General features: G+C 46.3%; 57 protein-coding genes (1 of these 57 running past the window's edge). 11 read left to right on the top strand and 46 right to left on the bottom strand.

Going from position 1 to position 52841, the window contains the following annotated elements:
• Positions 1-191, top strand: a 191-nt coding sequence (locus tag HFE01_RS27030) for a hypothetical protein (RefSeq protein ID WP_207714776.1), incomplete at its 5' end; no start/stop codon positions are given.
• A gap of 54 nt (positions 192-245) precedes the next feature.
• Here HFE01_RS27030 and HFE01_RS05040 read toward each other — a convergent pair.
• The 27 genes from HFE01_RS05040 to HFE01_RS04910 form a co-directional block, all read right to left on the bottom strand.
• Positions 246-797 carry a nitroreductase family protein gene (locus HFE01_RS05040; RefSeq protein WP_103042382.1) on the bottom strand — a complete coding sequence of 184 codons (552 nt, stop codon included), beginning with the start codon at positions 795-797 and terminating at the stop codon, positions 246-248.
• Positions 798-952: 155 nt separating this feature from the next.
• Positions 953-1336, bottom strand: coding sequence for a YraN family protein (locus HFE01_RS05035; protein WP_017427917.1), 384 nt, complete (start codon positions 1334-1336; stop codon positions 953-955).
• Complete coding sequence (locus HFE01_RS05030) at positions 1336-1635, bottom strand: EscU/YscU/HrcU family type III secretion system export apparatus switch protein (RefSeq protein ID WP_016819285.1); 300 nt, start codon at positions 1633-1635, stop codon at positions 1336-1338. Before HFE01_RS05030 ends, HFE01_RS05035 begins: the two co-directional genes overlap by 1 nt.
• On the bottom strand, positions 1632-3755 hold the full coding sequence (locus HFE01_RS05025; RefSeq protein WP_164965644.1) for a DNA ligase: 2124 nt from the start codon (positions 3753-3755) through the stop codon (positions 1632-1634). The genes HFE01_RS05030 and HFE01_RS05025 overlap by 4 nt, the downstream gene beginning before the upstream one ends.
• Before the next feature lie 90 nt (positions 3756-3845).
• Entirely contained in the window at positions 3846-4493 is a 648-nt protein-coding gene (locus tag HFE01_RS05020; protein WP_080561206.1) for a ribonuclease HII, read from the bottom strand.
• Between the two features lie 208 nt (positions 4494-4701).
• A complete protein-coding gene (gene ylqF, locus HFE01_RS05015) occupies positions 4702-5562 on the bottom strand; it encodes a ribosome biogenesis GTPase YlqF (RefSeq protein ID WP_044785701.1) in 861 nt (286 codons plus the stop codon).
• A gap of 87 nt (positions 5563-5649) precedes the next feature.
• A complete protein-coding gene (gene lepB, locus HFE01_RS05010; RefSeq protein ID WP_016819281.1) occupies positions 5650-6276 on the bottom strand; it encodes a signal peptidase I in 627 nt (208 codons plus the stop codon).
• A 101-nt stretch (positions 6277-6377) separates the two neighbouring features.
• The gene (gene rplS / locus HFE01_RS05005; protein ID WP_007429998.1) at positions 6378-6722 is read right to left on the bottom strand and encodes a 50S ribosomal protein L19; all 345 of its coding nucleotides are present in this window, start codon (positions 6720-6722) and stop codon (positions 6378-6380) included.
• Positions 6723-6949: 227 nt separating this feature from the next.
• Positions 6950-7765 carry a tRNA (guanosine(37)-N1)-methyltransferase TrmD gene (gene trmD / locus HFE01_RS05000; protein WP_164965643.1) on the bottom strand — a complete coding sequence of 272 codons (816 nt, stop codon included), beginning with the start codon at positions 7763-7765 and terminating at the stop codon, positions 6950-6952.
• On the bottom strand, positions 7765-8280 hold the full coding sequence (rimM, locus tag HFE01_RS04995; RefSeq protein ID WP_016819279.1) for a ribosome maturation factor RimM: 516 nt from the start codon (positions 8278-8280) through the stop codon (positions 7765-7767). The genes trmD and rimM overlap by 1 nt, the downstream gene beginning before the upstream one ends.
• Before the next feature lie 97 nt (positions 8281-8377).
• Positions 8378-8608: a KH domain-containing protein gene (locus tag HFE01_RS04990; protein ID WP_013370648.1), complete on the bottom strand. Its 231-nt coding sequence runs from the start codon at positions 8606-8608 to the stop codon at positions 8378-8380.
• A 23-nt stretch (positions 8609-8631) separates the two neighbouring features.
• On the bottom strand, positions 8632-8904 hold the full coding sequence (gene rpsP / locus HFE01_RS04985) for a 30S ribosomal protein S16 (RefSeq protein ID WP_013370647.1): 273 nt from the start codon (positions 8902-8904) through the stop codon (positions 8632-8634).
• 69 nt (positions 8905-8973) lie between these two features.
• A complete protein-coding gene (gene ffh / locus HFE01_RS04980; RefSeq protein WP_017427912.1) occupies positions 8974-10350 on the bottom strand; it encodes a signal recognition particle protein in 1377 nt (458 codons plus the stop codon).
• A 51-nt stretch (positions 10351-10401) separates the two neighbouring features.
• The gene (ylxM, locus tag HFE01_RS04975; RefSeq protein WP_017427911.1) at positions 10402-10770 is read right to left on the bottom strand and encodes a YlxM family DNA-binding protein; all 369 of its coding nucleotides are present in this window, start codon (positions 10768-10770) and stop codon (positions 10402-10404) included.
• Positions 10771-10936: 166 nt separating this feature from the next.
• Positions 10937-11587 carry a PAQR family membrane homeostasis protein TrhA gene (trhA, locus tag HFE01_RS04970; RefSeq protein WP_017427910.1) on the bottom strand — a complete coding sequence of 217 codons (651 nt, stop codon included), beginning with the start codon at positions 11585-11587 and terminating at the stop codon, positions 10937-10939.
• Between the two features lie 153 nt (positions 11588-11740).
• A complete protein-coding gene (gene ftsY / locus HFE01_RS04965; protein WP_016819275.1) occupies positions 11741-12757 on the bottom strand; it encodes a signal recognition particle-docking protein FtsY in 1017 nt (338 codons plus the stop codon).
• A gap of 38 nt (positions 12758-12795) precedes the next feature.
• Positions 12796-16365, bottom strand: a complete 3570-nt coding sequence (gene smc, locus HFE01_RS04960; protein ID WP_019686978.1) for a chromosome segregation protein SMC — start codon at positions 16363-16365, stop codon at positions 12796-12798.
• A gap of 256 nt (positions 16366-16621) precedes the next feature.
• Entirely contained in the window at positions 16622-17320 is a 699-nt protein-coding gene (rnc, locus tag HFE01_RS04955) for a ribonuclease III (RefSeq protein ID WP_013309856.1), read from the bottom strand.
• Positions 17321-17332: 12 nt separating this feature from the next.
• Entirely contained in the window at positions 17333-18571 is a 1239-nt protein-coding gene (gene fabF / locus HFE01_RS04950) for a beta-ketoacyl-ACP synthase II (protein WP_016819273.1), read from the bottom strand.
• Positions 18572-18798: 227 nt separating this feature from the next.
• Complete coding sequence (locus tag HFE01_RS04945; protein WP_007429985.1) at positions 18799-19032, bottom strand: acyl carrier protein; 234 nt, start codon at positions 19030-19032, stop codon at positions 18799-18801.
• A 109-nt stretch (positions 19033-19141) separates the two neighbouring features.
• Complete coding sequence (gene fabG, locus HFE01_RS04940; protein WP_016819272.1) at positions 19142-19891, bottom strand: 3-oxoacyl-[acyl-carrier-protein] reductase; 750 nt, start codon at positions 19889-19891, stop codon at positions 19142-19144.
• 51 nt (positions 19892-19942) lie between these two features.
• A complete protein-coding gene (gene fabD / locus HFE01_RS04935) occupies positions 19943-20884 on the bottom strand; it encodes an ACP S-malonyltransferase (protein WP_016819271.1) in 942 nt (313 codons plus the stop codon).
• Between the two features lie 81 nt (positions 20885-20965).
• Positions 20966-21955, bottom strand: coding sequence for a beta-ketoacyl-ACP synthase III (locus HFE01_RS04930; protein ID WP_016819270.1), 990 nt, complete (start codon positions 21953-21955; stop codon positions 20966-20968).
• Between the two features lie 8 nt (positions 21956-21963).
• Positions 21964-22956: a phosphate acyltransferase PlsX gene (gene plsX, locus HFE01_RS04925; RefSeq protein ID WP_016819269.1), complete on the bottom strand. Its 993-nt coding sequence runs from the start codon at positions 22954-22956 to the stop codon at positions 21964-21966.
• Complete coding sequence (gene fapR / locus HFE01_RS04920; RefSeq protein WP_019686977.1) at positions 22940-23536, bottom strand: transcription factor FapR; 597 nt, start codon at positions 23534-23536, stop codon at positions 22940-22942. The genes plsX and fapR overlap by 17 nt, the downstream gene beginning before the upstream one ends.
• A 282-nt stretch (positions 23537-23818) precedes the next feature.
• Positions 23819-23992, bottom strand: a complete 174-nt coding sequence (gene rpmF / locus HFE01_RS04915) for a 50S ribosomal protein L32 (RefSeq protein ID WP_013370634.1) — start codon at positions 23990-23992, stop codon at positions 23819-23821.
• A gap of 190 nt (positions 23993-24182) precedes the next feature.
• Positions 24183-24704 carry a YceD family protein gene (locus HFE01_RS04910; RefSeq protein ID WP_019686976.1) on the bottom strand — a complete coding sequence of 174 codons (522 nt, stop codon included), beginning with the start codon at positions 24702-24704 and terminating at the stop codon, positions 24183-24185.
• A gap of 354 nt (positions 24705-25058) precedes the next feature.
• Here HFE01_RS04910 and HFE01_RS04905 point away from each other — a divergent pair, with 354 nt between their 5' ends.
• Positions 25059-26294, top strand: a complete 1236-nt coding sequence (locus HFE01_RS04905; protein WP_167438167.1) for a nucleotidyltransferase — start codon at positions 25059-25061, stop codon at positions 26292-26294.
• On the opposite strand, the gene HFE01_RS04900 is transcribed toward HFE01_RS04905, so the two are convergent.
• The gene (locus HFE01_RS04900; protein ID WP_044785584.1) at positions 26284-27315 is read right to left on the bottom strand and encodes a SepM family pheromone-processing serine protease; all 1032 of its coding nucleotides are present in this window, start codon (positions 27313-27315) and stop codon (positions 26284-26286) included. The genes HFE01_RS04905 and HFE01_RS04900 overlap by 11 nt on opposite strands.
• Positions 27316-27511: 196 nt before the next feature.
• On the opposite strand from HFE01_RS04900, the gene HFE01_RS04895 reads away from it, so the two are divergent.
• A complete protein-coding gene (locus HFE01_RS04895; RefSeq protein ID WP_107734259.1) occupies positions 27512-28795 on the top strand; it encodes a nucleoside recognition protein in 1284 nt (427 codons plus the stop codon).
• Here HFE01_RS04895 and coaD read toward each other — a convergent pair.
• The 8 genes from coaD to HFE01_RS04855 all read right to left on the bottom strand — a co-directional run bounded on the left by coaD (position 28758) and on the right by HFE01_RS04855 (position 35795).
• Positions 28758-29279, bottom strand: a complete 522-nt coding sequence (gene coaD / locus HFE01_RS04890; protein ID WP_016819264.1) for a pantetheine-phosphate adenylyltransferase — start codon at positions 29277-29279, stop codon at positions 28758-28760. The genes HFE01_RS04895 and coaD overlap by 38 nt on opposite strands.
• Positions 29272-29910 carry a 16S rRNA (guanine(966)-N(2))-methyltransferase RsmD gene (gene rsmD / locus HFE01_RS04885; protein ID WP_016819263.1) on the bottom strand — a complete coding sequence of 213 codons (639 nt, stop codon included), beginning with the start codon at positions 29908-29910 and terminating at the stop codon, positions 29272-29274. The genes coaD and rsmD overlap by 8 nt, the downstream gene beginning before the upstream one ends.
• Positions 29911-30226: 316 nt before the next feature.
• Complete coding sequence (locus HFE01_RS04880; protein ID WP_013370626.1) at positions 30227-30349, bottom strand: cyclic lactone autoinducer peptide; 123 nt, start codon at positions 30347-30349, stop codon at positions 30227-30229.
• 5 nt (positions 30350-30354) lie between these two features.
• Positions 30355-30870: an accessory gene regulator ArgB-like protein gene (locus tag HFE01_RS04875; RefSeq protein WP_107734260.1), complete on the bottom strand. Its 516-nt coding sequence runs from the start codon at positions 30868-30870 to the stop codon at positions 30355-30357.
• Entirely contained in the window at positions 30863-31495 is a 633-nt protein-coding gene (locus HFE01_RS04870; protein WP_016819261.1) for a hypothetical protein, read from the bottom strand. The genes HFE01_RS04875 and HFE01_RS04870 overlap by 8 nt, the downstream gene beginning before the upstream one ends.
• Before the next feature lie 170 nt (positions 31496-31665).
• Entirely contained in the window at positions 31666-32784 is a 1119-nt protein-coding gene (locus tag HFE01_RS04865; protein WP_107734261.1) for an acyltransferase family protein, read from the bottom strand.
• 163 nt (positions 32785-32947) lie between these two features.
• A complete protein-coding gene (locus HFE01_RS04860) occupies positions 32948-34765 on the bottom strand; it encodes an APC family permease (protein WP_013370622.1) in 1818 nt (605 codons plus the stop codon).
• 193 nt (positions 34766-34958) lie between these two features.
• On the bottom strand, positions 34959-35795 hold the full coding sequence (locus HFE01_RS04855) for an AraC family transcriptional regulator (protein WP_107734262.1): 837 nt from the start codon (positions 35793-35795) through the stop codon (positions 34959-34961).
• Positions 35796-35932: 137 nt separating this feature from the next.
• Here HFE01_RS04855 and HFE01_RS04850 point away from each other — a divergent pair, with 137 nt between their 5' ends.
• The 3 genes from HFE01_RS04850 (at position 35933) to HFE01_RS04840 (ending at position 40090) form a co-directional block, all read left to right on the top strand.
• On the top strand, positions 35933-37960 hold the full coding sequence (locus HFE01_RS04850) for a beta-galactosidase (protein ID WP_107734263.1): 2028 nt from the start codon (positions 35933-35935) through the stop codon (positions 37958-37960).
• A 67-nt stretch (positions 37961-38027) separates the two neighbouring features.
• A complete protein-coding gene (locus HFE01_RS04845) occupies positions 38028-39254 on the top strand; it encodes an MFS transporter (protein WP_016819257.1) in 1227 nt (408 codons plus the stop codon).
• A gap of 209 nt (positions 39255-39463) precedes the next feature.
• Complete coding sequence (locus HFE01_RS04840) at positions 39464-40090, top strand: BclA C-terminal domain-containing protein (protein ID WP_107734264.1); 627 nt, start codon at positions 39464-39466, stop codon at positions 40088-40090.
• Positions 40091-40164: 74 nt separating this feature from the next.
• On the opposite strand, the gene HFE01_RS04835 is transcribed toward HFE01_RS04840, so the two are convergent.
• Positions 40165-40995 (bottom strand): DegV family protein, encoded by an 831-nt coding sequence (locus HFE01_RS04835; RefSeq protein WP_016819255.1) that lies wholly within the window; start codon positions 40993-40995, stop codon positions 40165-40167.
• 327 nt (positions 40996-41322) lie between these two features.
• Here HFE01_RS04835 and HFE01_RS04830 point away from each other — a divergent pair, with 327 nt between their 5' ends.
• On the top strand, positions 41323-41844 hold the full coding sequence (locus HFE01_RS04830) for a hypothetical protein (RefSeq protein WP_016819254.1): 522 nt from the start codon (positions 41323-41325) through the stop codon (positions 41842-41844).
• A gap of 88 nt (positions 41845-41932) precedes the next feature.
• Here HFE01_RS04830 and HFE01_RS04825 read toward each other — a convergent pair whose 3' ends face one another.
• The 3 genes from HFE01_RS04825 to HFE01_RS04815 all read right to left on the bottom strand — a co-directional run bounded on the left by HFE01_RS04825 (position 41933) and on the right by HFE01_RS04815 (position 44352).
• Positions 41933-42514 (bottom strand): NAD(P)H-dependent oxidoreductase, encoded by a 582-nt coding sequence (locus HFE01_RS04825; RefSeq protein WP_016819253.1) that lies wholly within the window; start codon positions 42512-42514, stop codon positions 41933-41935.
• Positions 42515-42586: 72 nt separating this feature from the next.
• Positions 42587-43009 carry a MarR family winged helix-turn-helix transcriptional regulator gene (locus HFE01_RS04820; protein ID WP_016819252.1) on the bottom strand — a complete coding sequence of 141 codons (423 nt, stop codon included), beginning with the start codon at positions 43007-43009 and terminating at the stop codon, positions 42587-42589.
• A gap of 191 nt (positions 43010-43200) precedes the next feature.
• Complete coding sequence (locus tag HFE01_RS04815) at positions 43201-44352, bottom strand: iron-containing alcohol dehydrogenase (RefSeq protein ID WP_016819251.1); 1152 nt, start codon at positions 44350-44352, stop codon at positions 43201-43203.
• Between the two features lie 246 nt (positions 44353-44598).
• Between HFE01_RS04815 and HFE01_RS04810 the strand changes: the two genes are divergently transcribed.
• From HFE01_RS04810 to HFE01_RS04795, 4 genes are all read left to right on the top strand, one after another.
• Positions 44599-45633, top strand: a complete 1035-nt coding sequence (locus HFE01_RS04810) for a stalk domain-containing protein (protein ID WP_045243871.1) — start codon at positions 44599-44601, stop codon at positions 45631-45633.
• Between the two features lie 265 nt (positions 45634-45898).
• Complete coding sequence (locus HFE01_RS04805) at positions 45899-46423, top strand: GNAT family N-acetyltransferase (protein WP_031463300.1); 525 nt, start codon at positions 45899-45901, stop codon at positions 46421-46423.
• 33 nt (positions 46424-46456) lie between these two features.
• Complete coding sequence (locus HFE01_RS04800; RefSeq protein WP_045243872.1) at positions 46457-46828, top strand: iron chaperone; 372 nt, start codon at positions 46457-46459, stop codon at positions 46826-46828.
• 287 nt (positions 46829-47115) lie between these two features.
• Positions 47116-47793 (top strand): tetratricopeptide repeat protein, encoded by a 678-nt coding sequence (locus HFE01_RS04795; RefSeq protein ID WP_016819245.1) that lies wholly within the window; start codon positions 47116-47118, stop codon positions 47791-47793.
• Positions 47794-47902: 109 nt separating this feature from the next.
• On the opposite strand, the gene HFE01_RS04790 is transcribed toward HFE01_RS04795, so the two are convergent.
• The 6 genes from HFE01_RS04790 to HFE01_RS04765 form a co-directional block, all read right to left on the bottom strand.
• Positions 47903-48541 (bottom strand): GDSL-type esterase/lipase family protein, encoded by a 639-nt coding sequence (locus HFE01_RS04790; protein ID WP_045243873.1) that lies wholly within the window; start codon positions 48539-48541, stop codon positions 47903-47905.
• Between the two features lie 69 nt (positions 48542-48610).
• Positions 48611-49033 (bottom strand): GNAT family N-acetyltransferase, encoded by a 423-nt coding sequence (locus tag HFE01_RS04785; protein ID WP_045243874.1) that lies wholly within the window; start codon positions 49031-49033, stop codon positions 48611-48613.
• Positions 49034-49074: 41 nt separating this feature from the next.
• The gene (locus tag HFE01_RS04780) at positions 49075-49629 is read right to left on the bottom strand and encodes a nucleotidyltransferase family protein (RefSeq protein ID WP_016819242.1); all 555 of its coding nucleotides are present in this window, start codon (positions 49627-49629) and stop codon (positions 49075-49077) included.
• 21 nt (positions 49630-49650) lie between these two features.
• Positions 49651-50904: an MDR family MFS transporter gene (locus tag HFE01_RS04775; protein ID WP_017425771.1), complete on the bottom strand. Its 1254-nt coding sequence runs from the start codon at positions 50902-50904 to the stop codon at positions 49651-49653.
• A 34-nt stretch (positions 50905-50938) separates the two neighbouring features.
• Positions 50939-52672: an ATP-binding protein gene (locus HFE01_RS04770; protein ID WP_045243875.1), complete on the bottom strand. Its 1734-nt coding sequence runs from the start codon at positions 52670-52672 to the stop codon at positions 50939-50941.
• Between the two features lie 49 nt (positions 52673-52721).
• Positions 52722-52841, bottom strand: the final stretch of a protein-coding gene (locus HFE01_RS04765; protein WP_019686963.1) for a cobalamin B12-binding domain-containing protein. 945 nt of this gene lie beyond the right edge of the window; the window shows 120 of its 1065 coding nt (coding positions 946-1065); the start codon falls outside the window, past its right edge; it ends in the stop codon at positions 52722-52724.

The raw sequence follows: 52841 nt of genomic DNA, 5'->3' as shown, positions 1-52841 counted from the left end.
AGCCATTGGACAAATCAGTCTCAACTTCGATCAGAACGCCATCTATCCCATATAGACACGCTCCATGTAATTTTCCAAACATATCAAAAAGCACCTCTCATCATATTGAAATGTTCCTCTGGGGAATCATTGCCTATATGAAAAAAGGTGCTTCCAAATTTTCATTCATTGAAAAAAATATAATGTTCTAAATTTAGCTCTCAACCCTAATTTCAAATCCTCAACTAAGCTTATCTGACGACAGATTATTTGTCAATTAAGGTTAACTTATCAGCTACTGGAGTACGGGATCTTGATTCCGGGATAACATCAGGATAGCCTGCATATATCATTCCAATTACCTTCTCACCTGGTTGAATTCCCAAGCAATCACGGAACTTAGGCGAATACAAAAATGGTTTTGTCACCCAAAACGTTCCGATTCCTTTGCTCCATGCAGCAAGCATAAAGTTCTGTACAAGCGCGCTGACCGCTGCAAAATCTTCATCCCAAACCGCTTGACGCGGGTCTTCTTCCATCACCACTAAAAGCTGTATCGGGTTGTGTAGAATCCCATTTTCAAACTTGTTATCCTTACCGATATCGGCGGCAATTGCCTCTGCAAGCTTTCTCCGTCCCTCACCAGCAAACAACAGAAAGCGCCACGGTTCACGCATTTTATGATTAGGAGCCCATACCGCGACGTCCAGTAGTTCTTTAATCGTATCTACCGGGATAGAGTCAGATTTGAATCGTTTAATCGTCCGGCGTTCCTGAATTACATCTATGACATGTTCACTAAAGGTATGCTTTGTCACGTAAATCCTCCTTCACAGGTACAACGACTAGATATTCATTATAGAATGAAAATGATAACTATTCTCAATAAAATATACCTGCAGCTTTCCTTTCTGTCAACCTGTACATATGAATTCAGTCCTGCGCTCCAACCTTCGTAAAAGTTCTTACTCTTTTAAAATGCATCTATAAAATGGTCCGTAACCACAGCCGTTTCATCAGATAATCGTACAGAAATCATATCAAAACGAATTGGAGCATCTCCAATTCCGTTCATATGCAAGTATACTGCGGCTGTTTGACGAACCTGGGTGATTTTACGCGGAGTAACTGATTCTGCTGGTGTTCCATATTTGGAGCTACTTCGGCTACGTACTTCAATAAACACGAGTATATGCTCCTGCCTGGCAATCAGATCTATTTCCCCGCTGCGGCATCGCCAATTGCGGTCTAGGATACGATAACCCAGGGTTTCTAAAAACAAAGCTGCAGCCTCTTCTCCCATTGCTCCTTTGGCTTTCCGTTGATCCTTACCTCTCGTCTTCATGTCATACCCCATCACCAGTCATCTCTTGGAGCAAGCCGATCCATTTGATAAATATAGGTTAGCACCTCTGCTACCAACTGATAGAGTTCAGCTGGGATTTGCTCGTCCAAATCAAGTTTGGACAGTACTTCAACCAGCGCAGCATCCTCCTGAACAGGAACGCCATGCTCTTTGGCTTTTTCTAAAATACTGTCCGCAATGCGGCCGCTCCCCTTGGCAACGACAATCGGCGCTTCGCTCTCACCGGGCGTATATTTAAGGGCGACCGCCTTCTTCATGGAAGGTGAAGGAGGTTCCAAGGGCTCTTTCATATTTTAAGATCGACTCCTTTGTACGGCTGAGGCACATAGCTTTGTACCTCGGAAGAGGCAGGGCTACTCTGTTCAGTCCTTACGGGCATAGGCTCGGTTCGCAACGTTAGAAGTTGGTAGCCTAGCGACTCCAGCGCGGTGCGAATGGACTCACGTCCACTGGTTAGCAGCGAAGCCGCCCAATCCTGATCATTATGAAGCTTGAGACTTACAATCCGATCTACAACCTGCACATCCACCAGCGTCGGACCAAGCCCTTTCATGTCCAAATCAAACCAAAGTCGACAGTTGGAGGCATCCAGTTCTCCGCGTTTGCCACGGCGGGACTGAATCTGGATTGTAGCTGTTTCACGACCGTCCGGTCCAATAAACGGTATAAACATATGCACTTGTGCAAAAGGCGCCGTTCGGTCTGTATTGAGCAGCAGCTGCTGGCCTGTCAGGTGCTGTACAACCTGCTGTGCCGCCTCTTTTAAAGCAGGCGGCAGGTCGTCACTGCTCATTAGCTGGAGTAGTGCCCCTTTTACGGTGTCTGCGGCCGCTGACACGGAGTCGTCTGCCGTAGCCGCTAATCCCGGCAGCGTCTGCGGCACTCCCTCGGGCGGCTCTGTACGTGCCGCCGTCCCTTGCGCGAGCTGTGCAGTCGAGCGGTGTACCTGCTGCTCGTGCTCAGCACCGAGTAGCTTCAGCACGCGGCCTACCCACGGATCCTCCATAGGGCTGATCTTCGTGCTCGTCGCCGTAGGCTGTGAAGCGGCAGCATCTGCCGTACGCGAAGCGCCAGCCGCTAGCTGCGCTACCTCTCCCTTGGACTGATCTGGCGCAGCCGTGCTCAGTTCGGGTGGCACTGCTGCACGCAGCTCTTGCAGAAGGAGACGCAGCCGCTGGATCGGAGCCTCTAGCGTAGCAGCGTTGCCCTCCGCGGAGGGCGGCGCAGAGCCAGCTGCTGACTGTGCAGAAGGACGGTCTGCCATGACTACGTTTAAGGCAGACTTCGCCCCCGCAGGCTCTGTCGTGGCCGGAGATGGAGCACCATCGGCATCCTTAAACTGCATACCTGCCGCAGTAGCTTGCTGTGGTTGCTCCACTTTAGTACGGGAGCCGTTTAATGCGTCAGCAGCATCCGATTCAGGCGCATTTGCACCAGCGTCCAATACCACTGTCGCTCCTCGTCCGTTAACTGCTTCCGGCTCTTTTGAGGCAGTCCCGTTGGCTGCAAATGCAGTAGATCCCGCCGGAGTATCCGAATCGGTAGCCAAAACACTCGCTTCGCTCACTGTAGCAGCAAGATTGGCTGCCTGAGTCCCTTTTAACAATTCCTTGCCGCCTGTGGCTTGTTGTCCCGTTTCTGCCTGTTTTGCAGCGGCAGTGCCAGAGGGCTCCTTGGACAATGTAAGAGTTTGGCCTTCCTGTCCATCTGCAATCATCACAGAAGAAGTGCCTGTTGGACTAGCTGACGTTCGGTCAGCGCTTTTTATTGTTGCTTCCCCAACTGAACGGTCAGTGGGCGTTCCCTGCCCTTGCTGCTTTAACACCGCTTCAAGTTCTTGCTCCAACGATGACAACAGATCATTTAAAGGAGGCCCAAACATCGTTTGGCGCAATCCATTTATGCTTTCGGCTGTTAATGGGAGTCCCCGCTGAAAGGCAACTGCCGCTGCCTGTACAAATGTGCCCAATTGCACATTACCGCTTTGCTTCGACAAGGCTTCTTGTAAAGAAGCCGCATTTTCAGATGTCAACGGCACACCATTCTTTTGCATTGCCTGTATAAGCTCTCTGTTCTGAGCTGTATCCGGCAGTCCCACCGATTCCAATACATCTGTCAGCGCTACGGTTTGCTGTGGCATATTGGCAGCATCATTCAGAGGCTTAAGCACAGTCATTCCACTGGAAGAAGCCGGCTGTACCTGAAACGTTGCAGTCTGTCCAGGTTGAAGAGGGGTCTCCAGCTTTGCCCTAACCTGAGAACCCTGTATTTGCAACACTGCCTCGTCGCGGTCCTCAGACACCTTTAATACGACTCCTCTTACGACCTGGCCTGGCTGCATATCAAGTTTTTTCGCCTCTCCCGCCTTCACATCTCCAAGTAATCCACGGAATACAGATCCGATGTTCATATCGCCCCTCCCCTCGCTCTTCCCCTATCAAAAGGGCCTGTAATATTAGATATATTTTATATCGGTATTGTCCTGATTCATAATAAGTACCTACAGATCAAACAACGTCGGTTGCTCGGTTAACAAATTGCCCAGAAAGCTGCGTCTATGCATTTCTGTAGGCCCTAGCGCCAAAATTTGTTCTCTATGCAACTTGGTAGCATAACCTTTATGTATACCAATCCCATATTCCGGATATTTCGCATCCCATTCACCTTTGCATAGCCGATCACGGGTCACCTTGGCAATGATAGAAGCTGCTGCAATAGACTGACTGTTCGCATCCCCCTTAATGATGGATAGCTGGGGAATAGGCACATCTACCTTTTCTGCATCCACAAGTAAATAATCGGGAGACACATGCAAAGCCTCAATAGCCTTTTTCATAGCTAAACGAGCCGCTTGTTTAATATTGATATCATCAATCATCCGCGCGTCTACATGACCAATTCCTACAGCGATTGCCTTCTCCATAATCAGTTCGTAGTAGGCTTCTCTTTTCTTGTCCGTCAATTTTTTGGAATCGTCTACACCTTCCAATAACTCACCTACTGGCAGAATGACTGCTGCCGCCACAACATCTCCAAACAGACATCCACGCCCCACCTCGTCAATACCTGCAATCCGCTCACAAGATTGCTCCCAGCATTTTTTTTCATAGTGTAGCATGTCCTTTACTGCATTCTCTTTAGCTTCCATATTCAATACCTGCCCATCTTTACGTAGTTTAAGCTTCACTCATGCCGTAGCTCTAGCGATTGAATTCAGCTTACCACAGACCTCTACCGTTCAAAACCCTTTTCTATCTACCTTTACATACCAAAAAACCTTCCTCCTCTCCGGAGAGATGAGGAAGGTTCTTCCTTGCCACAAAATGCAATCTTCTGTATCGGGTGTACTAGGATTATCAGTATGGTGCTTCTAAACTGAATCGTCCCAGCTTGCCTGCACGCAGCTCACGCAAAATAATTTTTGACGCCTTTTCGAGATCTACACGCCCGCCACTCACAATACAGCCACGTTTACGTCCGATAGCCTCCATAACGCTCACAACATCATCTGGATTTTCTGTATCCTCAGGACGTTCGGTAAGCTCAAAACGCTCTGCCATGGTATCCCAATAATATTGGACAAAATATTTTGTCGCGAAAAAGGCAATGTCCTCTACATTTAGAATTTCTTCCTTGATCGCGCCTGTAACTGCCAGACGATAGCCGACGTTCTGATCCTCAAATTTAGGCCACAAAATACCTGGTGTATCCAACAACTCAATTTCACCGGTCTTGATCCACTGTTGCGCCTTCGTTACTCCTGGACGATCGCCTGTAGCTGCAATATTACGTCCTGCCATTCGGTTGATCAATGTCGATTTGCCGACATTTGGAATTCCGACAATCAAAGCACGTATAGGACGCGGATTCATTCCCTTCGAAATCTGCCGGTCTATTTTTTCCTTAAGTAACAGCTTGGCCTGAACCGGAATTTCTTTAAGCCCCGTCCCTGTCGTGGCGTCCACCGGAAAGGCCACATGCCCCTGCTTCTTAAAGTAGGCAATCCATTGCTGTGATACTACAGGGTCCGCCAAATCTGCCTTGTTCAAAATAATCATTCGCGGCTTGCCTTGCAAAATATCATCAATCATCGGATTTCGGCTGGAAAGCGGCAACCGAGCATCAATCAGCTCAATAACCAAATCAATCAGCTTTAATTTTGCTTCAATTTGGCGGCGCGCTCTGGTCATGTGACCAGGAAACCATTGAATCGTCACCGTCATCACCCCATTGAGCGTAACCCTTACATTTACCCTTAGGCTCCTAGTTAGGGTTACGGCAGCTATGCTGCTTATTAGTTATTTCTAGTGGTTAATCCACTGCATATCTTTCACCGGCCAAAAAATGACATCAGCCCGGCCAACGACTTCCTTCAAATCAATGTATCCAATCATCCGGCTATCTGTACTATTGGAACGGTTATCGCCCATAACAAAAATATGCCCTTCTGGCACTTTTCCATCCTTAAATTTCTCATTTGGAAAATTGGTAAACTTGTTGTAAAGCTCGCCATTTTGATGTGCTTCTTCCAAAGAAGTCTTGAGATAAGGTTCTTGAATCGGCTTACCATTTACTGTAATCGTGTCACCTTCTACTTTGACCGTATCACCCGCAACGGCGATGACGCGCTTGATGAAGTCTCTCTTTTCTTCCGGGACATGGAACACAATTACTTCACCCGGTTTAGGAGCACGAAAATCATACAAAATCTCATTTACAATGACGCGTTCTCCGGTATGAAAGTTAGGCTGCATCGACGGGCCATCCACAATAAAAGGCTTAAAGAGAAGCCAGCGGATTAAAAAGACAAGCACTAACGCAATAATGATGGCCTTGAGCCACTCAAAAATCTCATTTTTTGGTTTACGCTTGGGCGTACCATCCTGATCAGTTGGCTGCTGTACAGCTCCTTGTCCTACTTCTTGTTCCATAGCTCACTGTCCTCTCTTTACGGTCAATAATCCACAGTTCCCTATGTACGTAGAAAAAACGAAAGGAGCTTGTAACCAAGCCCCTTTCGTTATTCGTTGTATTAACGACGAATTTCTTTAATTCTCGCTGCTTTACCGCGCAGTTCACGAAGATAATAAAGCTTCGCACGACGCACTTTACCACGGCGAGCCACTTCGATTTTATCGATTTTTGGGGAATGAAGCGGGAAAGTTCTTTCCACACCTACACCGTAAGAAATTTTACGAACTGTAAAAGTCTCACTGATTCCACCACCACGGCGTTTAATTACTACACCTTCAAACAACTGGATACGCTCACGAGTTCCCTCGATAACTTTCACGTGCACTTTCAAAGTGTCACCAGGACGAAAGTTAGGCAAATCTTTACGCAGTTGTTCTTCAGTAATCGCTTGGACGATATTCATCTATGACTCCCTCCTTCCGTACAGGTGTTCATGTTTCTTCTGGAAACTCTTCCGTTTCCTTCATCATCCACAGAGGACCACCGTATTACACACAACAGATGTATTGTATCATGGAGGTTACCGCATTGCAACAACAAAAAGGGATTTGACCAAACATTATTTAATTGACTTCATTATAAAACAGGTCACCGCCTGCTTTCAAATCCACTCATGTTAATAGTGCTTTATCACTTGTCCCCCGAACGGTCCGATTGGTGCTGCTCCTCAATCCACGCGCGCTCCTTGCTTGTCAGTTCAGCCTGTTCCAGCAAGTCCGGTCGACGTTCCATCGTGCGACGTAACGCCTCTTGTCGTCTCCAAGAGTCAATATTGACATGATGCCCTGATAAGAGTACATCTGGCACTTTCCAGCCCCGAAACTCAGCAGGCCGAGTATAATGGGGGTATTCCAACAGCCCTGTACTAAACGAATCTGTTACCGCACTCGTTTCATTACCTAGCACTCCTGGTAACAATCGTGTCACACTATCGATGACGACCATGGCTGGCAACTCGCCACCAGTCAATACATAATCTCCGATCGAAAGCTCATCCGTCACCAGATGCTCTCGAATACGCTCATCATAACCCTCATAATGTCCACATATAAAAATAAGATGGTCCTCTTTGGCCAGCTCTTCCGCTTTTTTTTGCGTAAAAGTCTCTCCCTGTGGACACATCAAAATAATACGCGGAGTTTTTATGACTGCATTATGTTCGGCATCTTCATGTCGAATACCTTCAACGGCAGTTTCAAATGTGGTTTGCTCTGATTTATCCAACAGCTCTTCCACGGCAGCAAAAATAGGGTCAGGCTTCAAAACCATGCCGCCCCCACCACCATAGGGTGTATCATCCACTTGCCCATGCTTGTTACCGGCATACTGGCGAAAATTAACCGCTTGCAGTGATACAATCCCCTTATCCCTTGCTTTTCCCAGAATGCTTGCATTAAAAACTCCATCAAACATCTCTGGAAACAGGGTCAGTACATCCATCCGCATTACAGCAGACCTTCCATTAACCGTACTGTAACCCGTTTTTCACGCACGTTTACATCCAAAATAACATCCTCTATATACGGCAATAGCAGTTCCTTACCTTTAGGCATTTGGACTACCCATACATCATTGGCTCCCGGTGTCAAAATTTCTTTTACCACACCGAGCTCAGCTCCGTCTTCCGTCACTACTTCCATACCAACTACTTCATGAAAATAGAACTCGTTTTCTTCCAATTCCCCTAGCCGCTCAGCAGAGACCTTTAACAAAGTACCTTTATATTTTTCAACATCATTGATGTTGTGATATTCCTTAAATTTCACGATAACCATATTTTTTTGAAAACGCGCTGTTTCTACAGTTACGGGAATCGGTGCTTTGTCATCTGCTGGAAAGATCATTAGCTCGCTGCCTTTGGCAAAACGATCCTCAAGAAAATCAGTTGTCGTTAATATTTTTAGCTCACCGCGAATTCCATGTGTATTCACAATTTTCCCGACATTAAACATTTGCTGCATCGTGTTCCTCCTGCATGTGATCGGTTCCGCTCCATATCATCTTCATCATGTACGAAAAAGGGTTAGGACATACATCCTAACCCACTTTCGTATATCTTTAAGATATGATGTCTACGGTAACCCGTTTATCCATCTTAACGGCTGCTGATGCAACCACAGTGCGAAGCGCCTTGGCGATACGTCCCTGCTTGCCAATGATCTTGCCCACATCCTCAGGATGTACACTAAGCTCATACACTACAAGTCGATCCTTCTCCAAGGTCTTCACGGTCACATCATCCGGATGATCGACTAAAGCCTTAGCAATGATTATCACTAATTCTTCCATGGTTGACCCTCCGTATCAGCACCTTATTTCTGTGTTTTAAGCTCATGAAACTTTTTCAACACGCCCGCTTTGCTAAGCAAGTTGCGAACAGTGTCGGATGCTTGTGCACCATCTTGCAACCATTTCAGCGCTTTATCTTCATCAATTTTTACAACCGCTGGTACTGTAATAGGGTTGTAGTAACCGATTTCTTCGATAAAACGACCGTCACGCGGGGAACGAGAATCAGATACCACGACGCGATAGAAAGGAGCTTTATGTGCACCCATACGTTTCAGACGAATACGAACTGCCACGAAAATTCACCTCCTTCAAAAAGTAGACTGTATATTGCTATCCCATAACTCCAAAGGCCTATCGACCTTTTAACGGAAAGGAAACTTCATACCTTTGCCCATACTCTTCAGCTGCTTCAGAGCCTTGTTTTTGCCACCCTTAGGTCCCATCATATCTGAGAACTGCTTCATCATACGGCGCATTTCGTCAAATTGCTTAATGAGACGATTTACCTCAGCCAGCGATGTTCCACTGCCTACAGCAATCCGCTTGCGACGGCTATGATTAATCATGTCCGGGTTTTGCTTTTCCTGTGTAGTCATCGAATGAACGATAGCCTCAATCCGGCCCATCTGTTTGTCATCCACTTTGATGTCTTTCATTTGCTTCATGTTGCCCATACCAGGAATCATATCGAGAATCTGGTCGATCGGGCCAAGCTTCTTAACCTGATCCATTTGCTCCAGAAAATCCTCGAAAGTAAACTCGGCATTGCGCATTTTCCGTTCCATTTCCTTCGCCTTATCAGCGTCGATGTTGGACTGCGCTTTTTCAATCAGGGACAACATGTCACCCATGCCTAAAATCCGTGAAGCCATTCGCTCAGGGTGAAACGGCTCCATCGCATCCAGCTTTTCACCCAATGTAGCAAACTTGATCGGGCATCCCGTCACAGCTTTAACCGACAAGGCCGCGCCACCACGAGTGTCGCCATCCAGCTTTGTCAGTACAACTCCCGTTAACTCAAGGCTATTGTTAAAGTGCTCCGCAACGTTAACTGCGTCCTGTCCTGTCATGCTATCTACAACCAGCAGAACTTCATCCGGTTTGACATTAGTATGGATCTGACGCAACTCTTCCATGAGTTCTTCATCAACATGAAGACGACCGGCAGTATCTATAATAACGTAGTCATTACCATTATCCTTAGCATGCTGCATACCCTGTTTTGCGATTTCCACCGGGCTTGTCTGGTCTCCCAATGTAAATACAGGTGCATTAATCTGCTCACCGAGAATCTGAAGCTGCTTGATCGCGGCAGGTCTATAAATATCACCAGCTACAAGCAATGGACGATGGTTTTGCTTTTGCAGCAACTTCGCCAGCTTACCTGACGTCGTCGTCTTACCTGCGCCCTGGAGACCCACCATCATGATGACTGTAGGCGGTTTGTTTGCTTTGGCAAGCTTGGCCTGACTTCCACCCATCAACTCGGTCAATTCCTTGTTTACGATGTCGATAATGACCATACCTGGCGTAAAGCTGTCCATCACTTCCTTACCAACGGATTTCTCCTTTACCTTGGCAATAAAGTCCTTTACAACCTTGAAGTTAACGTCCGCTTCAAGCAAAGCCAATCGCACTTCACGCATTGCCTGAGCCACATCATCCTCAGACACCTTTCCTTTGCCGCGCAATTTACTGAATACATTTTGCAAGCGAGTCGATAATCCTTCAAATGCCATACTTTCGCACCTCCTTGTCTACCAGGGTTGTTAGTTCTTCATTTATATATCCTACAATTCCTGCAGGCGATTTACAATTTGTTGGACATGTTGCAATGTCCCCTCATCAGGCTTACCAACTTTACTGAATGCATCATATAGCGTCACATTCAGCTCCTCTAAATCTTGGAGTCTACGTTCATGCTTACTTAGCAATCCAAGCTTTTCCTCATACATTTCTAATACCTGTTCAGCACGTTTAATATGTTCATAGACTGCCTGACGGCTAATTTGGAATTCCGATGCAATTTCCCCTAAAGAAAAATCATCATGGAAGTAATATTTTAAAAACATCTGTTGCTTCTCTGTAAGTAGAGGTTCATAGAAGTCAAACAGTCGGTTAATCCGGTTTGTCTTTTCCAGCCGATTCTCCTGACTCATCGTGTATACCTCCATCGTCAAGGAAAAACACTTTACAGTTCTTTTCAACGTTCCTTATCATACATAAAAGAAAAGAAGATGTCAAGCGTTATCCCTTGTCATATAAAAAAAAGCCGATCCGCTACCCTTAAACGGGAAAACAGATCGACTTTTTTGTCCCTCTCACTCACACTCTTACCGGAGTAAGATACAGCAGAATAGCCAGAAAATGAAGTATGCTGCCTGCTAAAACAAACAGATGCCAGATCGCATGGTGATATGGAAATGCTCGCCACACATAAAAAATCGTGCCCAGCGTATACATAAGACCACCTACGAACAGTAGCGTCATCCCTCCGGCGGGAACAATGGCCATCAGGGGATTCCAGGCAATGGTAATAAGCCAGCCCATTATAATGTAAAACACAGTAGACATAAACAGGAAGCGTTTGGTGAAGAACGCCTTGAACAGTACACCAAACAAAGCGATCCCCCAAATCACTCCAAACAGCGTCCATCCCAGAGTACCTCGCAATGCAACGAGCATAAAAGGGGTGTAGCTACCTGCAATGAACAGGTAAATACAAGAATGATCGAATATTTCGAACAAATCCTTCAATTTTCCTTCACGCAGGCTATGAAGCAACGTGGAATTGGTATACAGCAACAGCATTGTAAATCCGTAAATTGTAAAGCTTACGACATGCCAAGCAGTTCCTTTCATGCTAGCAAAAACAATGAGCAGCACAAGCGCCGCCACACTTAAAACGGCTCCAATACCATGTGTAATCGCGTTAGCTACTTCTTCCCGTCGGGAATAAGTATAGGTGTTTGCCATCGTTTTTTCACCCGGCTTCCTGAGTAATATTTTTTTACAAGAATTTATCCGGCATCGCCAAACCTTTTGCTTTCATTATACAGTTGGGCGGGCTTATGCAGCAACAGGAGCACTGCTTAGTCCCAGACTTATAAGCAAGCCTAATCAAACGGATTAGTTCTGCTCTTCCTCGCCAGTAGCAGTTGCTTCGACAGCCTCTTCTTGGATCAAACCGGCGAACAAGGCATGAACGAATTGTTCTGAATCAAACGGTTGTAGATCATTCACTTTTTCACCTAAGCCTACCAGCTTAACAGGCAAATTCAATTCCTGACGGATGGCCACAACAATCCCACCCTTTGCTGTACCATCCAATTTTGTCAGTACCAGACCGGTTACGCCGCTCTTCTCACCAAATAGCTTGGCTTGGTTAAGTGCATTTTGTCCAGTCGTCGCATCAAGTACCAACAAAACTTCATGAGGTGCGTCTGGAATTTCACGCTGGATAACGCGGAATATTTTGTTCAATTCCTCCATCAGATTGCTTTTATTCTGAAGACGTCCTGCTGTATCGCACAACAAAACATCTACTTGACGCTGCTTGGCAGCCTGTACGGCATCAAACATAACCGCAGCTGGATCAGAACCAGATTGTTGTTTGATAACCTCTACTCCTGCCCGCTGACCCCAAACCTCCAACTGTTCAATCGCGCCCGCTCGGAACGTATCTCCAGCGGCTAACAATACTTTTTTGCCCTCTTGTTTAAAACGGTGAGCCAACTTGCCAATGGTCGTTGTTTTGCCGACTCCATTAACGCCTACGAATAGAATGACTGTAATCCCGTCTGGATTCATTTTGAGCTGACTATTGTCATTGCCCCGCAGCAACTCAGACAGCTTTTCCGACAGTACAGGCTGTAACTCGGATGCATCCTCGATTTTGCGTTTTTTCACTTCTCCCCGCAAGTCTTCAATGAGGTTCATAACCGTATTGACGCCTACGTCCGCTCCGATCAGAATTTCTTCCAGTTCCTCATAAAATTCCTCATCAATTTTTTTACGGCGAATCATAAGGTCCGTTACTTTTTCAACAAAACCTTTACGTGTCTTTTCCAAGCCATCTTTGAACTGCTTTGTGACCGATTCCGTTTTGCTTGCGATGCTTTCCTTCAATTTTCTAAAGAAACTCATGGATTCCCTCCGTTGATCTGAAAGTATGTTATTTGATGTCAGGCAATCTCAGCTTCATCGTTGTCCAGCTTGACAGATACGAGTTTAGAAACCCCGCCTTCTTCCATTGTCACCCCGTACAGCACATCGGATTCTTCCATGGTGCCCTTACGGTGTGTAACTACGATAAACTGTGTCTGCTCTGAGAATTCCCGTAAATACTGAGCAAAACGCACCACATTTGCTTCGTCTAATGCTGCCTCTACTTCATCAAGTACACAGAATGGAACAGGTTTAACGTGTAAAATGGCAAATAATAAAGCCATTGCTGTTAGAGCCCGTTCACCGCCTGACAACAACTGCAGGTTTTGAAGTTTTTTGCCTGGAGGCTGAGCTACAATGTCAATACCCGTCTCCAGCAATCGTTCTGGATCAAGCAACACAAGGTCTGCACGTCCGCCTCCGAACAGCTTGGAAAAAACCGTTCCAAATTCGCGACGAATCGCATCGAACGTGGTCTTGAAGCGTTTGGACATTTCATCATCCATTTCACGAATAACCTGGTAGAGCGTTGTCTTGGCCTCTACCAAATCAGACTTTTGCTCATCCAGAAACGTATAACGCTCGTGTACACGCTGGTATTCCTCAATAGCACCCAGATTAACCTCACCCAGCGCAGAGATCCCGCGTTTGAGCCTTTCCACCTCACTCTGCGTACCTTCAATATCTTCCGGTATAGGGTAACGCTGCTTGGCCAGCTCATAGCTGAGTTCATAATCATCACTTAATTTTTTCAAAACATTTTCCAGTTCCACGTCAAGTCGGTTTACTCCAATTTCTGTTTGGCGAAGCAGTTCCTCCACCGACTTAAGCTGAATTCGCTGTTCTTTTGTATCATTCTCAGCAGCTTCCAGTTTTTGGGATAAGCTGCTACGTGCAGCCCGTTTGAACTCCAATTGCTCTGCAGCTTCTTCCTTTTTCAAACGGTATTGATTGAGATTTTCAATCTGTTTTACGGTCTCCTGCTCATTGGTGAGCAAATCGGCTTCAATGGAAGCAAGCAAGGTCTTGTTTTGTCTTGAATCCTTACCAAGGGTATCATAATCCCCACGCAATCTACGAATCTGCTCTTCCAATGAAAAACGCTCTTGGTCCAGCTTGCCTTCTCTTACCTTGAGATTCGTAAGCTCTCCCTGCAGCTGCTCTTTGGCTGATTCATTCGCTTTACGCGCAAATTCGGCAGCGTGAATGGCCTGATGCGTTTTCTTCTCTTCTTCCTCCAGCGCAGCCAACTTTACCAGTGCTTCTGCACGGGAAGCTTCCAGCTCCTTGATTTCCTGGTCAAAGCCCTTTTTCTCCTGACCAGACGCTGCTACCTGCTCCAGTACATGACGAAGTTCATGCTCGAGTTGTTTGAGCTCCATTGCCATCTGCTGCTCTTCGGTCCGCTTCACATCGCCACCCTGGCGCAGTTCGTCCAGACGGGTCTGTGTCTCCTCCAACTGCCGTTTGGTATCTATTGCACTCTGACGCAATCTTGCAATTTGCTGTTCCGTATCTAGAATGTCTTGATCTAACTGATCCAGCTGACGTTTACGGCCTAGCAGATTAGCATTTTTCTTGAACTGGCTCCCCCCAGTCATGGAACCACCTGCATTGACAACATCGCCCTCCAGCGTGACAACACGATATCTATATTGGCAACGGGCCGCAATGCGATTGGCATCTTCCAACGTACGAGCAATGACCACATTTCCCAAGAGACTGCCTACGATTCCGGCATATCGATCATCGTACTGAATAAGATCTGCACCGATCCCGACAAAGCCTTCTGCGCTTTCCACAATCTGGCGTTCCCCCGCACCGATCTGACGCGGACGAATAACATCCATAGGCAAGAATGTCGCTCTTCCCAATTGACGTTGCTTCAGAAAACTGATCGCCTGTCTGGATACCGATTCATTTTCCATCACAATATGCTGAACTGAAGCACCCAAAGCAGTTTCCATTGCCTGCTCTAAATGCTCAGGTACTCGAATCAGCTCCGCTACCGCTCCATGCACACCGTGCAAAGTTCCCTTGCGTGAAGCCTTTAACACCTCTTTAACTCCGAGCATGAAGCCGTCAAAGTCATCCTGCATTTCTTTCATTGTATCTCGTCGTGAAATTTTGGCCTCTCGTTTTTGTTCCCATTTACGAACTGTGCCCTGGTTTTCTTCCAGTAGTTTTTGCAAGGCCTGATATTGTTCACTTCCCTGAATATAGCCACTGCGCAAACTGCTAATTTCCTGTCCCAGCTTCTGAATCGCTGCTTCCAATCCTTTTTTTCGCTGTTCAAGCTCAGTTTTCTGGGCTTCCCATTTGCCGGATTCATCACTCACGCGATTCACTCGGCGTTCCAACGATTCCCTCTGTTGGTCGGTATAACGAATTTCGTTACGCGCCTGCGCCATCTGATTCATCAGCTCCAGCAGACCACCCTTAAGGCTCTCCTCTTGCTCCTGGCTGATTCCACCTGTGACGCCAATCAGTTTGGCTTCTTCGTCAGACAGTCGCGCACGCAACTCGTCCAACTCTACATTCAGCGCTGACAGCTTTTCATTTAGTTGATCCAGTTCGCTTTTGCGTTCGGAATGCCGTGATTCGCTTGTGCTGAGGGATAAGATCAATTGTTCCCGATTGGCCTCCAAATTGCGTGTGCGCTCTTTGAGCAATTCACCGTAGCCTTCACTTTTTTCCGTAGCTTCACTGTATTGCAGCAGATCCTTTTGCAGACGTTCTACTTGCTCTTCCAGTTGCCGTAATTCATTGCGGTCGTTTTCCAGCATTGCATCGTGGCGGGACACCACTGTAGACAATTGAAGTTGTTCCTGCTTCAACAAAGCTAGTTTGGAAGTTGCTTCGCTCCATGAAGAGTGAATTTGTTCGATTTGATGGACATACATCGAAATCTCTTTTGATTTTAATTCACTGCGCAGCTCTTTATAATGAATCGCCTTTTCAGACTGTTCCTTAAGAGGTCCAATCTGATCCTCCAGTTCACTGACCAAATCGTGAATACGCAGCAAATTTTGCTCTGTTTCATCCAGCTTGCGAACCGCATCTTTTTTACGTGATTTATATTTTACAATACCCGAGGCTTCCTCAAAAATCCCCCGTCGATCCTCAGATCGGGTACTCAGAATTTCTTCAATACGTCCTTGCCCAATAATCGAATAAGCTTCTTTACCAATCCCTGTATCCATAAACAGCTCTGTAATATCTCGAAGTCTGCATGATTGACGATTAATGAAATATTCACTATCCCCACTCCGATGCACACGTCGCGTTACCGTCACTTCACCAAAATCCAGAGGCAACGCCTGATCTTCATTATCCAGCGTAAGCGATACTTCACCGTAATTAACAGCCTTACGAGCGTCACTACCTGCAAAGATAATGTCCTCCATCTTGCCGCCACGCAGTGATTTGGCACTCTGTTCGCCCAGCACCCAACGAATTCCGTCGGAAATATTACTTTTCCCGCTCCCATTGGGTCCGACGACTGCCGTAATGCCGCGGACAAATTCCATTTCCGTTTTATCTGCAAACGATTTGAAGCCCGCCAGCTCAATGCGCTTTAAAAACATCCTCAATCTCACCTCTAACATTCAAATATGCTTGTACAACACCATTGACCTGATTGATATGAATTATCCCTATTGTAGCATAAGACTAATGTGGAAAAAGCACAGTATCGACGCTCACGTTATAGCAGTAAAGCCACGAAAAAAGAGCAAAACGCAGTCCATTCGCCATTACGGGCCGGGACTCCCCGCGGACTGCCCTTTGCTCTTACTTTGTGTCCTCTGCTTGCGTCCCCCGTTCGGGTCGCTCAGGTACCGATTACGATTCCGCCAGCTTCAAACGGTTTAAAGCAACTGCCGCCGCTTGCTGCTCAGCTTCTTTTTTAGAGCGTCCTGTACCTGCTCCCAACCGTTCACTGTCCATATATACCTCGGCTACAAACTCGCGCTCATGGGCAGGTCCGCGTTCCTCGACAATTTTGTATTCAAGCATCCCCATGTTATGATGCTGTGTCAGTTCCTGAAGCTCTGTTTTGAAATCACTCATCTGAAGCTTACCATTTAATACAATTTGAGGAAAAATATAACGTTCTAGAAACGACCGGACGGCTTCCAGACCCTGATCCAAATAAAGCGCGCCTACGAACGCCTCGAACACATCAGCCAACAGAGCAGGACGAGTACGTCCGCCTGTCAGCTCTTCACCTTTTCCAAGCAGTACATACTGCCCGAACTCAAGCCCGACAGCAAACTTCACCAAAGAAGGCTCACAGACAATAGCTGCACGCAACTTGGTTAGTTCGCCTTCGGGCCGGTTAGGGTACTGATTGTACAATTGCTCGGACACCGTCAGCTCCAGTACAGCGTCACCCAGAAATTCCAGACGCTCATTATCTGCATGCTGACTGAACCGATGTTCGTTTACGTAGGAAGCGTGCGTAAAGGCCTGCTTCAGAAGCTGCCGATTGTTGAATTGAATATGAAGTTTCTGCTGTAATTGCTTCAAGTCTCCACTCAACGAACTGACCCCTTACGCTTCATATTTTTTTAGAATAACCGTAGCATTGTGACCGCCAAAACCAAAGGAATTGGACATAACCACATTCAGTTCCGCTTTTCTTGGCTCATTAGGCACATAATCAAGATCACAAGCCGGGTCTTGATTATCCAAATTAATTGTTGGCGGAATCGTCTGATGTTGAAGCGCAAGACCACAGATTACAGCTTCAACACCTCCCGCTGCACCCAGTAGATGCCCTGTCATCGACTTGGTTGAGCTGATCGCTACCTTATAGGCATGCTCTCCAAGCGTTTTCTTGACTGCTTCTGTTTCCGACTTGTCACCAACCGGTGTAGATGTACCGTGCGCATTGATATAATCGATATCTTCAGGATTCAACCCAGCATCACGGATCGCCATTCTAATGCAGCGTGCTGCTCCCTCTGGATCCGGCTCTGTCATATGATGGGCATCACCAGAAAGACCGTAGCCAATCACTTCGCCGTAAATATGTGCACCACGCTTCAAGGCATGATCCAACGATTCCAGAATCAGAACACCAGAGCCTTCGCCCATAACAAACCCGTCTCTTTCGGTGTCAAATGGACGACTTGCCTTTTCCGGCTCATCGTTACGTGTGGACATCGCTCTCATGGAGCAAAATCCAGCAATACCAATCGGGCGAATCGTCGCTTCGGCACCGCCGCAAATCATAGCGTCAGCGTCACCACGCTGAATCATGCGGAAGGAATCACCAATGGCATGACTACCTGTGGCACAAGCCGTAACTGGCGATGTATTGGGGCCCTTAGCACCGAGTGAAATCGAAACTTGACCGGAACCCATATTAGCAATCATCATCGGGATGAAGAAAGGGCTTACGCGTTTAGGTCCCTTTTCGATCAATGCATTATGCTGATCTTCCCAAGTACCCAATCCGCCAATACCAGAACCGACAGATACACCAACTCGCTCGGCATCCACATTCTCTCCGATTACGAGCTTACTGTCCTCAAGTGCCAATTTACTAGCAGCAACCGCGAACTGCACAAATCGGTCCATTTTGCGCGCATCCTTACGATCGATATAATCCTCTGGATTAAAATCTTTAATGGAAGCGGCTATTTTCGTAGTGTACTCACTTGTATCGAAAGCTTCGATTTTACTGATACCAGATTTACCAGCCATCAGATTATCCCATAGTGTGTTCAAATCCTGTCCCAGCGAAGTGATTACACCCATTCCTGTTATGACAACACGTTGTTTCAAAGATAATCACCTCTATGTCTACTGCAAATTGTATTTTTAGATCGCACACGCTTGTGTACAAAAATAATATAGAATCAACTAAAGTTAGTAATGCCGCATTATACTCAGCCGTTGACGAAGTGAAGCTAAGCAAATTCAAAAACACACGACAATTCCGTCTTTAGTTCAATCTGTATAATTAGGAGAAAGTCCCGCCTGTAACAGAACGGGACTTTTGATGACATGAATTAGGTATGAGATTGTATGTACTTCACAACTTCACCTACAGTTGTAATTTTCTCTGCATCTTCATCAGAGATTTCCATATCAAACTCATCTTCCAATTCCATAACCAATTCAACTACATCGAGAGAATCAGCGCCTAAATCATCTTTAAAAGATGCTTCAAGTGTAACTTCGGCTTCGTCGGCTCCCAAACGGTCAACGACAATGCGTTTTACGCGCTCCAATACATCGGACATCCGGCTCACCTCCTCCTTATGGTATTATACGAAAATTACAATTAAAATGCCATAGAAGAGAGTTTTCATTAACTACTCTCCATCGGGGCATGCGGATTGGCAACATGAACTACATATACATGCCGCCATCCACATGCAAAGTCTGGCCCGTCATATATGAGGAAGCATCCGAGGCCAAGAATAGCACCACATCTGCAATTTCCTCAGGCCGTCCAAGACGGGCCAGCGGAATACCGCTAAGCATATTGTCACGCAAATCATCAGCCAGCACCTGCGTCATTTCAGTATCAATGAATCCAGGAGCCACGCAGTTGACTGTAATTCCTCTTGAGGCAAGCTCTCTAGCAGAGGATTTAGTAAGACCAATCACTCCCGCTTTAGCAGCAACATAGTTGGCTTGTCCTGCGTTACCAAGCACACCAACAACGGAAGAGATATTGATAATTCGGCCGGAACGCTGCTTCATCATTGGACGTGTCGCCGCTTTGAGACAATTAAACACACCCTTGAGATTCGTTTCGATCACCTGATCGAATTCCTCTTCTTTCATCCGCATGATTAAATTATCTCTTGTTATGCCAGCATTATTCACCAGGATATCAATCTTGTCCCAAGCGCCGACCACATCCTTGATCAACTGATCAGCTTCTTCAGCACGTCCCACATTAGCCTGAACTGTAATAGCTTCCACACCTTTGGCACGAATCAGCTCTGCTACCTCAGTCGCAGCCGCTTCACTACCAGCATAGTTTACTGCAACATTAGCGCCTGCTTCAGCCAGCGCCAGTGCGATGCTACGGCCAATTCCGCGCGATGCTCCCGTAACCAGCGCTGTTTTTCCACTTAATGGCTTAGACATCATTATCCTCCCTTGCAAGTATTTAACCCGTAAAGGTAATCATTAATACTTTTAACGGGCCTCTAGGGCTTCTGTTATAGAAGCAAACGACTCCAGGCTACTCATGTTATACAGCTTAACCGTTTTGTCAATCTTTTTAACCAGTCCGGTCAAAACACTTCCCGGTCCGAACTCAACAAAGGTGTCCACCCCTTGTTCCAGCAGCCATGCTACGCTGTCTTCCCATAGTACCGGGGAATAGACCTGTTCCACCAACAGTTGGCGAATTTCACTTCCCTCACGTACAGGTTTTGCTGTCACATTGGTCACAACCGGAATCTGGGCTTCAGCAAATTTCACAGTCTCCAATTTATCGGAGAGCTTGTCTGCCGCTTCCTTCATCAATGACGAGTGAAAAGGTCCGCTGACCTCCAAAGTAATAGCACGCTTGCCGCCTGCTTCCTTCACACGTTCAGCGACAGCAGCTACGCCCGCCTGTGTACCGGATACAACAATCTGTCCGGGACAGTTGATGTTGGCCAGTTCAACCAGTTGACCAGATTCCGTAATATCACGGCACAATGCTGCCAATGCTTCACGATCAGCGCCCAGCACAGCAGCCATCCCGCCTTGTCCATCAGGAATGGCCTGCTCCATAAACTGACCACGTGCACGAACAGTCTCAACTGCATCCTCAAATGTGAGAACACCGGAAGCCACTAGAGCACTGTACTCTCCTAGACTGTGCCCAGCCACATAATCAGGGCGGATGCCCTTTTCCTTGAACGCTTCATACAACGCAATGCTCGCCGTTAACAGCGCAGGCTGCGTATTGGATGTTTGCTTCAAGGCTGTGTCAGGCCCTTCAAAGATCAGTGTGCTTAGCGCGAAACCCAAACGTTCGTCCGCTTTACGGAATACTTCTGTTGCAGCCGGAACTGCTTCATAAGCATCTTTAGCCATACCTACAGCTTGTGAACCCTGACCGGGAAATATAAATGCCGTTTTGCCCATCGTGCATGCACCTCTCTGTATCCAATGCTTCTTCTGTAAAACACCAGACAAATTCAATATTATATCAAATCTTCCACTTAATTACCAGATAAGAACCGACGCACCCCAAGTCAAACCGCCACCAAAGCCCACCATTAGTATACGGTCGCCTTCCTTCATGCGGCCTTCCTCAGCTGCTTCCACAAGAGCAAGAGGAATGGATGCTGCGGATGTATTCGCATATTTATTAACATTAATAACTACCTTTTCCTCTGGCAAATCCAAACGTTGCATTGCTGATTGGATAATTCGGATATTGGCTTGATGCGGAACGAACAGATCGATGTCGTCTTTGGACAATCCTGCTTTTTCCAACACATCAACCGTTGCTGTTCCCATAACGCGAACCGCGAACTTGAACACTTCGCGTCCATTCATATAAATATAGTGCTGTTTATTTGCCAGTGTGTCCGCACTCGCAGGCAAACGTGAGCCTCCAGCTTCCAACTTGAGCAAGGTGCCTCCAGCGCCTTCAGCCCCCAGATCAAAGGATTGGAATCCTCTACCTTCGGGTACTTCACCAATCACTACAGCTCCTGCTCCATCTCCGAAAAGAACGCAGGTGTTGCGGTCAGTATAATCTGTAATCCGGGAAAGGCAGTCTGCACCAATGATTAATGCATTGTTATAAATACCTGTCTTAATGAAACTCGTTGCCGTAGCCAGCCCGTACACAAAACCCGAGCATGCAGCAGACAAATCGAAAGCCGCTGCGCCTTTGGCCCCCAACTTGTCCTGAAGAATGCAAGCAGTTGACGGAAACGCCATATCTGGTGTAACCGTAGCTACTATAATCAGGTCCAGATCTTGTGCCGTCATACCCGCAGACTCCAACGCCTTAACTGCTGCTTCATAAGCCAAATCAGATGTAGCCTGCTCAGGAGCAGCAATATGGCGCTCCTGAATCCCTGTACGGCTAACAATCCACTCATCACTTGTTTCAACGATTTCTTCCAAATCTTTATTGGTCAGAATTTTCTCAGGTACGTATTTCCCTGTTCCGATAACACCAACCGGCCGTAATTTATTCATATCGTCACTCACTTCCTGCTGATTTCCTTGGATATACTTTCCACCAACCGGTTTTGCAAGGCCGTACGAGCCTGCCTTACCGCATTTTTGACGGCAATGCCATCAGACGAACCGTGACTTTTTAAGACGAGTCCGCTCAACCCCAACAAAGGAGCCCCGCCGTGCTCTTTATAATCGAGTTTCCCTTTCAGCCCCCGAAGTTCAGGCATAATCAAGGCTGCCGCAAGCTTGGTCTTTAAGGATTTGGTGAACTGCTCTTTAAGGAGAGAAAATATCGCTCCGGCTGTTCCCTCTAGCGATTTTAGCATAATGTTTCCGGCGAATCCGTCGCACACCAGTACATCACAATTTCCGGTTAACACATCTCTGGATTCAACATTCCCCACAAAATTGACAGGTAACTGCTCAATAAGAGGATACGCCAGCTTTGTTAGTTCATTGCCTTTTCCTGCTTCAGTCCCAACATTCAGCAGACCTACCCTTGGAGAAGCCACTCCGTGAACTTTCTGACGGTACAAGCTCCCCATCAGTGCGTACTGGGCAAGATGTTCAGGCTTAGCATCCATATTGGCCCCCAAGTCCAGCGCCAGAATACCTTGATCATCAATCGTCGGTATCATCGGCGCAAGAGCCGGACGCTCAATGCCCTCCATTCTTCCAACCACTAGTAATCCTGTAGTCATTAGAGCGCCTGTATTACCTGCGGAAATCATGGCATCCGCTTCGCCTTCTCTAACCATTCGACCCGCTACGACCATGGAGGCATCCTTTTTACGCCGCACTGCCTTTACAGGTTCGTCTTGTGCATCTATCGTTTCGGACGCATGGCGAATGGTGAGGTTCGTCGGCAGCGCCCTCCCGTTCAAAACCGCTTCAATCCGTTCCCGGTCACCAACCAGCGTAATGTCTGTATCCTTCCATTCCGCCGCCGCAGATAACGCGCCCTCTACTGTCGCCTCAGGAGCATTATCTCCTCCCATGGCATCAATGGCGATCCGCATGCTGACTTCCTCCTTCGCTATACTCTTCCTCCGTGGAGCGATAAATGACAAAGTTGCCTTGGAATACCATTTCTTCTCCTACGTAAGCAAACACTTCCACTTTGGCCTTCCCTTTTTGTTCTGGATTTGAGCGTACATATGCCTTGGCAATACATTTTTCACCCAAATGAACCGGACGAACAAAGCGAATATCCGCTGAAGCGGTCAATGCTATCTCATCGTTAATTACGGCAACGGCCAATGAATTGGCCTGTGCAAACACATAATGTCCTCGCGCAATGCCTGTACGTGAAAAAGTATGTTCCTCTTTGATTTCAAAAATCGAAATACCACTTTGATCCAACTGGAGATCAACGATGTCCCCAATTACTTCATGTAAAGGCAAGGAACGAACCTGATCGTAGGAGCGTTCAGCCATCAGCTTTAGCCGCTCCCGTAATTCTGGGATTCCCAGTTCCATCCGGTCCAGCCGAATGGTCTGAATGCTTACCTTCAACTGTCTTGTCAATTCCTGATCCGTCACGAACGGATTATCATCAATTAATTGAGTCAGCCGTTGCTGTCTCTGTCTCTTCGGCAAACGTTCGATATCAGTGACGCCTCCTTTCCTTTCCCTACAGTAAACTGCCGTTCAACCGACAGTTCAAGGTTACTTCACGTTCTAACGGCTAAATTTCAAGCCGGTTTGTCTTCTTGTATGTATAAAGGAACCCTTTAGGCCCTTCTTTCTTAGAACCTGGTACTAAAACAGTATATAGCATGCTGACGCAAAAAGAAAGCATGCTGATAAAAAAAGTAGCGCCTCACTGTAGTGAAGCGCTACTTTCTCTGCGAATATTCCAAAGAATCCGCTTATCGGACATTATTGAGAGATGATCTCTCTAGCTTTGTACGTTCCGCAAACTTTGCACACATGGTGAGCAAGTTTCAATTCGCCGCATTCGGAGCATTTCACCATACCTGGTACTTCCAGTTTAAAGTGAGTACGACGTTTGTCGCGACGAGTTTTGGATGTTCTCCGTTGAGGTACTGCCATTATTCCCACCTCCTTAAACAGATCAACCCCGCATGACGGGTATGACTTCTTATCTCATTCAAGACCGAAAGAAAATGCCAGAAGACAATGATCTTACAGCCGGTGAATCAAGCCTGCAACATCCACGTATCGGTTTAATAACTTCCCGGCACAAGCGGATGATGATTTTTTTCAGAATTGAACTCAATTCTCATTTAAAAAAATCCTTAAGCCCTGCCAGACGCGGATCAATCTTTTCCGTATCACTATCGTTACTGTCGTCAGAGCCAAGGCTCCAGTCTTGTCCGGCCGCTGGCGCGATCCCCTGACAATCCTCACTGCATATAGGCGCAAACGGCACATGCAGTACAAACAGTTCTTCACAATACGGTGCAATGTCGAAGGAATCCTCCGGCACTGCGATAAAATCGCCATCTTCATCCTCCTCTTCAACATTTGAAGATGAGGTTTGCTTAAACCGTTCACGAAATTCAATATTCAAATCCTCGTGCATCGGGCTCAAACAGCGGGAGCAAAGCATGTCCAGACCTGCGGTCAACGTGCCTTCCACACTCATCGAGCCTTGACCCAGACTAACGGCGACCAAGTCGGTCTCCAGCGGGGAAACGGCTGTAACATCAGCACGATCATCCACCAATTCACTCACATTAAGAGATTCACAGATAGGAAAGGGACCGTCACTTGTTGCTACTTTGCGAAAAAATAGTTGCATCACTATCACTCCAAACAAACAAAAATTATTATACCGACTGATCGAGTCGTTTGTCAACACCTTTCACTTTACACCACTTACAAATCCATCGATTTTCCAATGGTTCGGCAAGATCTATGCGGATGCAAAAATGTGTTGTATTTATCATGTACCTGTGAGTATTCGTACCCCCGCCACTCTTCGTGTACAATAATGCGAGTATAAAGCTTTTTGCTCCAGGTCTCAATGGTCTTGTTCAAGTGCATGATGAAATATCAGATAGCTGCCCTGAAAACATGCATTCGCTAGTAGTAAACCACTCATTCAAAATAGTTATCAAATAAGTTACTTCAAGAAAGGAGCCGACATACAGTCTTGAAAACACTCGGTATCATTGTAGAGTATAATCCCCTGCATAACGGACATGTCCATCACTGGAAGGAGTCTCTTCGTATCACTGGTGCACAGCGAACGGTGGCTGTGATGAGCGGTCCCTTCCTTCAACGAGGCGAACCCGCGATTACAGACAAATGGTCACGCACCGAAATGGCACTTGCTATGGGCGTAGACCTGGTTCTGGAGCTGCCTGTGGCCTATGCTGTCCAGCCCGCAGAATGGTTTGCCCGCGGCGCGGTGACCCTGCTCTGCGCGACGGGCATCGTCGACGCGCTCTGCTTCGGCAGCGAGAGCGGAGACATCGCCCAGCTGCACACGCTGGCCCGCGTGCTGGCGGCAGAGCCGGCCGAACTCAAGGCCGGCATCGCCCAGCGCCTGAGCAAGGGCGCAAGTTATCCTGCCGCCTACGCAGGAGCCGCAGCCGCGCTGGCGGCCGAAGGAGCGGACGGTGCTGCGCTCGCCGCTCTCATGCAGCAGCCCAACAATACGCTCGGGCTGCATTACTTGATTGCGCTGGAACGGCTGGGCAGCACAATCAAGCCCTTTACGGTGGCCCGCACGGGATCGGGCTACCATGAGACGGTGGCGCCTGCGGACGGAGTCATCGCCAGCGCCACAGCCATCCGCCGTCTGCTGCTGGACGGCGGGCCGAAGGCCGCGTCGCCGTACGTACCTGCGGCGACCCTGGAGATTTTGCAGCGCGAGTGGCAAGAAGAACGTGCCCCGCTGCATTGGGAAGCGTTCTGCCAGCCGTTGCTGAACGCCCTGATCACGCGTAGCCCGCAGCAGCTGGCGGAGCTGCACGAGGTCACCGAAGGGCTGGAGCATCGCCTACAGCAATCGCTGTACACGCTGCCTCATCCCTCTATGGAGGCCCTGTTTGCCACTGTCAAGACAAAGCGCTATACTCGTACAAAGCTTCAGCGGATGTGTACACATATTTTGCTGAATCATGCCAAAGCTGATATGACTCCCACTGAGCTGGCGAAAGGTCCCGGCTATATCCGCGTGCTCGGCTTTAATAGGGCTGGACGCGAGTTGCTGGCGCGAATGAAAGACACCGCCACCCTGCCAGTATGGGTCAAGCCGTCTGCCGGATCACATGCCCATCTGGACTGGGATACTGCCGCAGCCGCCATACATGCAGCCGGGATGCCGCGTCCCGCCATACGTGACATGTATGCTGATTACTTGCGACCACCCCTTATGGTTTAATAGGCAGCTTTTCCATATAATTCAGCGCATCGCCAAGCTTGCGAACCGGGACAAGCTTCATCTGGGTTCCGATTTGCTCTGCTTTGGCTTTGGCCTCTTTATAATTATCCGCCGGGACGAAAAACAATTCCGCACCCTGACGGTCAGCAGCGACGATTTTATACTTGGCGCCACCAATCGCTCCAACCTGACCGTCCTTATCAATAGTACCCGTACCGGCTACACGATATCCCTTACTTAAGTCACCTGGCGTCAACTGGTTATAGATTTCCATAGTAAACATCAAACCTGCCGAAGGTCCGCCGACATCCGTGGATGTAAAATGAATCGTTTTACGTCCATCCTTCGGCTCTACCTTCTGTACTGTAGCAATACTGACACCAAACCCGGAACGTTGTTTTCTCGTCTCACTGTCCGTGATGGTTGTTAATGGAGCTTGCACTGCCAGCAACTTTCCATCGCGCTTTAGCTTCACTTTAGCCAGCGTTCCGGGTTTCTCATCCTCCAATGCCTTCCGAATGGAATGATTATCAGTTACCCTCGTACCGTTTAACTCTAATATTTCATCTCCGGGCTCAAACACGCTGTTCGGTCCCGGAACCTTAAATACATACACATAATCCGGCACAATGCGATAGGAAACATGGGCACGGGTATAGGCAGCCTCCATCGCGGAAGACTGGGAATCCCCCATATACCATACCTGCTCTGCTGCATATTCATCTTCACTTCTGCCATGCAGACGATCCTCTTTGCGCTGAATCTCCGAGTTGCTGTCCAGTTTGGACATAGCTAGCATGATGACATTGGCATATCGCGCCGATACCGTCGTCATCATAAAGCTCCCCCGTTCGTTGCTATCACCTTCCTGTACTTTAACCATCGGTTTGATCTCGTTTGCCCCACCTGGTCCATAGATCAGATAAGGGGTTGGCATATAAACCAGCACATAGACCATTGCAGCCAGCATTAAGACATAACCGGTTGTAAAAAAGGCTCTTTTCCGGTTAATTCGCATCATTGCTTCTCCCCCTTGCAGCCTAACTTCTCTTATCTTACCCAAGTGCCTCTGCACCACCTGTTCTCAAGCCTTCCAAAAAAGCATACATTGTTTACGACAACATGTACGAGCAACCTGTATCCAGACAATGAAGGTGAATAACGCTGGAGACAGCATCCGACTCTCCTTAGTATATTTATGAGAGGTGAAATCTTTGATGCAAAAGGAAGCCCGCCCTGCTCCTTACTGGACAACCTTGCTGCTTGGCCTCGGAGCCATTTTGCTTGTAATGGCTATTGTTGCCTCACCAGAAGAAGTATTTCAAGCCTCTACCCAGGGACTTAAATTATGGTGGAGCATTATTTTCCCGGCCATGCTGCCTTTTTTGATGCTATCTGAAATGCTCATCGCCTTTGGTCTGGTACATGGTCTAGGTGTTCTGCTGGAGCCATTCATGCGATCCTGGTTTCGGCTGCCGGGACGAAGCGGCTGGGTATTGGCCCTCGGTCTAACTGCGGGATTCCCTGCTACCGCGGAAGCGGTACGCCAATGGGCACAACAGGAGGATATGACCGCGCTTCAGCTTCGACGTCTGACCGCTATCGCTCATTTCTGCAATCCAATTACGATCCTGCTCGTCATTGGCACAGGACTGCTGCACAATGCTGCTGTAGGTGGGCTGTTACTTGCCGTTCACTGGATTTCCGGGCTGCTGGCAGGCTGGATCACAGCCAGAATACCTGATTCGTCCAGAAAATCGAAAAAACGGGAAACGCCAGCTGCCATCCGGCGCGCTTCTGTTTCCCGCACTACCACCTCCCTGATCCGATCCGCATGGGAAGCTACCCGCTCTGCCAGAGAACGGGATGGCCGCAGCTTTGGAAAACTGTTAGGCGAAACCGTATCCCATGCTGTACAGATGCTGATGGTGACAGGTGGATTCATTATTTTCTTTTCCGTACTGATTCGGCTGCTGACCTTATACTCAGGTCAAGGAACGCTTTCTATGGCGTGGCCTGCCTGGATGGAAATCCATCTGGGTTCCTATGAAATCAGCCGCCTGCCCTACGATCTCCGTACACAAGCAGCGCTGATCAGTGCTGTGTTGGGCTGGGGCGGCTTGTGCGGCTGGCTTCAAATTACCGCCGTCACCAAACCTTCCGACAAGGGCATCACCTTCACCTTATCACGAGTGCTACATGGGATCATTGCTTTTGGACTAACCTTGGCGGCATGGACTCCGCTTAGCCACATTGTCAGTAATACAATTCCTGCTTACGTCAGCCGCAGTTCTGTATCTTCTTTTGCCGAAAGTGTAAATGATTCCGGATCGCAATCTGTCATGGCCGGAGCCAGCAGCTTATTAACACAAATAGTAGGAACATCCATGTACCCCTGGCAACTAACCGTACTGTCCGTTGTACTTCTGAGTACGATTATACTTGCTCTGCTCGCCGTTTCCTTTATGACTTCATGGTGGAGCCACCGCGATTCGCGCTAACCTTGGCACGCAGTGCGTCTTCCACCTCTGGTGACACCAGATCTACGACCTTGCCATCAAAATGCGCAATTTCCTTCACCATACTGGAACTCAGATATGAATAAGCCGGGTTGGTCATCATAAAGATCGTTTCCGCATCCGGGTTCAACTTATGATTTGTAGAGGCTAATTGGAGTTCATATTCAAAATCGGTCACTGACCGAATTCCTCTGACAATAACCTGAGCCCCTTTTTGGCGTACATAATTGGCTGTCAGATCACGGAAGCTGTCCACTTCAACGTTTGGAATATCGCGAGTTACCGTACGTAGCAGCTCCATTCGCTCCTCAAGTGAAAACAGCGGATTTTTACTAATATTGTTAAGAACCGCGACGATCAGTAAATCAAACTGTCGGGCCGCTCTTTGAATAATATCCTGATGCCCCATCGTCACGGGATCAAAGGTTCCCGGATATACGGCAATACGTGGTTTGTGCTCAATCATGATGGTCCTCCCCGTCTGATTCGGTGATGCCGAATTTGACCCCTTCGGCTTCTGTATGTTCTTCGGCGTCTGACAAAGCATCATCAAAGTGATAAATGGATAACGCTGTTTCACCATAGACCGCTTTTCTAACCTGTTCAAACGGTCCGAAACTTATCGGATACTCATGTCCCGATTCATACTCCAGCACGATGATTGCACCTGAACGAAGCAAGTCCAACTCGGCCATGCGGCTCATCAATTCATCCCCGTGCTTGAGACGATAAGGCGGGTCCAGAAAAACAGCATCAAAAAGAGCTCCACGTTTTGCCAGCGCCTTAAGCGCTCGTCCGGCATCATTGCGGAACACTTCTGCCTTTCCTTCTAATCCAGTTTTTCGCAAATTTTCTTTAATGACATCAATGCTTTTGGATTCCATATCAATAAAAACTGCCTTGTCCATTCCCCGACTAAGCGCCTCTATACCCAGGCCGCCACTGCCAGCAAACAAATCAAGCGCGACTCCTCCATCAAAATAAGGACCTATCATGCTAAATAGCGCTTCCTTGACCTTATCCGTGGTCGGTCGCGTCCCGGTGCCGGGAACTGCCTTTAACGGCCTTCCTTTGGCACTACCCGATACCACTCTCACGCTGAAACTCACCTATTTTCTATATGTGTTCATAACCATATAAAGATTATGACGTTATCGTACCACATGCATCGCCGTTTGAAAAACTTAGTGATGAAGCAGGTATAAAAAACCATCTCCTGGGCATCCTTAGGATATCGGCATTCAACCAATGTCGTAGACAACCGCGGAGAAGACTTACGTTTCCCCATAAGCTCTTCGTCCGGTTTCTCCTCTCCCATTCGGGCGCTCTTTCGTAGAGCGCCTGTTTTTTTTGCATAAAAAGAAGCTGCTTTATAGCAGCTCTATGTATTATTTTTTCTATTCTGCATTTAGCTTATTTCAGCAGTTCCTCGGGTGTATCTCCTTGATAAACATACACATAACTTGCCACTGATACAGCAAAAGTCGCGAACATAGACAACGATGTGGCTAACCCGTATACTACTTTTTTCATCATTCCACTCACCTCCTTCCCCGGATTAATGTTAGGCTTTGAACCAAAAAAGCAACAGCCACTACAGAAGAACCTATTACAAAGTTAGTACATACAAGCAAGGAAGATAACAATCGCAAGAGGGGATAAAATCGCACTGGAATGCGCGACTGCTTTTCAATTCTGGACGGGGCAAAGCATAAAACAAGAATGAGAGCGATTCCGGTAAACAGGTTTGTCAACCCATTATTTAAGGAAATGCAAGATATGTATGTAAAAGCTACAGAGGTCACCAGCACACATGCCATACCCGTTTTCAAGTGAATACCACCAGATACTTGGCGCAGCAAGGCAAAAGCGACGAGAATCGTTACAGCTTCGACCATCCGCCCCGTGAAGAATGAGGCGAATAGTGTCAACACGATGATCATAGACGCATTCAGAATGAGAGCAAGTGAGTATTTAAGTACTGGGACGGAAGCCGGATGATCAGGCACAGTACGTTTAATCTGGTTAGCAAGTTTGAAAGCCATCGTTTCAATCATCTCGGTATTCCTTTCCGACTGCATAGTAGATAAAAAATCCCGATACCAGTGCAAAAAATATCATACTCAACCATACCTCGCTATAGTAAAGCACAATAGAGGTTGAAATGAGAGACAGAATGATCAGTGTGATGACAATGCCATATTCCTCTTTGAACTTAAGCTTTTTGAAATTTGGGGAAAAGCCGATCTCTTTTCGATACAATATAAATGAAATTAGTAGTCCTGTCGCTGCGCTAACCACTTGTAACAGATAGCCCTTCAAGGAACCGTTCTGCAGCTCAGCAACCGGTAGGTTACCGAACATAGCTTTCAGGAGTACCGACTGAATAACGGCATATGCAAAATAACCGGTAACTGTCATAATACCTGACCAAACAATCGGAATCTTCACCACTGTAGCAAGTAAAAAAATAAAAAGCAGCATATTAATGACAGGTACTAAATAGGAGAGTGAAAATTCCTCTCGGAGCAAATAGCTTTGCAGGTTCATAATCAGATTCACAAAAATAGCCTGCCATAGATAAGGAGTCATTCTAACTTTAAAGATACTGAGAATCAGCGCAAAAACAGCTACTCCTTCCAGTGTAGAGAAAAGTAAAAAGCCAAGTGGCTCCAAAAGCATACGTGCATCTCCTTTACAATTCCAACAAACCTCATCGGTGTATTCAAAAACTTGGATGTACATCGAATATAAAGGGCTGGGAGCTACTTTTCAAGAGGTCTTTTCAATAATTTCGTAGATTTATTCAAGCACTTCAACCAAATGTTATCTGATGCTGCTTCAAGTTGCAACTAGGCAACACTTTCTTTGACCGAATCTTCCTGCTCGCGTACAGATTTTATACGTGATATAAGCTTTTTCCCCAATCGGATGCCGGGCTGTTCTATCCACGTGTAGGTAAACCAGGAAAGTCCGACGGTGAATAGCAACGTCATGATGAACAGAAGTGAGAGGCTGACTAAGGGAGCAGACGGTAATTTAATCTGTACGATTAGTCCCAGGACCAGCATATGCGTCAAATACATGCTGTAGCTGAGGCGGCCGATCCATGACCACACGCGATTAAGTAGCCATTTCGGCTGCCAATGATACAAAGCATACGCCCCTAACAGCAAGCCAACACCTATGAGATAATCCGTCATACCTCCAAAAAACGCAAACAGCACAGTAACAAGCAGAAGCCCCCCACTGAGCGGGTCTACACTTTTCCAATGACGCTCGTCTTTCCAAATGAAAAACAACAATATCCCCAGCCCAAAGACAGGCAACTGATTCGGAAACCATAAATACAAATAATGCCCCCATAAAGATTGATCACTAATCAATGGATATTGAGCAAACACCGTATTTAACCCGAAGCTTGCCACAAGCACCATCACGACAAACCAAGTCGCATGGCGAACCGATTGAATCAACTTAAATAAGAGGGGGATAAATAGATAAAACATACATTCCACCGCAATGGACCATTCCACACCGATAATGCTGTTGATCCAATACGGATTGAGACCATTCAAAAACAGAGCATGGACTGCAATATTAGTGACAGTAACTCCCTCCTGATCTCCAAGCCAAAATCGCGGACCTGTCCCATTTACAATTAAATAGATTCCTAACATCATGTAATACAAGGGTGCAATCCGAAAAAAACGACGCCACAGGTAGGCCACCATTCCTTCTCTCTTGTCACTCGAACGCCTGCTCAGAGATAGAAACAGCGTAAAAGCGCTGGCCATATAAAATAAAGCGACTCCTTTGGCTCCTATGCTCAAGCCTTTTTGCAACCAACCGTTTAATCCGTCCACATGCTGACTGACATGCACAAGTAACACTCCGATAATCGCTAGCGCCCTTAGCGTATCTACAAATTGCAACTTATCTTGTTCCATCTTCCCCTTGTCTTCGGGCATCGTATCCCTCCATAACGATTCCTAATGATACATTTTGTATCTATAATACACAAAATGTATCACCCAAGTAAATATCCCATTATGCAAAAAAACACCCTCCGACCGCACCAAGATGCGGTCAAAAAGTGTTGATTTTATCATACTAATGAGTATTAATATGGCTTTATTTGTTTAAATGAAAAGGTACGGTCGTTACGATGACGTCTTTGTAATTGATTAAATAAGCTCTCATCAGCAAACTGGTCTGATTGTGCAGTATATTTTCCCACCAGTGTTTAGTGATAAATTGTGGAATGAGAACTGTGATATGGTCCTCGTCTGCCTTTTTCCACTCTACTGTATCGATGAACTTGCGGAGCGGATTAATGATGCTGCGATAACGGGATCTCAGCACTACTAAACGTATACCTACATCCCACTCTTCCCACTTCTGTTCCATTTTTTGAATCGCTTCATCATCCACACCCACATATACAGCAACCACATTGTCCGACAATGTTTTGGCATAGCTGATGGTATTCATAACGACTCGTGTAATGCCTGCCACCGGAATAATAATCGTATTGCCCTTGACCATAGGTTTGTCCTTCGTGATATCAATGCGCAGTTGTTCAGCCGTATTTTTGTAATGTTTGTTGATCTTCATAAAGAAATACAGTACCAAAGGCAGGAAGATAAAGACTACCCACACCTGGCTAAACTTAGTGAAGATAAAGATGAGCGTAATCGACAGCGTGGTTAGCATCCCAACCGTATTAATAGCCAGCTTGACGACCCAGCCAGCAGGTTTGAGCCGAATCCATCGAATCATCATACCAAGCTGCGACAGGGTAAACGGGATAAATACCCCTACAGCATAAAGCGGAATGAGATTTTCGGTATTGCCACCAAAAACGATGACCAGCAATGCCGAGAAGATACTCAAAAACAGGATACCGTTAGAATAACCGAGTCGATCTCCACGAACCATAAACATATGCGGCATATATTTGTCCTTAGCGAGCATAAAAGCGAGCAACGGAAAGGCTGAATAGGCTGTGTTGGCCGCCAAAAACAAGATAAGCGCCGTCACACCTTGAATGATGTAGTACATCACACCGCGCCCAAAAGTGGCATTCGCAATTTGCGAAATGACTGTTTCTTGCGGATTAGGACGAACACCGTACCAATAAGCCAGCAAACTAATTCCGATAAACATACAGCCGAGAATCAAGCCCATCATCATCAATGTAGTTGCCGCATTTTTGGCAGCAGGCTTGCGGAAGTTCGGAATGGCATTGGAGACAGCTTCTACACCGGTTAGCGCCGAACAGCCCGAGCTGAATGCTTTCAGTAAGAGAAACAGACTGACATTGGATACCGTAGCTCCAAATTGCGGCGCCGCAGCATGGGCTCCTCCTGCCAGATAGTGAATGATACCACTAATAATCAAAACAAAAATGGCAACAACAAATAAGTAAATCGGTATCGCCAGCACCGAGGCAGATTCCGTCACCCCGCGCAAATTCATAATAGTCAAAAAGATAATCATCACCAAAGCAATTGCGATCCGATGATCATGTAACGATGGGAACGCCGATGTAATGGCATCTGTACCTGCCGATGAGCTAACAGCTACCGTCAGAATATAATCGACCAGCAGAGAGCCGCCTGCAATCAGACTTGGACTCTTTCCCAAATTGTCCTGTGCGACAATGTAGGCTCCCCCACCACCAGGGTAGGAAAAAATGGTTTGTCTATACGACAGGATCAGGATGATAAGCAAACCCAACACCGCAATGGATATAGGGATGGAATACCATAGGGCAGCGAAGCCCGCTGTAATTAAAACCAGCAGAATTTGCTCCGTGCCGTAAGCTACAGAGGACAATGCATCTGAAGACAGAATGGCCAGTGCCTTGAGCTTATTCAGTTTCTCATCTTCAAGGGCCGTCGACTTTCGCGGACGACCGATTAATAACCTTTTGACTTTACTCAGCATTTCGTTGACTCCTTCTTTGGATGAGGGTTTTGCAAAAGAACTATGAATCGTATATTTATTATGTCACCTGCACATCAGATTGATGAAACAAATGAACTATTATTTTATACTCCCTCATCCAGAAAAAAACAATAAGGAATGCTCCCTAAAAAGAGCATTCCCGAGTAAGAAAGAGTATTTTGATAAAATACCCTTATGTATACAGTATTTTGAACCTTTCAGGCGTAATTCCTTCCGCTCGGCGGAATGTTGCCACAAAATGACTGACATCTCGGAAGCCTACGCGCTCCGAAATCTCCTTCACCGTTAATTGCGGATACTCCGTCATCATTTCCTTCGCCTTCCGCAACCGAATTACAATCAGATAAGCATACGAAGTCACACCGAACGCTTGCTTAAACAATGTATTTAAATGACGAGCGCTGACATTCATCATCACGGCCATATCCCTTAAACCCACATCTGGGCTGGCATAATTTTGCTCCATAAAGGTCAGTACAGGAGTTAAACGTTCCACATTATGAGAAAGGGAAGGCATCGAGCTATGTTGTCCATGTTTACGCAGCAGAGTCAGAAAACGGTACATATTGGCCGAAGCATCTAATCCAGACAAATCACGTTCACTAACCATGGAGTGTAGCATGTTTTCCCCAAAGCTGTGCAGCTCGCTATCCGGATCCCAATGATACCCTCGCGTATGCTTCAATCCGAGTGCAGTCAATACAGCAGCGGCGATGGGTCCGTCAAATGTGATGTATAACGTTTGCCATACCTTGGTCGCCCGTCTGTATGCATGGGCTTCGCCTGGCAGCAGCAGGACCCCGGACTGCTCGCCCAAACGGAAGGTCCCCCCTTTATATGTAAACATCCCCTCACCAGACACCGTCTGAATCCAGTGAAAACATGGATAGCCCTCTGGACGGGACACATCCTCCTGTCTGCTATTAAATCCGATACTTTCAATAAAAAGAGGTAAAGAGTGTTCACGAGTAGTCAGGAAAAATCGCAAATGATGGGGAGTCAAAATCATAAAAAGCACCTCCGGCGTATGCGGTATTTGTGTCTCATGTAGATCCATATTGTTATATACATGTTCATTTTATTATATTTAAAAGCATTAATTTGTATTATAAGATAGGATTATTCTTATATACAGAGGTGATTGGCATGATAAGCAGCAAACTTCCTAAAGTATTTTACGGTGGGGATTACAATCCTGAGCAATGGGATGAGGCCACGCATCAGGAGGATTTACGGATGTTCAGGCAGGCCGGTATTGATATCGCCACACTCAACGTTTTCTCATGGGCTAAAATTCAGTCTGATGAAATCACATATCATTTTGAGTGGCTAGATCAGCTAATTGATAATCTTTATGAAAGCGATATCTTCGTTTGTCTAGCTACTAGTACGGCAGCGCACCCTGCTTGGATGGCTACCCGTTATCCCGACATTCTTCGGGTCGATGCTGACGGGCGTAAGCGAAAATTCGGTGGACGCCATAACTCTTGTCCGAACAGTCCAACCTATCGGAAATACGCCGAGCAGATGGCTGACCGACTTGCAGAGCGTTACAAAGATCATCCCGCGATCCTCGTGTGGCATGTTTCTAATGAGTATGGCGGGGATTGCTATTGTGAAAATTGTGCCGCAGCGTTCCGAGTGTGGCTCAAACAAAAATACGGATCACTGGAAGAGCTAAACCGGGTGTGGAATACTTCCTTCTGGGGTCACACCTTCTATGATTGGGATGAAATTGTACCTCCAAATAATCTAAGCGAACATTGGGGAGAAAATCACTCCACATTCCAGGGTATATCCCTCGATTATGCGCGCTTTAATTCAGACAGTATTCTGGATTGCTACCTGCTGGAATATAACGCGATTAAAAAACATATTCCCGATGCCGTGGTAACAACCAATCTGATGGGCTTTTTTAAGCAACTGGATTATTTTAAATGGGCTAAGCACATGGATATAGTATCTTGGGACAGCTATCCCGGTGCTAATACCCCGATAAGCTATACGGCGATGGCGCATGATCTGATGCGCGGCTTGAAGGATGGGCAGCCCTTTATGCTGATGGAGCAAACACCGAGCCAGCAGAATTGGCAGGCGTATAATTCACTTAAACGGCCTGGTGTTATGCGTTTATGGAGTTATCAGGCTGTAGCACATGGCGCGGATACGGTCATGTTTTTCCAGCTTCGCCGCTCGATCGGTGCTTGTGAGAAATTCCACGGGGCTGTAATTGAGCATGCCGGGCATGAGAACACACGTGTATTTCGCGAGGTGGCACAGCTTGGCAGCGAGCTTGGTGCTTTAGGCAACACGCTGCTTGACGCAACTGTTCATGCCAAAGTAGCTATTTTGTTTGATTGGGATAATTGGTGGGCTTTGGAAAAATCAAGCGGCCCTTCTGTCGCCTTGAAATACCTAGATCAGGTGCATAAGTATTATGCTACCTTCTTCCGGCGCAACGTACAGGTAGACATGATTTCTGTGGATACAGATTTCCAAAAATATGATCTCATTATCGCGCCTGTACTCTACATGGTCAAGCCGGGTACTGCTGAGAAGCTGGAACAATTCACAGAGCGTGGTGGCACATTCCTAACGACCTTTTTCAGCGGCATTGTAAATGAAAACGATCTGGTCACAATCGGAGGATATCCTGGTAAGCTGCGTAATCTGCTCGGGATCTGGGTGGAGGAAATTGATGCGCTTCTGCCTGAATCACACAATCGCATTATATTGAAAGAAAAAGTGGGCGTATTAGAAGGTGAATATAAATGTGGGTTGCTCTGCGACTTGCTGCATAGCGAAGGAGCCGAGGTGCTGGCGGAATACGGCGATGATTTCTATCAGGGCATGCCCGTGCTGACACGCAATCGTTTTGGTGAAGGTGAGGCGTGGTACGTCGCTTCCGACCCTGAGGAACCTTTCCTTGATGGTCTGCTGGGCTACATTTGTGAGCAAAAAGGGATTTCATCCCTGCTGCGTGCTCCTGCGGGCATAGAAGCCACTATGCGGTCCAAAGATGGAAAGTCTTATCTATTTGTTCTGAACCATAATGCCCAGACACAGCAATATCATCTGGATGACCAAAAAGGAAAAGAGCTAATCAGTGGGAAATTCCTGGAAGGAGATATTTCTATTGAAGGCTATGGCTTTCAAGTACTGGAGCTATCCTAATGATTCAAATCTGACTTATACCATTCACTTTACTGCATGAAGGTAATTAGTACCAAAGGAGTTAATCATGAAACGACTGCTATGGATCGGCAGCTTGTCTTATTTTTTAATTGGTCTAGCCCATGTGGTTGTAGGCTCCCTACTGCCCGTATTGCTAGAGCATTACGGTAGAAACTATACAGATGGCGGAAGCCTGATATTCGCTCAATTTTCCGGCTTTCTGGCTGGAGTCCTACTGTCACCGTGGCTTGCCCGGACTTTTGGCAAACGCCGAAGCCTGATATTTGCCCTCCTCCTGCTATGTGCGGCTGAAGTGCTATATTCACTACTGCCGCCTTGGGGCTGGCTATATGCCGTCGGGGCAGTAGCCGGATTTGGCTTCGGCATGGTAGAAGCAGTCATAGGTACTATTGTTATTGGGGGTATTACCCAAGGAACGGGCGCGGCTATGAGCCGTCTGGAAGTCTTTTTCGGGATCGGCGCCTTAGCAATGCCGGCTATCGCCAGCCAATTCATTGCTCTAGGTTGGTGGCGACTGGCATTCCCCATCATCTCCTTGTTTGCAGCCGTAGCCACTATAGCCTGGCTGCGCGGGTCCTTTGGCACAATGGACGCTCTATTGGACGAACAAGAACACCGAGGTGACTACCATAAGCGTGCCACTAATTCACTGGAGTCACCTACCGTAAAGGCTTCTAAAAGCAGCCCTATAGGCAATTGGAGGCTCCTTGCATTATTTATCGTTTTTTTCTTTATCTACGTAGGAACAGAGATGAGTCTGGCCAATTTCCTGCCCTCCATGTTCATCGAGCGACTCGGTCTCACACAAGCCGAAGCAGCACTCAGCGTCACCTGCTTTTGGTTGGCAATGGCCTTTGGACGGTTGTTCACAGGCTACATTGCCGATCGATACGGCTACGGTGTCTTTGTCGCTCTGAGCTCACTGGCAGCGACTCTGCTGCTGTGTGTGTTCCCGTTGATCCAAGGCACTGCTGGTGCCTTTGTCCTTATCGTACTGCTGGGACTCGGCATGTCAGGCATCTTTTCCATCGCTCTTGTTTTTGCCAGCAAAATGATGCCAGGTACAGAAGAATCGACGACCAGCCTGCTTATCGGTGCAGGTGGAGTCGGAGGGGCCCTGCTGCCCCTATGGCTTGGAAACAGTATGGATCGTGGAGGGGCAGTTGCTTCAGCTTGGTTACTGGCAGTATTTGCTTGTATCCTGTGCCTGCTTGGCGGTATCCTGTACGCCCTATATGTGCGAAAAAAGCGGCTTCAAACCGCTTCATCATGATATAAGCTACTACTGGCACCCCAAAAGTATCCTTAGTTGACAACCAAGGATACTTTTGGAGGTGCTTTTTACATACTAGACGAATGTACCTTGTACAGAAGCCTGTTTTTAGTCAAAATAGATCGTTTCCTATGAAACACAGGACAGATATCTATGCCTCCTCTAGATGAATGGAGTACTATACAACAAACCATATGGAGGTGTTTGTATTGGGTCGTCCTAAAATGAACCAAAAAAAAGGCCGTAAAAAAGATGTTTTCGTTCGTGCCTGGTTTGATAAGCTAGAAAAAAAGTTTGAGGAAATGCCCCCCAAAAAAAGAAGCCGCTCGAAACGGAAATCGTTTGGTAAAGACATCATTGTCAAAAAGCAGGTTGTACGTGTGAACATTAATCATGATGCTGAAGGGGATTCCAGAACCACAGGTGATATAGCGCAGTTCGGTTACATTTATAATGTGAGGCCCCAACTCGTTTCGATTGAAGGGGAGGTCATTTTCGATACGAACGGCATACTTACACCTGGGATTGCTCACCTTCCAGGGACTACACAAATTGCTGTAGCCGATGCAGGAAAGTATGAAGTCCGCTTTTCGGTGTCGGGTGTAGAACCTAACCAATTCGCCATCTTTATTAATGGCGTACTGGCTGAGGGAACCGTGTACGGCTCAGAAGCGGGAACACAACAGAACACCGGGCAAGCCATCCTCGCCCTGGCATGCGGTGATGTCCTTACTCTGCGTAACCATAGCTCTACTGCTGCTGTTGCCCTGCAAACACAGGCCGGAGGAACTCAAGCCAGCATAAACGCCTCTGTTCTCATTAGAAAATTGGGATAGGCTTAGACTCATGCAAAGCCCCAATATACTAAAAAGGGTTTATCCATCGCACGAGGATAAACCCTGAATACTTTTTAAAAGGCGATAATGATCCCTTTGTCATTGGCATACATTGAACTAATTCCCCTGGTGGGCACAATATGAATATCTTTAAATTGATAGCGGTTCTTCAAGGTATTCATTAACTTTTGCGCCAGTCCGGGATTATTGCAATGAGTAATAACGATGCTTTCTCCTTCGGTACTTCGACCACTTTTTTCAATGGTATCTGCCAACTTTTCAATGATTTGATTTTGACCACGGGCTTGAGTAAATAATGCGATGTTCCCGTCACCGTCTGAACCTAAAATAGGCCTGATATGCAAGAATGAGAGTATCTTTCCAGTAATTTTATTCATTCGTCCGTTCTTGACCAAATTATCCAAATTCTCTAAAACAAAATAGGTTTTCATCTTGCTGATAAAGCTCTCCAGGGAAGAGATAATTTCGCTTTTATGATATCCTTCGTCGATCAGCTTGCGTAGTTTTAAAGCTAACAAGAGTTGCCCAGCCGATGCGCTTTTCGAATCGAATACATGAACATCCGCTCCCTCTTCTTCCGCCATATCCTTTGCTACCAACGCACTGGAATACGAGCTGGACAGGTTGCTGGATAATGTAATGGCAAAAGAAGTATGCGCGCCTTGAAAGGCTTCCTTATACAGCATAGGTGATGGTGATGCGGAACCAATCTTGGTTGTACAGGCTTTCATTTCTTCCATAAACTGAGGCAAGTCCAATGTGTCATCATCTATGAAGCATTTTTCACCCAATGTCATGTTTAATGGAATCGTAGTTACTTGCATCTCTTCTTTAAGCTCTGTCGTTAAGTCGCAGCAACTATCTGCTATGATTTTATATCTCACCCAGTACACCCTCACATTATGTTATTTTTCCCGTAATTCTTGTTCTGAATACATGCAGATGATCACTAAGTAAGGAAAATTAATTTCATTATCTCGACGTTAAACTAAATATGGATACTATGTACTATAAAGAATTGCCAACGATAATAACAATGAAATATTTGTGAATTATTATACTTTCCCCCTACACCTTCAGAGGTCTCTTAGCCCAAAACAAAAAAATTCTTTAATCTCATTCATCGACTCGTTACAATTAAATAGTATACTCCAATATTTGCGATAAAATAAACCATGCTAATCTCTGTGATAGTAAGGAGTCTTCAAACTATGCTTAAGCTAATCTCCAAAAAAAGCTTCATTATATGTATTGTTATCCTGATCGCTTTAACGGCATATTTCACAAAAGATCTATGGACGGAGATGTCGGTAAAATCAACGGATCTATCGGAATTGACAATAAACCATATTCCACTAAGCAAGAATATTGCGGAGATTGATTTGACTGCTTATAGAAAGAATCCGGATTTTAACGATAAACACACGAAAGATGCCGATCACAGATATTTTGAAAATTTCTTGATTGTCTATAGCTCTAGTGGAGAGATTATGAAACTGCAAACCTTGTCCGAGAGTGAATTTTCCAGTATCGATGGTCACAAGCTTCAGAAACTTGATGATGTAAAAAATAAATTGGGTAACCATTTCGTGGATCAAAGCTACGACTCCGCCCAAAGCCTAAACGCCTTAGTATATTATGACAAAACAAATCATACAAAGGCTAGTTTTGTATATCCCCATAATAACAAGCAGGATCAGATCGTTGTCTGGACTATATTAGAAAAGTATTAGCACTTATAAGAAAAGGCCAACCCTCAAATGCTGGTTGACCTTGTCGTTTAAAGAATGTCCTACGCTTCTGAACGAATATGAACTAACTTTACAGCACTGTTTTAACCGTGTCTTGTACTTGTTTCAGCAATCCTTTATAACCGTCTTCATCAAGGTAGCCGATACTTCCAAGCAGCAAGTGGCCGACCGATTCAATTCCAACGAAATCAAAAATTCCTGTATCTGATGTGAGCTTCAATCCTGTGGTCATACCGATTTCATCGTAGATCGCGTTGGGAGTACCATGTGTATTCACGATAAACCCTTTTTTACCTGTAAGCAGCTTATTAATCCCTTCTGTACCAGCCGTATAGGCAAAGCCGTATGCAAATACACGATCAACATAACCTTTCAAGATCGCAGGAAGTCCTGTCCACCAAATGGGCGAAATAAACGTAATCGTATCGGACTGCGTGATATACTCCTGCTCTAATTTGATATCAGCCGGTGTTTGTCCAGCTCTCATCGCAGCAGTATCCTCAGGTTTTAATACCGGTTGAAAATTAAGAGCGTATAGATCGCGTACAACGACTTCGTCACCTTTTTCCTTCAAGGTGGTTACAACCGTTTCCAGTATCGCGTGATTAAAGCTTTCAGCGTTAGAGTGAGCATAGATGATAAGATGTTTCATTTTCATGACCTCCAGATGTTTTATTGTTATTTTGGCATTTGTATAGATATCTATACATTTGTTTAAAAAAATTTAAAACCTGTTTTTTACATGCTCCAGCAGATATTCCAGTTGTTTTTGTTCCTCGTCTTTGAGACCCCCATAGATGGTTTCTTTTAATTTATAGGAGATCGTCTCAAATATAGGCTCCAGCTCTTTTCCCTTTTCGGTAAGATAGATCAGAGTAAGCCGGCTATCCTCCCTTTCTTTTTTCCTCTCCACATACCCCAATTTTACTAGCTTGTCGATCAAAACAGTGACTGTGGGCTGCTGACGAGCAATTTTTTGCGTCAATTCCTTAATCGAAAGTCCATCCGTTTGATACAGAAACATCAGTATTCCACCATGGGTAGGTACAATTCCTTCAACTCCATAGGATTCGAGCTCAGATACAATTAATTTATTGATCGAGTCCCTAATGGTTCCTACAAGTGCAGCTGCATTATTTTTTAACATACAAGCATTATTGCATAGACATCTATACAAATCAAGTATTCAGTCAGTCTGATCGGATTTTCACGTATGAAATGCTTCAAAGAATAAGATTTAAGTCTGTTATAATAAGAATGCAAAGGGCCGTCCCTGGTGTTCTTAATCAGTTCCTGGGACAGCCCTTAAAGTATATAACAAAATAATAGCAGTATGATTTATAGAATTTTCTTAAACATTTCGATAACTTGTTCTTTGCTAGGTATGAACGGATTGCCCGGAGCACAAGCATCCTTCATGGAGTTTTCGGCAAGCAAATCTAAATCCACCTCATTTACACCTAGTTCAGAAAGTTTGGCAGGAATCCCTACTTCCTTCGACAGGTCTTTGATTCTTTGAATTACATAGTCCGCGCATTCTTTATCCGTTTTCCCCTTATCTTCAAAACCGATTACCTTAGCGATGGCACGAAACTTCTCTGGTACATGCTTGGCATTCTCCTCCTCCACAATCGGCAGCAGCATGGCATTGCAAACCCCATGAGGCAAATCGTATACGCCGCCTAGCTGATGGGCCATAGCATGGACGTAACCCAACCCGGCATTATTAAATGCAAGTCCTCCCAAGAAAATAGCGTAAACCATTTGTTCACGTGCTTCTATATCATGACCGTCGCTCACTGTACGGGCCAAGTTGTTAAAAATAAGTTCTACTGCTGCCAACGCGGTCGCATTTGTAACAGGATAAGAACCCGGAGTAACCAAAGCTTCAATGGCATGAGTCAAAGCATCTAGTCCTGTAGCTGCCGTTAATGCGGCGGGTTTGTCTACCATCAGTTCAGGGTCGTTGACTGAAATCGTAGCTACGCTATTCTTGTCAACCATAACCATTTTGACTTTGCGCTCTTCGTCCGTAATGACATAATTGATTGTAATTTCTGCGGATGTTCCTGCCGTTGTATTAATGGCGACAATGGGCAGCGATTTATGCTTGGATTGATGAACGCCCTCATACTCCGTTATATGTCCCCCATTGGTAGCAATAATGCCAATTCCCTTGGCCGTATCCTGTGGGGATCCTCCACCAATAGAAATTAAAAAGTCGCAGCCGTTGTCCTGTAGAAATTGAACGCCATCATGTACGTTTTTACAGGTTGGATTGGGCTTGACCTCATCGTATACTACATAGTTCAAGCCAATATCATTCAGCAAGGATGTGACCTTGCCTGCAATTCCACTCTTCATCAGAAACTTATCGGTCACGACCAGTGCTTTGTTTAAATGTAGTTCTTTTATATAGGGTCCAACTTCATGCAAACAGCCTTTTCCCATCAGATTGATAGATGGTACAAAAAATACATGTGCGCTCATAAAAATCTGCCTCCTAAGGATTCACTTTTGATCCCTCGCTAAATACAGAACTACTCTAAAGTGAAACATTTCACATTTGTAATTCTATCTTTATTTAATTTTGATGTCAACATAAAAACACAGATATGACTTTGTTTTATTTTTGTTTATTTTGGTTTTTGAATTAATCCAATAATTGGTACACAACTAATCGGAGGCAGTCTCGTACAACTTAGATGAACAACTTAACAACGAGGTGATGACAGCATGACAATCAACAAGAAAGTAGGGCTGGCTCTGCTGGCCGTATCACTGCTGCAAGCAACCCCGTCTTACGCCAAGTCGGCGCCGCTAACTCCAGTAACAACCGTTTATGTGGATGACCGCCCGCTTGAGCTTACTGCCCAACCGCTACTGCTAGACGGGACAACGCTCGTCCCTATGCGTCAGTTGTTTGAGGCGCAAGGAGCTGTGCTTTCCTGGAACGGAGCCAGCAAAACCGTAACAGCAACCAAAAACGACACGACGCTGACCTATCGTATTGGAGAAGTTGCTGCCACCCTCAACGACAAAACGCTGTCCCTGAACGTTCCCGGACAGATTGTTAAGGGCAACACAATGATTCCACTGCGTTTTGTGAGCGAAGCACTCGGGAGCACAGTGAAATGGGACGCTCTAACCCGAACGATCCGAATTGCCTCTAAAGAAGACTTTTTCACAACGATTCTTTCTGGAGTCAACTTGCGCAGCAAACCAGATTCATCAGAAGCTTCTCCTTCCCTGCGGCTTATTCCAACCGGTGAAAAGGTTCATGTCATCCGCGAGGTTAATGCTCTCTGGCTGGAAGTACGCACTAAAAACAACCTGACCGGATACATATCGGCTAAACCAAAATACAGTGATTACACCAGCACTTCTCTAGCAGAACGGCAGGGTGATGAACTGATCGCCTACGGGCAAAAATTCCTTGGTACCCCTTATAAATTCGGCGCAGCAACCGGACAGACAGCGACCTTTGATTGTTCCTCATTTGTAGGGGAAGTGTTCCGACATACGCTCTCTATCGACCTCCCCCGTGTCTCTTACGATCAGGCAAAAGAAGGCCGGGAGGTGGGGCTGAACGAACTGCGCAAAGGTGACCTGCTGTTCTTCAGTGCGCGTGGGCTGGAGATCGGCCATGTGGCGATCTATGCAGGGAACAACAAATTGCTGCATACTTTCTCCAAAGAGCGCGGCGTTCATTTTGATACGTTTGACGATAAATGGAAGAAACGTTTCGTAACAGCCCGTAGACTGTTTTAAGACGGACTGGATAGCCAATAACAGTAGCTAATCCAGTACCACATTCAATTTTTTCTGTTTGCCTTTTGCCGGACGCCTCCCTTGCGGTTTGCGTTCAGGCGGCAAAAGGATTGATTCGTTCCCCTTATTCAACACGTAATTCGATCCTCTTCTTTAACACTTTCTCTCAAAATCTTGAATATTCCATCAGATCTGCTTAAATAGGTTTAATAGCTTGTGCAGAAAACACGAATATGTATGCTAATGATGGACAGGAGGAATCGTTATGCAATTTGAAACAGATCGGCTCATCATTCGTGATATTTGCAGATCCGATTGGGGAAGTATACATACCTACACGTCATTGCCCCAAGTTACTAGGCACACAGCATGGGGACCCAATACAGAAGAAGATACAAAGGCATATATAGAACAAGTTCTAGTCTCACAGCAGGAAAAGCCACGACAAGACTACGAACTAGCTATATGTCTGAAAAACACTGGAATTCTGATCGGCGGTGTTGGTATTCATGTCAAAGATACTAATGCAGAAGTGGGTTATATTTTAAACCCAGATTATCAAGGAAAGGGTTATGCAACAGAAGCGGCACGAGCCCTGCTAGGATTTGGATTTAGTACACTTGATGTCCATCGTATTTATGCAACATGTCGTCCAGAAAATAAAGCTTCTGAGAAGGTTATGCAACAGATCGGAATGCAACGTGAAGGTATAATGCGAGAACACTGGTACTACAAAGGCGAGTTTCATGATTCATATTTGTACTCTATTCTTGTTGAGGAATTCCTCTGAACGATACAATTTTGATTTTAGGAGGGAACTTACATGGAAGCTTTTGCAGAATATTTAGCGCATATTGATAACCCGCAACATCAAGCCCGAACGGAAGAGGTTTTAGCTTGGGTAATCAAGAAGTTTCCAAATTTAATGCCAAAAATTGCGTGGAAACAGCCTATGTTTACCGATCACGGCACATTTATTATTGGCTTTAGCATAGCCAAACATCATTTGGCTGTTGCCCCTGAAAGGGCAGGGATTAATCATTTTTCTGATTTAATTGTGCAGGCTGGCTATAATCACACCAAGCAGTTGATACGTATCCAGTGGGATAGTCCAGTTGATTTCTCATTACTTGAGAAAATAGTCGAGTTTAATATTTTGGATAAGGCCGACTGTTCAACCTTTTGGCGGGAATAAAAAAATAGGATGGACCAATGCAACTAACTCATCTGCATATTCCCAAGTTGTCTTCAGTCACTCAATGTAATACTGATATTTCTCATGCTCCTCCATACAAGGAGGAGTCTTTGTACATACGACATTTTCACAAGCATCAATCTAAACGATGTATACTCTTCCATTCCCCCACCCACATAGAAAGCTATCATTCTTCGAAATCTCATCATGCTAATGCCCCTGAAAGCGCCCCTATGCTATAATGTGGAAAGTATGGATAGCTACATATACAGGAGGATTGGAGCAGAATGATTGGGAAATTTTTGATTTTCTCTCTACTGTGGAGTTTGCTCGGTAACCCGTTTTTGGCAATGCTCGTACTCTTAATCTTGATCTATATATTGGATCGCAGCTTTGTCGGTGTATTGCCCAGCATCAGCAAACCGTGGAAAAGAAGACGCAATGCAGCACGATTGCGTCAACAGATTGCGTTAAACACCAACGATGTGGCTGCCAAGTTTGATTTGGCTCGAATTTGGATCGAAAGCAAGAAATACTCGCAGGCTTTGGAGCTACTATTGGAAATTCAATCCCGATATGAAGATTCAGCAGACTATTGGAACGCGCGGGGTACGGCTGAGGTACACACAACCCATCTGGAGGATGGAGAACAGCATTTACTCAAGGCCCTGGACATTAACCCGCGAGTGCAATACGGTGAGCCCTATTTGCATTTAGCCGCTGCTTTCAAGGAACGTGACGTAAATAAGTCACTACACTATCTACAGCAATTTCAGGAGATCCAGTCTTCTTCTAGTGAGGGCTATTATCTGACAGGCCTAATGTACCGTATGCTGGGACGCAAGGATGAAGCCAGCGCTGCATTTAACCAATCCATTGCTGTCTATCGTTCTCTGCCCAAATACCGCAAACGAAGTGAGCGCAAGTGGGCTGCTCGTAGCTTATTCCGTAAATTAATCGGCTAAACCGCACACTGAAACGCAAAAAAAAGAGGCTTATGATGGTCAGTTCCTACTGGCATCATGAACCTCTTTCTTTCATATACTTTGTCCGATCCGAAGCATCCGCTCACACTCATCGTAACGGCGCATAACCAAGTCGATTCAGTTCTTCCGCAATCACGCGATAACCACGGCTGTTCGGATGTATCCGGTCCAGCGAAAGCAATGCCCGTTCATTGCCTTCGAACGCGGGATAAATGTTCGCTACCCGGTAATTGGGTCCACCCAATGTATAGAGAAACGAGTTGAATTGGCGTACATATACTCCCGCCTCTCTTATCCCTGGAAAAGGATTATATAATCCCACCATTCGGATGATAAATGGCTCACGCTGACCGGACTTTATTTGATACAGGGCATGTACAATTTGGCGTACATGTTCTTTGGTATGATTCAGTGCTTGTGGAATGGAAGAACCTGAAGAGCCTGGGCCTCCAGCAAGTGTACTGATATATGGACGTAGATCATTGCCGCCGATCGTCACCGTTATGAGTTCAGCCCGATTGATTGCTGACCGAAAAAGCGGATTGTTGCGAACCATAGACAGCAGCTCCTGCGATGTCAGTCCGTTGATTCCCAGATTCTCGTAACTGACTGGTGTACGGAGATATCTTTCTGCCATTTGCCGATAGACAGGTACAAAGCCGCCACCTAGCAACGTCCCTGCACCTGTCGTTAAAGAATCTCCAATCGCTGTGTAGTGATACGCCAATGAACCCCACCTCCCTCCGACATAACATATATTATGTAGAAAAAAAGGAAGCGGGACCCGGAGATTCGCTTATTCTTCGTCTATTTCATATACACAATGAAATTGCCCACCATCTGGCAAATCCTCTGATCCATATACAGCAAACCCCACGTTGCGGAAGAAATCTGCCCCCTCCGCATCTGTATCCACCATAAGTCGCTTCGGGCTACGCTCCTTAATAAGCGTAAGCAACATCCCTCTGCCGTAGCCTCTATGACGATTTTCAGGCAATACAGCCAGATGATGGAGCACAATCGTTCCATTCTCCCGCTCCTCAAAACCGACAACACCTACAATAAGTCCTTCATCTTCCACACCGAACAACTTCCATTCATCCGAGGCTTGATAAGCACGCAAAGCTGCCTCTCCGCGTTCAGGATGATCTAGCACGGCGTAGGTAAGCAGCTCCAGCACCTCCTCACGAGCTGAATCTGGTTTTATATTTTTAAACATCGTTAGTCGTCTCTCCTTACAATCTGAAATGAGATTACACTTTAATTTTCCACAATAAGCAACGGCCAGTTATCTAGCCACTGTTTTTCAAATACACGCTGACGAAAAGCCGTAGTGTGACGGAACAATGGGCTTTGACGTACCCGCATATCCAGCAGATCTTCCAGCCCATGCGGACAAATGACCTCCATTTGATCCTTGGCATTCAATCGAATGGCTACAGCAGTTGCCGTCTCTGGCCAGCGACTCATCGCATCCTCTATCGAGGAATACGGAGCCTCCCCATTGCGAATATGCATCCGAGCTTGATTTTTGACAGACCAGTTGCGTCCCGCCTGTTTACGATTCAAGGACTGCTCCAGAAATTCATCTCGTTCCTCTAGCGTATTTTTGGGGTCAAAATAAATAACATCGATATCGTTTAGTGGTGTAGCTGTTGTATAACCATGTAGCTTGTCCCACACACGGTTGCGTACATAGCCCGCGGCTATACAACCTTGCGGAAGCTTCAGCTCTCGCACATAGCGCAAGTCTTCCAAGACCTGTGGATCATTCATATATTGTATGATTCGTAGCACATCTTCTTCCGACTTCATCCTGTACTCAGCCCCCTTTTTTTATGATGACAGTTGCTGCACAGACTCTGCTCCTTGAGCCGCGAACCGGGCTGTACGCTGCGCCAAACGGCGGCGTGCGACCAGCAGGAAGGGAATACCGATCACAACCGACAGTGCAACCGGAACAAACACGGCAAGCGGTGCCGTTTGACCATAGACATCCAGCAACCAGCCACCAAATAAAGGAGCCAGTACACTACCCAAATTATTAAAGCCGATCGTACCGAAGTAGGTCCCTTTATATTGAGCATCAGCAATTTGATCAATCAGTACGTCCAGCATCGTGAACAATAATACTTCGCCTATTGTAAACAGCACCATATCCAGTATAAACATCCAGCCTGAGTTTAGCATACCGCACAGCAGCAAGCTGACCGCAATACATATATTCCCTGCTATTAAGGAATTCACTGGAGAAAAGCGGCTTGCCAGCCGCACCAGTGGATACTGAAAAGCCAATACGCAAACCGCGTTGACCGTTAGCATGTATGTAAACCACCGGGTACCTTCCTCGAAGGACAACGATAAAAATTGAGGCATTGTCGAATTGGAATGGGCATAGCCCATTACGCAGAATACAGTTCCCAACAGAATCGGCATAAATATGGGATCCCTGCTGGCTGTTCGGAACGCCTCGCCTATCCGCAGCGGAGCCTCTCCCGCTGTTGTGCCTACATGCAGATCCGATGCATACCGAGTAAACTGGATCAACAGCAGTACCCCGTACAGAGCATACACACCAGCGGCTACCATGAACGGCGTACCTGTAGATGCCGATCCCAACATCAAACCAAGCAGCGGTCCTGCCACCACACCAACATTAATCGCCGCATATCTCATGTTATAGACAAGCAATCTCTTCTCCTTGGGGGTTACATCGGATAATAGCGCCCGCGAAGTTGGCTCGAACAAGGATCTGCACAGTCCATTCAGAGCATTAATGACAAAAAAGGCCCAAGCCGCTTCTGCCAACGCAAAAGCGACAAATACAAGCGCCCAACTCGCGATGGATACCAGCATGACCTTACGTCGTCCGATCCGATCTGAAATATATCCACCGTAAAAGCTGGCAAAAATGCCAACCAGCGAGCTGACCGATACGATCACCCCCGTATGAAAGGGGGTGACCCCCAGACGGGTGGTCAGATAAATAGACAAAAATGGGATGCTCATAGAGGTCGCCATCCGACCAAAAATCGTACCCGCTATAATTGTCCAGGCCAGCGGGTGAATGGAACGCAGCTGTTCTTTCATATATATATTTTAGGTCCTCCTTCTAGGTACAAGTCTAACAAGGGGGAGACAGTCTCGACTGGTGAATATAACGTTCCAGTTCTAAACACGTTGCCTGATAGACAGACTGGAGCGCAGACAACTTCCCTTGTACATTCTCAAGTCGGTTCTCCCGTGCAAGCTGTTCAATATCAGACAGCAATTTGGACAAACGCCCGACACCCAGACTCACGCTGCCTGATTTCAACTCATGAGCAGCCTCTACTACTTTTGTGGCTTCGCCCGCAGCAACCAGTTCTTTTAACTTGTTGATTTTGGCAGGTGTATCACTGGTATACATTTCGACCAATGACTCAAGTAATCCCGTGCTACCATCCTCGTCCAGCAGCATGATCTCACGAATAACATCCTCATCCAAAATAGGCTCGGATTCCGGAATGGGTAGCCATTTGACCAGCTTTTCTGAGAGATTTTCAATCGTCACTGGCTTCATCAAGTAATCGTTCACACCAATCACCCGCCCACGAGCCTGGTCTTCCTCGGACACATTTCCGGTCAAAGAAATGATCGGCACAGGCGGCTGTTGGTTTTCTGCTTCCCACTGGCGGATCGCTTTCGCCGCATCGTGACCATTTAGCAAAGGCATATGATGATCCATTAGAATGCAGGCGTAGGATCGTTCGGAGGCCGCTCTTACTGCAGCTTGTCCATCCTCGACAAAGTCAATATGCTGGAATCCCAGGTGGTTAAGCTGTAATTGCACTACTTGACGATTCACCCGATTATCCTCTGCTACCAAAATAGCTTGAGAATGACTATGCTCACGAAGCAACTCACTACGTACCGTCAATTCACCATTTTCATGTTCTTCTATTTCAACTGCCTGTCCTGATGCCTTCCTGAAGGGAATTTCAAACCAGAACGTGGAGCCTTGGCCTTCTTCGCTAACGACCCCAATCTCTCCCTGCATAAGTTTCACAAAAGAGCTGCATATCCACAGCCCCAGTCCCGTTCCTCCATATTGGGAGGCGCTGCCTTCACCAGCTTGCACATAAGGCTGAAACAGCTTGTCCTGATCCTCCGCTGAAATCCCGATGCCCGAATCCTGCACCTCAAAACGAACACGTTGGGAATCTTTAGTTTCCTCAACCAATTTTGTCCGAACAACAAGGTTCCCTTCGCTTGTAAATTTATTTGCATTGTTCAACAGATTAAGCAAGATCTGCATAATCCTTGCCGAATCTCCTTCGAGATGCTCTGCCACGGCACGATCAGTCTCTATACTCAACTGGTTGCCCATCTGATAAATTTGCGGCTCCAACAACTGGGCAACATGGCTCATAATCGCCTGAACTCTGACATTGCCGATCTCTAACTCCATCTGTCCTGCTTCTACTTTGGATATATCGAGCAGATTATTAATCATGTTTAGCAGCAGAGAGGCCGACTCACGTATCACACCGATGGCCTGCCGCTGATCTGGAGACAGTTTGGATGAAGCTAACATTTCGATCATCCCTAGAATTCCGTTCATTGGCGTTCTAAATTCATGACTAACCACGGCGAGAAAAGTGCTCTTCAGGTCATTAGCCCTTATCGCTTCTTCCTTTGTCCGCTTTAATTCCGCATTGCTTTTGGCAAGCTGACGCTGCAGATTGACCAGTTCGTTGTTCATTGCTGAAAATTCATTCAGCAGCTTTTCTTCCTCAGCCTTGCTTTTCAGAACCTCATCCGTTAATTGTTCGACCGTTCTCCGCAGGACAGCCATTTCTGCTGTCGGTTCCTTCATATTAAAAGGCCCCCTTTACAAAATGACTTACGGGTTGCCAACACTAACATTATCTCTTGAGCGAAAGTATGTCCTCTGCTACCTCCAGCGCTTCCTCCGCACCTGGTGCATATCCATCCGCTCCCACTTCCTGCCATAAGTGTGAATCAAGATTAAAGGGCAATCCACC

The sequence above is a fragment of the Paenibacillus sp. EKM10P genome, assembly GCF_011800655.1.
GTDB lineage: Bacteria > Bacillota > Bacilli > Paenibacillales > Paenibacillaceae > Paenibacillus > Paenibacillus polymyxa.
This window is presented reverse-complemented; position numbering and strand designations above follow the sequence as displayed.

Excerpts from the sequence above, each read along its gene's own strand:
- HFE01_RS05035 (WP_017427917.1), bottom strand. The coding sequence starts at position 1,336 with ATGGGGTATGACATGAAGACGAGAGGTAAGGATCAACGGAAAGCCAAA.
- HFE01_RS05030 (WP_016819285.1), bottom strand. The coding sequence starts at position 1,635 with ATGAAAGAGCCCTTGGAACCTCCTTCACCTTCCATGAAGAAGGCGGTC.
- HFE01_RS05025 (WP_164965644.1), bottom strand. The coding sequence starts at position 3,755 with ATGAACATCGGATCTGTATTCCGTGGATTACTTGGAGATGTGAAGGCG.
- HFE01_RS05020 (WP_080561206.1), bottom strand. The coding sequence starts at position 4,493 with ATGGAAGCTAAAGAGAATGCAGTAAAGGACATGCTACACTATGAAAAA.
- lepB (WP_016819281.1), bottom strand. The coding sequence starts at position 6,276 with ATGGAACAAGAAGTAGGACAAGGAGCTGTACAGCAGCCAACTGATCAG.
- rplS (WP_007429998.1), bottom strand. The coding sequence starts at position 6,722 with ATGAATATCGTCCAAGCGATTACTGAAGAACAACTGCGTAAAGATTTG.
- trmD (WP_164965643.1), bottom strand. The coding sequence starts at position 7,765 with ATGCGGATGGATGTACTGACCCTGTTTCCAGAGATGTTTGATGGAGTT.
- rimM (WP_016819279.1), bottom strand. The coding sequence starts at position 8,280 with ATGCAGCAAATGTTTAATGTCGGGAAAATTGTGAATACACATGGAATT.
- HFE01_RS04990 (WP_013370648.1), bottom strand. The coding sequence starts at position 8,608 with ATGGAAGAATTAGTGATAATCATTGCTAAGGCTTTAGTCGATCATCCG.
- ffh (WP_017427912.1), bottom strand. The coding sequence starts at position 10,350 with ATGGCATTTGAAGGATTATCGACTCGCTTGCAAAATGTATTCAGTAAA.
- ylxM (WP_017427911.1), bottom strand. The coding sequence starts at position 10,770 with ATGAGTCAGGAGAATCGGCTGGAAAAGACAAACCGGATTAACCGACTG.
- trhA (WP_017427910.1), bottom strand. The coding sequence starts at position 11,587 with ATGGCAAACACCTATACTTATTCCCGACGGGAAGAAGTAGCTAACGCG.
- ftsY (WP_016819275.1), bottom strand. The coding sequence starts at position 12,757 with ATGAGTTTCTTTAGAAAATTGAAGGAAAGCATCGCAAGCAAAACGGAA.
- smc (WP_019686978.1), bottom strand. The coding sequence starts at position 16,365 with ATGTTTTTAAAGCGCATTGAGCTGGCGGGCTTCAAATCGTTTGCAGAT.
- HFE01_RS04945 (WP_007429985.1), bottom strand. The coding sequence starts at position 19,032 with ATGTCCGATGTATTGGAGCGCGTAAAACGCATTGTCGTTGACCGTTTG.
- fabG (WP_016819272.1), bottom strand. The coding sequence starts at position 19,891 with ATGTCTAAGCCATTAAGTGGAAAAACAGCGCTGGTTACGGGAGCATCG.
- fabD (WP_016819271.1), bottom strand. The coding sequence starts at position 20,884 with ATGGGCAAAACGGCATTTATATTTCCCGGTCAGGGTTCACAAGCTGTA.
- HFE01_RS04930 (WP_016819270.1), bottom strand. The coding sequence starts at position 21,955 with ATGAATAAATTACGGCCGGTTGGTGTTATCGGAACAGGGAAATACGTA.
- plsX (WP_016819269.1), bottom strand. The coding sequence starts at position 22,956 with ATGCGGATCGCCATTGATGCCATGGGAGGAGATAATGCTCCTGAGGCG.
- rpmF (WP_013370634.1), bottom strand. The coding sequence starts at position 23,992 with ATGGCAGTACCTCAACGGAGAACATCCAAAACTCGTCGCGACAAACGT.
- HFE01_RS04910 (WP_019686976.1), bottom strand. The coding sequence starts at position 24,704 with ATGCAACTATTTTTTCGCAAAGTAGCAACAAGTGACGGTCCCTTTCCT.
- HFE01_RS04900 (WP_044785584.1), bottom strand. The coding sequence starts at position 27,315 with ATGATGCGAATTAACCGGAAAAGAGCCTTTTTTACAACCGGTTATGTC.
- HFE01_RS04895 (WP_107734259.1), top strand. The coding sequence starts at position 27,512 with ATGCAAAAGGAAGCCCGCCCTGCTCCTTACTGGACAACCTTGCTGCTT.
- coaD (WP_016819264.1), bottom strand. The coding sequence starts at position 29,279 with ATGATTGAGCACAAACCACGTATTGCCGTATATCCGGGAACCTTTGAT.
- HFE01_RS04880 (WP_013370626.1), bottom strand. The coding sequence starts at position 30,349 with ATGATGAAAAAAGTAGTATACGGGTTAGCCACATCGTTGTCTATGTTC.
- HFE01_RS04875 (WP_107734260.1), bottom strand. The coding sequence starts at position 30,870 with ATGATTGAAACGATGGCTTTCAAACTTGCTAACCAGATTAAACGTACT.
- HFE01_RS04870 (WP_016819261.1), bottom strand. The coding sequence starts at position 31,495 with ATGCTTTTGGAGCCACTTGGCTTTTTACTTTTCTCTACACTGGAAGGA.
- HFE01_RS04865 (WP_107734261.1), bottom strand. The coding sequence starts at position 32,784 with ATGCCCGAAGACAAGGGGAAGATGGAACAAGATAAGTTGCAATTTGTA.
- HFE01_RS04860 (WP_013370622.1), bottom strand. The coding sequence starts at position 34,765 with ATGCTGAGTAAAGTCAAAAGGTTATTAATCGGTCGTCCGCGAAAGTCG.
- HFE01_RS04855 (WP_107734262.1), bottom strand. The coding sequence starts at position 35,795 with ATGATTTTGACTCCCCATCATTTGCGATTTTTCCTGACTACTCGTGAA.
- HFE01_RS04850 (WP_107734263.1), top strand. The coding sequence starts at position 35,933 with ATGATAAGCAGCAAACTTCCTAAAGTATTTTACGGTGGGGATTACAAT.
- HFE01_RS04845 (WP_016819257.1), top strand. The coding sequence starts at position 38,028 with ATGAAACGACTGCTATGGATCGGCAGCTTGTCTTATTTTTTAATTGGT.
- HFE01_RS04830 (WP_016819254.1), top strand. The coding sequence starts at position 41,323 with ATGCTTAAGCTAATCTCCAAAAAAAGCTTCATTATATGTATTGTTATC.
- HFE01_RS04825 (WP_016819253.1), bottom strand. The coding sequence starts at position 42,514 with ATGAAACATCTTATCATCTATGCTCACTCTAACGCTGAAAGCTTTAAT.
- HFE01_RS04820 (WP_016819252.1), bottom strand. The coding sequence starts at position 43,009 with ATGTTAAAAAATAATGCAGCTGCACTTGTAGGAACCATTAGGGACTCG.
- HFE01_RS04815 (WP_016819251.1), bottom strand. The coding sequence starts at position 44,352 with ATGAGCGCACATGTATTTTTTGTACCATCTATCAATCTGATGGGAAAA.
- HFE01_RS04810 (WP_045243871.1), top strand. The coding sequence starts at position 44,599 with ATGACAATCAACAAGAAAGTAGGGCTGGCTCTGCTGGCCGTATCACTG.
- HFE01_RS04805 (WP_031463300.1), top strand. The coding sequence starts at position 45,899 with ATGCAATTTGAAACAGATCGGCTCATCATTCGTGATATTTGCAGATCC.
- HFE01_RS04800 (WP_045243872.1), top strand. The coding sequence starts at position 46,457 with ATGGAAGCTTTTGCAGAATATTTAGCGCATATTGATAACCCGCAACAT.
- HFE01_RS04795 (WP_016819245.1), top strand. The coding sequence starts at position 47,116 with ATGATTGGGAAATTTTTGATTTTCTCTCTACTGTGGAGTTTGCTCGGT.
- HFE01_RS04785 (WP_045243874.1), bottom strand. The coding sequence starts at position 49,033 with ATGTTTAAAAATATAAAACCAGATTCAGCTCGTGAGGAGGTGCTGGAG.
- HFE01_RS04780 (WP_016819242.1), bottom strand. The coding sequence starts at position 49,629 with ATGAAGTCGGAAGAAGATGTGCTACGAATCATACAATATATGAATGAT.
- HFE01_RS04775 (WP_017425771.1), bottom strand. The coding sequence starts at position 50,904 with ATGAAAGAACAGCTGCGTTCCATTCACCCGCTGGCCTGGACAATTATA.
- HFE01_RS04770 (WP_045243875.1), bottom strand. The coding sequence starts at position 52,672 with ATGAAGGAACCGACAGCAGAAATGGCTGTCCTGCGGAGAACGGTCGAA.